At 41.8% G+C, this 56,105-nt stretch carries 42 protein-coding genes and 7 tRNA genes; 9 read left to right on the top strand and 40 right to left on the bottom strand.

Translation table 11 applies throughout. The annotated features are described in order from the left end of the window. Positions 1 to 403: 403 nt before the first annotated feature. From DWY07_RS11235 to tig, 8 genes are all read right to left on the bottom strand, one after another. Complete coding sequence (locus DWY07_RS11235) at positions 404 to 688, bottom strand: DUF6462 family protein (protein ID WP_181983922.1); 285 nt, start codon at positions 686 to 688, stop codon at positions 404 to 406. Between the two features lie 3 nt (positions 689 to 691). Beyond that, entirely contained in the window at positions 692 to 1,150 is a 459-nt protein-coding gene (locus tag DWY07_RS11240) for a DUF6462 family protein (RefSeq protein WP_004611514.1), read from the bottom strand. An 8-nt stretch (positions 1,151 to 1,158) separates the two neighbouring features. Then, on the bottom strand, positions 1,159 to 1,380 hold the full coding sequence (locus DWY07_RS11245; RefSeq protein WP_005340583.1) for a DUF6462 family protein: 222 nt from the start codon (positions 1,378 to 1,380) through the stop codon (positions 1,159 to 1,161). A gap of 239 nt (positions 1,381 to 1,619) precedes the next feature. Then, on the bottom strand, positions 1,620 to 3,233 hold the full coding sequence (gene lysS / locus DWY07_RS11250; RefSeq protein WP_117823181.1) for a lysine--tRNA ligase: 1,614 nt from the start codon (positions 3,231 to 3,233) through the stop codon (positions 1,620 to 1,622). A 41-nt stretch (positions 3,234 to 3,274) separates the two neighbouring features. Continuing rightward, a complete protein-coding gene (greA, locus tag DWY07_RS11255) occupies positions 3,275 to 3,757 on the bottom strand; it encodes a transcription elongation factor GreA (RefSeq protein WP_117808639.1) in 483 nt (160 codons plus the stop codon). A 143-nt stretch (positions 3,758 to 3,900) separates the two neighbouring features. Next, positions 3,901 to 3,984, bottom strand: a tRNA-Leu gene (locus DWY07_RS11260). 88 nt (positions 3,985 to 4,072) lie between these two features. After that, positions 4,073 to 5,227, bottom strand: coding sequence for an FKBP-type peptidyl-prolyl cis-trans isomerase (locus tag DWY07_RS11265; RefSeq protein ID WP_117823183.1), 1,155 nt, complete (start codon positions 5,225 to 5,227; stop codon positions 4,073 to 4,075). Positions 5,228 to 5,304: 77 nt separating this feature from the next. Next, positions 5,305 to 6,531: a trigger factor gene (gene tig / locus DWY07_RS11270; RefSeq protein WP_117823185.1), complete on the bottom strand. Its 1,227-nt coding sequence runs from the start codon at positions 6,529 to 6,531 to the stop codon at positions 5,305 to 5,307. Positions 6,532 to 7,030: 499 nt separating this feature from the next. On the opposite strand from tig, the gene nrdD reads away from it, so the two are divergent. The 3 genes from nrdD (at position 7,031) to dut (ending at position 10,403) form a co-directional block, all read left to right on the top strand. Next, entirely contained in the window at positions 7,031 to 9,157 is a 2,127-nt protein-coding gene (gene nrdD / locus DWY07_RS11275) for an anaerobic ribonucleoside-triphosphate reductase (protein ID WP_117823187.1), read from the top strand. Between the two features lie 263 nt (positions 9,158 to 9,420). After that, a complete protein-coding gene (nrdG, locus tag DWY07_RS11280) occupies positions 9,421 to 9,957 on the top strand; it encodes an anaerobic ribonucleoside-triphosphate reductase activating protein (protein ID WP_044944584.1) in 537 nt (178 codons plus the stop codon). Then, complete coding sequence (dut, locus tag DWY07_RS11285; RefSeq protein WP_117823189.1) at positions 9,957 to 10,403, top strand: dUTP diphosphatase; 447 nt, start codon at positions 9,957 to 9,959, stop codon at positions 10,401 to 10,403. Before nrdG ends, dut begins: the two co-directional genes overlap by 1 nt. Positions 10,404 to 10,461: 58 nt before the next feature. On the opposite strand, the gene DWY07_RS11290 is transcribed toward dut, so the two are convergent. The 8 genes from DWY07_RS11290 to DWY07_RS11325 all read right to left on the bottom strand — a co-directional run bounded on the left by DWY07_RS11290 (position 10,462) and on the right by DWY07_RS11325 (position 19,984). Next, entirely contained in the window at positions 10,462 to 11,502 is a 1,041-nt protein-coding gene (locus DWY07_RS11290; RefSeq protein WP_242997348.1) for a peptidyl-prolyl cis-trans isomerase, read from the bottom strand. An 88-nt stretch (positions 11,503 to 11,590) separates the two neighbouring features. Beyond that, entirely contained in the window at positions 11,591 to 15,115 is a 3,525-nt protein-coding gene (mfd, locus tag DWY07_RS11295) for a transcription-repair coupling factor (protein WP_117823193.1), read from the bottom strand. A 135-nt stretch (positions 15,116 to 15,250) separates the two neighbouring features. Beyond that, positions 15,251 to 15,808, bottom strand: a complete 558-nt coding sequence (pth, locus tag DWY07_RS11300; protein WP_117823195.1) for an aminoacyl-tRNA hydrolase — start codon at positions 15,806 to 15,808, stop codon at positions 15,251 to 15,253. Position 15,809: 1 nt separating this feature from the next. Continuing rightward, on the bottom strand, positions 15,810 to 16,568 hold the full coding sequence (locus DWY07_RS11305) for a sugar phosphate nucleotidyltransferase (RefSeq protein ID WP_117823197.1): 759 nt from the start codon (positions 16,566 to 16,568) through the stop codon (positions 15,810 to 15,812). Between the two features lie 208 nt (positions 16,569 to 16,776). Next, the gene (locus tag DWY07_RS11310) at positions 16,777 to 17,196 is read right to left on the bottom strand and encodes a hypothetical protein (protein WP_008400198.1); all 420 of its coding nucleotides are present in this window, start codon (positions 17,194 to 17,196) and stop codon (positions 16,777 to 16,779) included. Positions 17,197 to 17,298: 102 nt separating this feature from the next. Next, positions 17,299 to 17,559 carry a septation regulator SpoVG gene (gene spoVG, locus DWY07_RS11315; protein WP_008400199.1) on the bottom strand — a complete coding sequence of 87 codons (261 nt, stop codon included), beginning with the start codon at positions 17,557 to 17,559 and terminating at the stop codon, positions 17,299 to 17,301. A 29-nt stretch (positions 17,560 to 17,588) separates the two neighbouring features. Then, a complete protein-coding gene (gene glgD / locus DWY07_RS11320) occupies positions 17,589 to 18,713 on the bottom strand; it encodes a glucose-1-phosphate adenylyltransferase subunit GlgD (protein ID WP_117823199.1) in 1,125 nt (374 codons plus the stop codon). Positions 18,714 to 18,715: 2 nt separating this feature from the next. Then, entirely contained in the window at positions 18,716 to 19,984 is a 1,269-nt protein-coding gene (locus DWY07_RS11325) for a glucose-1-phosphate adenylyltransferase (protein WP_117823201.1), read from the bottom strand. 356 nt (positions 19,985 to 20,340) lie between these two features. Here DWY07_RS11325 and DWY07_RS11330 point away from each other — a divergent pair, with 356 nt between their 5' ends. Continuing rightward, positions 20,341 to 21,951, top strand: a complete 1,611-nt coding sequence (locus DWY07_RS11330) for an asparaginase (RefSeq protein ID WP_117823206.1) — start codon at positions 20,341 to 20,343, stop codon at positions 21,949 to 21,951. A gap of 409 nt (positions 21,952 to 22,360) precedes the next feature. Here DWY07_RS11330 and DWY07_RS11335 read toward each other — a convergent pair whose 3' ends face one another. Beyond that, positions 22,361 to 22,756 (bottom strand): transcriptional repressor, encoded by a 396-nt coding sequence (locus DWY07_RS11335; protein WP_117823208.1) that lies wholly within the window; start codon positions 22,754 to 22,756, stop codon positions 22,361 to 22,363. A 243-nt stretch (positions 22,757 to 22,999) separates the two neighbouring features. Here DWY07_RS11335 and DWY07_RS11340 point away from each other — a divergent pair, with 243 nt between their 5' ends. Genes DWY07_RS11340 through DWY07_RS11350 form a run of 3 tightly spaced genes read left to right on the top strand, consistent with a single transcriptional unit; the run spans position 23,000 to position 24,859 of the window. Continuing rightward, the gene (locus tag DWY07_RS11340) at positions 23,000 to 23,356 is read left to right on the top strand and encodes a GntR family transcriptional regulator (RefSeq protein WP_117808646.1); all 357 of its coding nucleotides are present in this window, start codon (positions 23,000 to 23,002) and stop codon (positions 23,354 to 23,356) included. A 27-nt stretch (positions 23,357 to 23,383) separates the two neighbouring features. Next, a complete protein-coding gene (locus DWY07_RS11345) occupies positions 23,384 to 24,070 on the top strand; it encodes an ABC transporter ATP-binding protein (protein WP_117823210.1) in 687 nt (228 codons plus the stop codon). Between the two features lie 18 nt (positions 24,071 to 24,088). Continuing rightward, entirely contained in the window at positions 24,089 to 24,859 is a 771-nt protein-coding gene (locus DWY07_RS11350; RefSeq protein WP_117823212.1) for an ABC transporter permease, read from the top strand. A gap of 239 nt (positions 24,860 to 25,098) precedes the next feature. Here DWY07_RS11350 and DWY07_RS11355 read toward each other — a convergent pair whose 3' ends face one another. From DWY07_RS11355 to DWY07_RS11375, 5 genes are all read right to left on the bottom strand, one after another. Further along, positions 25,099 to 26,109, bottom strand: a complete 1,011-nt coding sequence (locus DWY07_RS11355; RefSeq protein WP_117808649.1) for an alpha/beta fold hydrolase — start codon at positions 26,107 to 26,109, stop codon at positions 25,099 to 25,101. A 41-nt stretch (positions 26,110 to 26,150) separates the two neighbouring features. Beyond that, the gene (locus DWY07_RS11360) at positions 26,151 to 26,609 is read right to left on the bottom strand and encodes an Lrp/AsnC family transcriptional regulator (protein ID WP_117785369.1); all 459 of its coding nucleotides are present in this window, start codon (positions 26,607 to 26,609) and stop codon (positions 26,151 to 26,153) included. Positions 26,610 to 26,854: 245 nt separating this feature from the next. After that, positions 26,855 to 28,111 (bottom strand): Glu/Leu/Phe/Val dehydrogenase, encoded by a 1,257-nt coding sequence (locus tag DWY07_RS11365; RefSeq protein ID WP_117823213.1) that lies wholly within the window; start codon positions 28,109 to 28,111, stop codon positions 26,855 to 26,857. 207 nt (positions 28,112 to 28,318) lie between these two features. Further along, entirely contained in the window at positions 28,319 to 30,466 is a 2,148-nt protein-coding gene (locus DWY07_RS11370; RefSeq protein ID WP_117823252.1) for a superfamily I DNA and RNA helicase, read from the bottom strand. A gap of 45 nt (positions 30,467 to 30,511) precedes the next feature. After that, entirely contained in the window at positions 30,512 to 33,127 is a 2,616-nt protein-coding gene (locus DWY07_RS11375) for a S8 family serine peptidase (RefSeq protein WP_117823215.1), read from the bottom strand. A gap of 265 nt (positions 33,128 to 33,392) precedes the next feature. Here DWY07_RS11375 and DWY07_RS13310 point away from each other — a divergent pair, with 265 nt between their 5' ends. Both DWY07_RS13310 and DWY07_RS11385 read left to right on the top strand, forming a co-directional pair. After that, positions 33,393 to 33,818, top strand: a complete 426-nt coding sequence (locus DWY07_RS13310; protein ID WP_021943147.1) for a hypothetical protein — start codon at positions 33,393 to 33,395, stop codon at positions 33,816 to 33,818. 93 nt (positions 33,819 to 33,911) lie between these two features. Next, positions 33,912 to 34,337 (top strand): peptidylprolyl isomerase, encoded by a 426-nt coding sequence (locus tag DWY07_RS11385; RefSeq protein WP_021943146.1) that lies wholly within the window; start codon positions 33,912 to 33,914, stop codon positions 34,335 to 34,337. 466 nt (positions 34,338 to 34,803) lie between these two features. Here DWY07_RS11385 and DWY07_RS11390 read toward each other — a convergent pair whose 3' ends face one another. From DWY07_RS11390 to DWY07_RS11470, 18 genes are all read right to left on the bottom strand, one after another. Beyond that, the gene (locus tag DWY07_RS11390) at positions 34,804 to 36,129 is read right to left on the bottom strand and encodes a uracil-xanthine permease family protein (protein ID WP_117823217.1); all 1,326 of its coding nucleotides are present in this window, start codon (positions 36,127 to 36,129) and stop codon (positions 34,804 to 34,806) included. 245 nt (positions 36,130 to 36,374) lie between these two features. After that, positions 36,375 to 38,630 carry an ABC transporter permease gene (locus DWY07_RS11395; RefSeq protein ID WP_117823219.1) on the bottom strand — a complete coding sequence of 752 codons (2,256 nt, stop codon included), beginning with the start codon at positions 38,628 to 38,630 and terminating at the stop codon, positions 36,375 to 36,377. A 36-nt stretch (positions 38,631 to 38,666) separates the two neighbouring features. Next, entirely contained in the window at positions 38,667 to 39,377 is a 711-nt protein-coding gene (locus tag DWY07_RS11400) for an ABC transporter ATP-binding protein (RefSeq protein WP_008400229.1), read from the bottom strand. A 295-nt stretch (positions 39,378 to 39,672) separates the two neighbouring features. Next, positions 39,673 to 40,215 (bottom strand): histidine phosphatase family protein, encoded by a 543-nt coding sequence (locus tag DWY07_RS11405; protein ID WP_021943697.1) that lies wholly within the window; start codon positions 40,213 to 40,215, stop codon positions 39,673 to 39,675. 83 nt (positions 40,216 to 40,298) lie between these two features. Continuing rightward, positions 40,299 to 41,162, bottom strand: a complete 864-nt coding sequence (gene sdaAA / locus DWY07_RS11410; protein WP_021943698.1) for an L-serine ammonia-lyase, iron-sulfur-dependent, subunit alpha — start codon at positions 41,160 to 41,162, stop codon at positions 40,299 to 40,301. 63 nt (positions 41,163 to 41,225) lie between these two features. Further along, positions 41,226 to 41,891: an L-serine ammonia-lyase, iron-sulfur-dependent subunit beta gene (gene sdaAB / locus DWY07_RS11415; protein ID WP_117808656.1), complete on the bottom strand. Its 666-nt coding sequence runs from the start codon at positions 41,889 to 41,891 to the stop codon at positions 41,226 to 41,228. A gap of 267 nt (positions 41,892 to 42,158) precedes the next feature. Then, a complete protein-coding gene (locus DWY07_RS11420; protein ID WP_117823221.1) occupies positions 42,159 to 50,465 on the bottom strand; it encodes a leucine-rich repeat domain-containing protein in 8,307 nt (2,768 codons plus the stop codon). A gap of 524 nt (positions 50,466 to 50,989) precedes the next feature. Beyond that, positions 50,990 to 51,688: a zinc metallopeptidase gene (locus tag DWY07_RS11425; protein ID WP_347465505.1), complete on the bottom strand. Its 699-nt coding sequence runs from the start codon at positions 51,686 to 51,688 to the stop codon at positions 50,990 to 50,992. Positions 51,689 to 51,766: 78 nt separating this feature from the next. Further along, a complete protein-coding gene (locus DWY07_RS11430; protein WP_021943702.1) occupies positions 51,767 to 52,234 on the bottom strand; it encodes a hypothetical protein in 468 nt (155 codons plus the stop codon). A gap of 39 nt (positions 52,235 to 52,273) precedes the next feature. Then, positions 52,274 to 52,588, bottom strand: coding sequence for a YbjQ family protein (locus DWY07_RS11435; RefSeq protein WP_021943703.1), 315 nt, complete (start codon positions 52,586 to 52,588; stop codon positions 52,274 to 52,276). 457 nt (positions 52,589 to 53,045) lie between these two features. Further along, on the bottom strand, positions 53,046 to 55,076 hold the full coding sequence (locus DWY07_RS11440; RefSeq protein WP_117823223.1) for a leucine-rich repeat domain-containing protein: 2,031 nt from the start codon (positions 55,074 to 55,076) through the stop codon (positions 53,046 to 53,048). A gap of 90 nt (positions 55,077 to 55,166) precedes the next feature. Beyond that, entirely contained in the window at positions 55,167 to 55,307 is a 141-nt protein-coding gene (locus tag DWY07_RS13240) for a hypothetical protein (protein ID WP_181983923.1), read from the bottom strand. A gap of 72 nt (positions 55,308 to 55,379) precedes the next feature. Continuing rightward, a tRNA-Leu gene (locus tag DWY07_RS11445) sits at positions 55,380 to 55,465 on the bottom strand. Between the two features lie 15 nt (positions 55,466 to 55,480). Further along, a tRNA-Val gene (locus tag DWY07_RS11450) sits at positions 55,481 to 55,553 on the bottom strand. 25 nt (positions 55,554 to 55,578) lie between these two features. After that, positions 55,579 to 55,652: transfer RNA gene (locus DWY07_RS11455), tRNA-Asp, on the bottom strand. Between the two features lie 20 nt (positions 55,653 to 55,672). Continuing rightward, a tRNA-Ile gene (locus tag DWY07_RS11460) sits at positions 55,673 to 55,746 on the bottom strand. Between the two features lie 12 nt (positions 55,747 to 55,758). Further along, a tRNA-Val gene (locus DWY07_RS11465) sits at positions 55,759 to 55,831 on the bottom strand. A gap of 25 nt (positions 55,832 to 55,856) precedes the next feature. Continuing rightward, positions 55,857 to 55,930 (bottom strand) — tRNA-Asp (locus DWY07_RS11470). Positions 55,931 to 56,105 lie beyond the last annotated feature (175 nt).

A 56,105-nucleotide genomic window follows, 5' to 3' on the forward strand; every position in this document is an offset into this window, starting at 1 on the left:
TGTTCTCACCTCCGGGAGTTACAGACGAGCCACAAAATGTGTTTCACGACGCCCTTCTGAATTATCAGAAGCACTATCTCCTCTTTTAGCCTTTTGAGGATAAGGACGAACTTCTCGCCCTCTGTGGTTAATTATCCTTACGCAACATGCCGATTCCTTTTACCAAATTTCCATCCAGCTTCTCGCCCTTCATCTTTCGATCCATCAGACTACTAATATGATAGCTGTGACTTTCATCCTCCATGTACATGCCCCGTAATTTTACTACCTACAGAAATTCTGTAGTGCAAACTACTTTGCAAATCTGTAACTGATTATTCAATTGTTATGTCCAATCTCTCTTGGACAATTGATATTCTACAATGCACTTTAATTTTACGGAAGTGACACCACTGGTGTATTTTTACGAATTTTCACCAGTTTTTGGTGTATTTGTCATTTCCTTTAATTTGTCCCATGTATGCTTAGGCAGTTCTCTTGCCGGCTCTCTGAATCGTTCAAGATATTTTTCAAATAATTCCGTATTGATTAATGCTGAATTACCGACTTTATAGACTGCTCCTGCCTCTCTCGCAATTACTATGATTCTCGATTTACTTATCCCATAAATAATCGCTCCTTCCTCTGCATTGACAAATTTTTTCATAAAATCCTTTGTATCTGAATAGCACTTATATGAGTAACTCATTCATCAGTCTCCTTTCACATTTGGCAATGGATGTTTCATTTCTGTTGGCGGTTCTCTGAATTGCTCCATATATTCATCAAACACCTCCAGATTAATCAGAATAGTATTTCCTTTTGCTTCGCCTATCTTATATACAGCTCCAGCTGCTCTAGCCATTTCGATAAATCTATGATGTCCTATGCTGTAAGTCATTGAACCCTCTCCGATTCTCACAAACTTCTTTTCCACAATTTTATTTGAACTAGGAACTCTTGCAGAATGTTTCATAAATTTCATCAACCTTTCCTTATGTACTAATATAATCTTTGCAAGCTGATATCTTGCTCCAGCCGCCAACGCTATATCCATTGCCTCATCTTGTGTTACATCTAATAAAGCCATTACCTCATCAATACGAATAAATCTTGGTTTTACAGTTTCTTTTCTATAGGCACAAACTGAACCACTCAATGTATTTACCATAACATCACCTACTTATAAAACTCAGAATCTGTAATATGAAAAGTTTCAAGATACTTATCCAATATTTCTGTATTAACAAGTACAAGCTGACCAATTTTATAACAAGCCTTGGCATCCTTAGCCACTTCTTGAAATTTTGTCATTCCCATACTGTACATCTTTGCACCATCTGAATATCTTACAAACTTTTTTGCATCCTCATATCTATCTTTCTTCTTTGATTCATTCATTGCTGTGCTCCTTTCACTTTGACTTCATAACAAATGACGTATTTTCTCCATAACGCAAAAAAGAGGACATCTTCTAAATTTCTTTAGAAAATGTCCTCTTAGTAGTTCATATTTGATTGAATCTTTTTCTTTTCAGATTGTGTACTCTTTCATACTGATGTAAATGACTATGCCAAAATACGTCTTTTAATGCGTCCTTTGACGTACTCAAATGCCTCAACCCCGCATAAACACTAGGTTTATTTATCCAAGCTCTTCATCGTCGGGAAGAGGAGCACATCACGGATTGCCTGTGAATCAGTCAACAGCATAACCAGACGGTCGATACCATAACCGATACCGCCTGTAGGAGGCATACCGATCTCTAATGCATTTAAGAAATCCTCGTCTGTATGCTCTGCTTCATCATCACCGGCTGCTGCATTTGCATCCTGTGCTGCAAAACGCTCACGCTGATCGATTGGATCGTTCAGCTCGGAATATGCATTACACATCTCCCATGTGTTAATGAACAGCTCGAAACGCTCAACCTTACTTGGATCAGAAGGTTTCTTCTTGGTCAGTGGGGAGATCTCGATCGGATGATCCATGATAAATGTAGGCTGGATCAGTTTTTCTTCACAGAACTCCTCAAAGAACAGGTTAATGATATCACCCTTCTTGTGACGTTCTTCATATGCAATATTGTGTTCATCAGCCAGCTTCTTAGCTGCTGCATCATCTTCTACCTGATCGAAGTCGATTCCGGTATATTTCTTGATCGCATCATTCATGGTCAGGCGCTCAAATGGCTTACCAAAATCAAGCTCGATTCCATTATAGGAAATCTTTGTGCCTCCACAAACTTTCTCAGCAAGATAACGAAACATGGACTCTGTCAGTTCCATCATACCTTCATAGTCTGTGTATGCCTGATATAATTCCATCAGCGTAAATTCCGGATTGTGTCTTGTATCAACACCCTCGTTACGGAATACTCGTCCAATCTCGTAAACTCTTTCCAGTCCGCCTACGATCAGACGCTTCAGATATAATTCCAGAGAGATACGAAGTTTTACATCCTCATTTAATGCATTGTAATGTGTCTCAAATGGTCTTGCTGCCGCACCACCTGCATTTGCAACAAGCATAGGAGTCTCAACCTCCATGAAATCACGATCTGCAAGGAAGTTACGGATCTCTTTTAAAATCTGTGAACGCTTGATAAATACTGCCTTGCTCTCCTGATTCATGATAAGGTCTACATATCTCTGACGATATCTGACATCTGTATCTGTTAAGCCGTGGAACTTCTCCGGAAGGATCTGTAATGACTTGCTTAAAAGTGTCATTTCTTCTGCATGGATAGAAAGCTCTCCTGTCTTTGTACGGAAGGCCCATCCCTTTACACCATAGATATCACCGATATCAGATTTCTTGAAATCTGCATAAGCTTCTTCACCGATCTGATCTCTTGCAACATATACCTGAATGTTGCCCTTCAGATCCTGAATATTACAGAAGGATGCCTTACCCATAACACGCTTGAACATCATACGTCCTGCAATGCTTACATGGATCGGTGATGCATCCATGATTTCTCTTCTCTCGTTATAATCGTTGTTCAGCACTTCCTTCTTCTGTGCATCATCCAGCCCTTCTACATCCGGTTCCTGTCTGCCTGCGAGAAGCTCTGCTTCATGTGCTGTATATGCTTCCTTTACATCTGTGCTGTGATAAGTCACATCATACTTTGTAATCTCAAATGGATCCTTGCCAGCCGCCTGTAAATCTGCCAGTTTCTCGCGACGAACCTGTAACAGCTTATTTACATCCTGTGACTTAGCCTGATTGTTCTGCTTATTCTCTGCCATCTTTGTTTAATCTCTTTCTACTATATTGATCATTCTGTTTATTAGATTGCTCTCTTGATATCTAATATTCTGTATTTGAATTCTCCGTCCGGTGCTTCTACCGTTACTTCTTCACCAACGCGTGCACCCTTTAGTGCCATACCAACCGGTGATTCATCAGAGATCTTATTCTTCATGATATCTGCTTCTGTTGAACCAACGATATGGAACACAACTTCCTCGTCAAATTCATAATCATATACTGTTACGGTACGACCGATACCGACAACCTCTGTATCAACCTCGTCCTCGTCAACGACTTCTACATTTTTCAGGATAGCCTCTAACTGCTCGATTCTTGCCTCGATATCACGCTGCTCGTCCTTTGCTGCATCATACTCAGCATTCTCAGATAAGTCTCCCTGCTCTCTTGCTTCCTTGATCTTGGCAGCAATCTCTCTACGTTTATTTACCTTCAGATCCTGAAGTTCTTCTTCAATTTTTTTAAGTCCTGTATAGGTAACTACCTGTTTCTTTTCAGCCATCGCCGACTACCTCCTAAACAATATCTGTGTTTTCCGTTAAGTTCTCACAAGTATCCTACATTATATTCCAGTTTCCCTGTAATGTCAAACCTGTATATAGAAAAAAGAAGCCTTAAAACTAAGACTTCTTTTCCTTATATCAATGCAGTTGATGGGACTTGAACCCACACCCACGTAAGTGGACATGAACCTGAATCATGCGCGTATGCCAATTCCGCCACAACTGCATGAACGTGCTTTATCTCACGCACTCGTTTAATATAGCACGTCATCTGCTTCTTGTCAAAACAAATTTTGTAAAAACGTCAACTTTTTTTATTCTGCCTCTGAAGCTGCCTCTGTTGTTGACTCTGTGCGCTCTGCTTCAGTGGAACCATCTTCCGATGCATCTTCTGAACTTGCTTCAGTAGATTCAACCTGAACAGCTGTACCCATCAGATAATCAAGAACCTTTTCCTCTGTTGCATAGAATTTCAGATCGCTCGCTGAATATTTGGAGTTGATCGTATCCTCGTCTACCTCATTATCATCCATCAGCTTCTGCTTATATGCATCAGTCTCCTTATCATTTGCGATCAGATTTTTTTCTAACGCGATCGAGCTGACAACGATCTTCTCCTGCATTACAGATTCAACTGTGCTCTGAAGATAGGAAACAAATGCAGATTCATCTGTATATCCATAGAAATACTGTAAGAATGTTGGTACGCCGATTCCATACTGGGAGGCACTGGACTCGATATTATCCATAACACTCTTGACATAGGAATCAATTTCGCCTTCCGGATACTGATTAAATGTTGTTTTCTCTTTGATTGCCTTTAATACATTTGCACGATCTGTACTGTCTGCAGTTTTGTCTGTATCCTTCTGAAGCTCATCTGTCAGATACTTGGTATAATCCGCCGTCGTTGTATATTTACCATCCGTAGCCGACTTCACAAGGTCATCTGTATATTCCGGTGTCGTCGTTATCTTGATATAATTGATCTTTATATCAAATACAGCTTCCATTCCTGCTACTGTTGTATCAGAATAATCATCCGGATATGTGATCGTGATCTTCTTCTCTGTACCAGGCTTTAATCCGATCATCTGATCATCAAGTCCCGGTGCTAATGCATCCTTGCCTATAACAACACTGGTTCCGGCTTCATCATCATTCTTATTCTTTTCCTGACCATTGATCGTTTCTACATAATTGACGTTGACATCATCACCATCTTTAATGGCACTGTCATAATCCTTTGTCTCTATATTATTATCTGTACAGAATGAATCAATCTTCTCATCGATCTTATCCTGTGTTACCTCTCTGGATGCCGGAACATATTCAACGCCATCATAATCACTTACCTCTGCACATTTTGCATACTGCTTGAATTCACTCTTTGTGCTTCCACATCCGCTAAGCACTCCCATGCCGACAACGGTTGCCAGGCAAAGGGTCATTACCTTCTTCATTTTCATAATATAATCTTTCTCCTCAAGGCTTCATCTTATTATTTTATCATCCTCATTTTAAGGATCCTGTTTCAACATCCGCTTTAGTTTGCCTCTGTTGTTACTTCTGTGGTTTCTTCAGAAGCCGTTGTTGCTTCTGTTGCAGCTTCTGTACTCTCTACCTTCTTGCCATTATCAAGCAGGAAAGTCATAACCTTATCTGCAAGTGTATAATACATCAGATCTTCAGAAGAATACTGCTCTCTGATCTGATCCTCTGTTGTAGAATTATTGTCTGCCAGCTTCTTAATATATGCTGTTTCTTCATCTGCATCGATCGTAATATTCTCTGCTTTTGCAATCGCACAGACAGCCTTCTTTTCCTTTACGGACTCTTCACAGATCTGCTTTACATATTCTGCAAATGACTCCTCATCACTGTATCCATAGTAGTAATTGATAAATGTTGCATAATCGAAATTATAGGAGCTTGCCTGAGCTTTCAGGTTGTCAATAATTTCGCTTGCAAGACTTTCAACTTCATCTTCCGGTACATTCTCGATCTGTGCTTTATTAATAACACTTGTCATAACCACATTCTGTGCAGAAGTAAGTGCTGCAGTCTCATTGCTTGCTTCCAGTTCTGCTTTGATTGATGCTTCATATTCATCTACTGTTTTATAGGAAGTATTATTGGCAACAAGTTCATCGTTGTACTCTGGTTCAACCGGAATCTTAATGTAGTTTACAGTCGTCTTAAATACTGCATCCTTTCCATTCAGTTCTGTGTTTGTTGTACTGTAATCCTCCGGGAATGTTACATTTACATCAAATGTATCTCCGGCTTTATGACCTACGATCTGATCTTCAAAATCATCAATAAAAGATTTGCTTCCCAATGTCAGATCATAACCATTTCCATCAGAATTACCACCTTCAAATTCCTTACCATCTACAGTTCCGACAAAGTCGATATTTACAATATCACCCATCTTTGCTGCACTTGTCTTATCTTCATTATAAGTAGTGCAGGATGAAATAAAAGAATCTACCTTGCTCTGAATATCATCTGCAGTTACCGCTTCCGGTGCATATTCATATTCAATTCCTTTGTACTCTCCAAGCGTAACGCCATCTGCATATTTCTCGATATACTCATCGATCGTCAAATCTTCTGCTGCCTCTGTGCTGCTGTCTGATGAAGTCGCATCCGTTTGTGTTGCATTGTCAAGCTTACCGGTTGTATTCTTTTTATCGCCGCATCCCACAGCCATAGATAATGTCATTGCCATTGCAAGAGCAACCGCAAGTCCCTTTTTCAATTTCCTCATTGTACTTACCTCTATATTATTATAAAATTAGGTATCACCTATCATAGCTTTATATCACATTTCCAATTAAAAATAAAGCTATTTTAAGTAATTCATAGAAATGTCACAAACTATGCAACGTTATTGTTAAATGCCTGATTGTTCGCAATATTTCGACAGCATCCATACTTTCAGATACAATTTCCGACAATTTCACATAATGTCAATCGCCTCTCGAACAGCAAATCACATTTTCCCATGCAACACAATATCTAGTATTATTTCTTTGATTTTTTCTCAATATTTTGTACTGATTGATATAGACAAACCAAAATGGTGATGCTATAATGTGTAACTGTCGGGGACATAGAGTTACAAAATATTCCAAACGATTTTTTAGTCTCACAGATTTTAAATCGTTCATTTTTTGTCTTTTTTTCACACACGACGCAATATGTTGGGGTTTGAGAAAATATCGCACTCAATATCTAGATAATCAATTTTGAAGGAGAATGTAAAAATGCAGGTAATCAAAAGAGACGGTCGAGCCGTATCCTATGATCGCAGCAAGATTATCGTTGCCATCCAGAAGGCAAATGCCGAAGTCGAAGACTGCGAAAAAATTTCTGAAGAAAAAATAGAAGAGATCATAGACGGTATCGAAGCAAAAAACAGAAAAAGAATGCTGGTCGAGGACATCCAGGATATCATCGAGCAGAAGATTATGGCAGAAGGGAAATTCGTCCTTGCCAAAACTTACATTATATATAGATACAGCCGTGAACTGATCCGTAAAGCAAATACAACTGACGATTCCATTCTCAGCTTGATCCAGAACAGAAACAAAGATGTTATGGAAGAGAATTCAAATAAAAACGCAACTGTTGCTTCCACTCAGCGAGATCTGATCGCCGGTGAGGTTTCAAAGGATCTCACCAAACGACTTCTGCTGCCTGAAAAGATTTCAAAAGCACATGAAGAAGGTGCGATCCATTTCCACGATGCTGATTATTTCTTACAGCCGATCTTCAACTGTTGTCTGATCAACATCGGAGATATGCTTGACAATGGCACCGTCATGAACGGCAAACTGATCGAGAGCCCTAAAAGTTTTCAGGTTGCGTGTACGATCGTTACACAGATCATTGCTGCCGTTGCCTCCAGCCAGTATGGTGGTCAGTCCGTTGATATCCGTCACCTTGGAAAATATCTGCGTAAGAGTTACAATAAATACAAAGCGTTATATCAGGAAGAATTTGGCGAGAGATTAGATGCTGATACATTAGAGGAGCTGGTAAAAGAAAGACTGAACGATGAACTCCGTTCCGGTGTTCAGACAATCCAGTACCAGATCAACACTCTGATGACTACAAATGGCCAGTCTCCATTTGTTACCTTATTCCTGAATCTCGATCCAAATGATGAATACATTGAAGAGAATGCCATGATCGTAGAAGAAATCCTCCGTCAGCGTTTAGAGGGTATTAAAAACGAAGTTGGTGTTTATGTAACACCTGCATTTCCAAAGCTGATCTACGTTCTGGATGAGCACAACTGCTTAAAGGGCGGCAAATATGATTACATCACCCGACTTGCGATCAAGTGCTCCGCAAAGAGAATGTATCCGGATTACATCTCCGCTAAGAAGATGCGTGAGAACTATGAAGGTAATGTCTTCTCCTGCATGGGATGTCGTTCTTTCCTTTCTCCTTGGAAGGATGAAAATGGCAACTATAAGTGGGAAGGACGTTTCAACCAGGGTGTTGTCAGTCTGAATCTTCCTCAGATCGGTATTCTGGCAAAGGGTGATGAAGATAAATTCTGGTCACTCTTAGATGAACGACTTCAGTTATGCTATGATGCCCTGATGTGTCGTCACAGAGCATTGGAAGGCGTAACTTCAGATGTCAGCCCGATTCACTGGCAATATGGCGCGATCGCACGATTAAAGAAGGGTGAGGTTATCGATCCATTACTTCACAACGGCTACTCTACTCTGTCGCTTGGATACATCGGATTGTATGAAACTTCTATCCTGATGAAGGGTGTCAGCCATACAGATCCGGTTGGTGAAGAATTTGCATTAAAGGTTATGAACAGAATGCGTGCAGCCTGTGATAAATGGAAGGCTGATACCGGACTTGGCTTCGGCTTATATGGAACACCAGCCGAAAGCTTATGTTATAGATTTGCACGTATTGATAAAGAACGTTTCGGTACGATCAAGGATGTTACTGATAAGGGCTACTACACAAACTCCTACCATGTTGATGTCCGTGAGAAGATCGATGCATTCAGCAAGTTCAGATTTGAGAGTCAGTTCCAGACGATCTCATCCGGTGGTGCAATCTCCTATGTCGAGATACCAAATATGCGCAACAATCTGGATGCACTTGCAGAAGTGGTTCGTTACATTTATGAGAACATCCAGTATGCTGAATTCAATACAAAGTCTGACTATTGCCATGTATGTGGCTATGATGGCGAGATCATCATCAATGCAGATGGTGAATGGGAATGTCCTCAGTGTGGCAACAAAGACCATGCAAAAATGAACGTTACAAGAAGAACCTGTGGTTATCTCGGTGAGAACTTCTGGAACGTCGGCAAAACAAAAGAAATGGCTTCCAGAGTATTACACCTGTAGAATTCAGGTCTGATGCATGTGGTTCAGCCATACCACAGATAAAGACATATACCACATACGATCAGAATATACCGGAATTTTTATAAAAACACTTGCTATATTGAAAAAATTGGTTTATATTAAAGCTATGCATAAAGTATTTACTTGTATGAACAGTTTACATCCGATTTTTAACTAAGTGCATTAATAATTTCAATTTGTATGGTCTGCATGTCGTAGAGGGCAATGCGGGCCATACTTTTTGTATGGGAGAAATAATAATTATGAATTATATGGATATCAAACGGTGTGATATCGCAAACGGAACCGGAGTTCGAACCTCTCTGTTCGTATCCGGCTGCACACACCACTGTAAAGGTTGTTTTAATCAGGATACCTGGGATTTCAACGCAGGTAAGCCTTTTACGCAAAAAGAGATCGATACGATCATTGAACTCTGTAAGCCGGATCATATTGTAGGTCTTACTTTGCTTGGTGGCGAGCCATTGGAATTCGTCAACCAGCAGGGTCTGCTTCCACTTCTGGAACAGTTCAAATCTACTTACCCGGATAAAACGATCTGGTGCTATACCGGCTACGATTTTGAAAAAGACGTTCTGGACAAGATGTATTATCAGTGGGATTTCACTCACAAATTCCTGTCCTATCTGGATGTTTTAGTCGATGGTGAATTTGTTGAAGAGAAAAAAGTTCTGGATCTGCGATTCAGAGGTTCCACAAATCAGAGAATATTAGATGTTCCAAAATCACTGACTGCCAAGAAAGCAGTCTTATGGGACGAGAAAGGAAGGTACTTCTAATGGCCACATTTGATATTAACATTAAGAAACTGAATGAACATGCGACGATTCCTTCTTATGGTTCTGAATTTGCTGCCGGAGCAGATCTGTATGCCTGCATGGATGAGCCTGTAACGATCGCTGCCGGAGAAACCCAGTTCATCCACACCGGACTGGCTATCGAGATTCCGGCCGGCTATGCCGGACTGGTCTATGCAAGAAGCGGTCTTGCTTGCAAACGTGGTCTTGCACCTGCCAATAAAGTAGGCGTTATCGACGCTGATTACCGTGGAGAGATCATGGTAGCACTCCACAATCACTCTAATGTTGATCAGACAATCGAAAGTGGCGAACGTATTGCTCAGCTTGTTATCACTCCATACATTACCGGCTGTTTCCATACTGTAGATGAATTATCCGATACCGTACGCGGTGAAGGGGGATTTGGCTCAACAGGAAGAAAATAAACAGACGAAAAAATGTCCATGGCACGAAATGTACCATGGACATTTTTATTCTATCCCATTAACTAAACGTGATCATACTATACACATCGGTATTTACACTCTTGGAATAAGTGTAATCTTTATCAATCTTTGATACCCAGTTCGTTAAAAGATTATTAAAATAGGCATCATTTGCCTCTTTTGTCAACTCCGCTTTATTCGCAGCGGTTGCTTTCTCATCTGTCAGATATGTCATCTGAAAGATATGATAGCCATTCTCAGTCTCGATAACCGGGGAAATATCTCCATCCTGCATATCATATAAAGTATCCAGCACCTCTTGTCCATAGTTTTCCAGAATCTGATCCTTACTCATCGTATGGCTTCCGGCATATCGCAGGTTGTTTGTGTGGCCAAGGAAAGTAATATTCAGATTCGGATTGTCCGATAACTGCTGTTTGATCGAGGTGTATGCATCATCCGCTTTTTGTTTTTGTTCTGCGATCTTATCCTTACTGTACACTACGATATTCCCAAAATCATCCTCATAATAACATTCAAAGAACATATCGTAAAATGTCGTCATTCTTGCCTGCTCATCGGATACCTCGGCAGAGGAATCGCTCATGACATGATCGTAAATCTTCTTCGCCAGTGCATTCTCCTGAAGAACACGGGATGGTGTATCTGCCTCCATGCCGGTTTCCTTCAACTGCTCATCAGTCAGACTGTTATAGAAATCTTCCGCTTCCTGTTCTGCCTGTGCCTGTTCTTCCGCCGTCAGGCTGATCTTATATTCATCTGCCTGTGCGATCAATGCCTTAGTCTGGACAATGTTGGAGATTACTTCACGCCTTGCCATTTCCTCGACATCCATCTCGATGCCACCATCCGTCTCGATCGTTTTGCCCCAGATGTCGCTGCCGTATTCCTTTTCGTACTCATCAATGGTCGTCTGTGCATATATATACACCTCATCCAGATAAATGTTGTCATTTCCGAATTTGAATACGATATATTTTCCTGTATTATCCTGACTCTCTTCTCCGCATGCCGCAAGTGTAAGTAACATCACACATGCACAGATCAAAGAAACAGCCTTTAGAATTCTGCGTTTCATCCACCAAACCTCCTGTTCTTCCAACTCACCGATTTCGGTGTCTGCATCACCCTGCAAACATTACAGATTTCGGTATGCTGATCATCCTTTATTCTTCTGCAAGCTCCGCGATATCGGCTACAACTGCTCTCGCCTGCTTCCAAATCTCTTTCTCTGTAATCGTCTTCATCTTAAGCACAAAAGACGGGCTGTTGCCGATCACAAATTTCATGCTTCCTCTATATTTATCTAATAACGAATCAATCTTTGCTGTGTCGATCTTCGCCTGTTTAAACATCGAAAACCGCAGCTCTGCACCCGCCAGCATAATGCTGGTTATATAGGCACGATTTGCCTTTGCCTTTAATAAAGATACATCAAGCAGGTTCAGAACCTCTGTCGGCATCTCTCCGAATCTGTCATTTAATTCGTCAATAATATCGTCATAGTCATCATCCGATGCGATATGGGATATCCGCTTATACAGATCCAGCTTGATAAATTCATTCTTGACATATTCAGCCGGTATATAAGCATCCACCGGAAGCTGTACGGTTGTCTCAAACCGTTCTTCAACCTTCTCGCCCATCTCCTGACGGATCGCATCATTTAACATCTTGCAGTACAGATCATAACCAACTGCTTCCATATGACCGGACTGATCCTCTCCTAAGATATTTCCCGCGCCACGGATCTCCAGATCCTTCATGGACACCTTGATTCCGGAACCAAGATCGGTAAATTCCCGAATTGCTTTCAGTCTCTTTTCCGCAGTTTCTTTAATAAGTTTATCCCGACGGTACATCAGAAATGCATATGCATTCCGATCTGAACGACCGACACGGCCGCGGAGCTGATACAACTGGGATAAGCCAAATGTATCTGCATCATGAATGATCATGGTATTTGCATTCGGAATATCCAGGCCTGTCTCGATGATCGTCGTAGTAACCAGCACATCAATCTCATGATTGATAAACCGGTACATAATGTCCTCCAGCTGTCGTTCATGCATCTGGCCATGCGCATACTCAACGACTGCATCCGGTACAAGGGATGCGATCTCCGATGTGACCATCTCTATATTATTTACCCGGTTATATACATAATATACCTGACCATCCCGCGCCAGCTCACGCTTGATCGCTTCTTTGACAAGTTCGGGATCAAGCTCCATGACATAGGTCTGGATCGCCCGTCTGTCAACCGGTGCTTCTTCCAGAACACTCATATCCCGGATACCGATCAGGCTCATATGAAGTGTACGAGGAATAGGAGTCGCTGTCAAGGTCAGGACGTCTACATTTGTCTTCATCTGTTTGATTTTTTCTTTATGTGTTACACCAAACCGCTGCTCCTCGTCTATGATCAGCAGACCAAGCTGCTTAAATGCCACATCCTTGGACAACAGCCGATGTGTTCCGATCACGATATCCACCTTTCCGGCCTTCAAATCGGCGATTGTCTCCCGTACCTCCTTCGGTGTACAGAAACGGCATAACAGCCGGATCTCGACCGGGAATTCCTTCATACGTTCTTTGAATGTATTATAATGCTGCTGTGCAAGGATCGTAGTAGGCACAAGATATGCAACCTGTCTGCCATCGTATACTGCCTTAAATGCCGCACGAATCGCAACCTCTGTCTTACCAAATCCCACATCACCACAGATCAGACGATCCATGATCTTGCTGCTCTCCATGTCTGCCTTCGTCTCTGCGATTGCTTTCTTCTGATCATCCGTTTCCTCGTACGGGAACATTTCCTCAAATTCCTGCTGCCAGATCGTATCTTTCGAATAGCAGAAGCCCTGTGATGCCTGTCGTTTCGCATACAGGTTAACCAGCTCTTTCGCGATCGTTGCAACATGACCTTTCACCCGGCTTCTGGTCTTCTCCCAGTCCTTGCTGCCAAGCTTGTTGATCTTCGGTCGTCTGCCCTCTTTATCACTGTATTTCTGGATACAGTCTACCTCAGAAGCCAGTACATAGAGCTTTCCGCCCTCTGCATAATTGATCGTTACATAATCCTTCAAGACACCATCCACTTCAACCTTCTCGATACCGCCATAGATACCAACTCCATAGCGTTCATGGATCACGCAGTCTCCCACACTGATATCGGAGAAATCTTTGATCACTTCACCGGAATACCGTGGCTTCTGATTCTTCTTTTTCTTCGTACTGCTCCGTGCAGTAAAGACGTCGCCTTCATTTATCACAACCAGCTTCAGCTCCGGGAACTCAAATCCTGCCCGAAGTCTTCCTGTCGTAACCATTACCTCTTTCTCGGAAAGAACGCGGTCGGTATCCTCCGAATAGAAGCATGCCACATCATGGCCGGTCAGATTTTCAACCATCCGTTTGGCTCTGGTCGTCGATGGTGAGATAAATACGATTCGATAATTCTTCTCTCTCCATTTTCCGATATCCGCAATTAACGCTTCAAAATTATTTCTGTAGGAATTAACCACACGGCTGTCGTAAGTTACATCATGCCGGATCGTAAAATACCGATCCTCATGATACAGAATAGAAAATGCGAGCGTCTGAAATGCCTGCATTTTCTGCACGATTGCCGGATAGGTAAATAAAATATTCATCATACCCGGAAGGATATAGCCACCCTCCAGGCGGCTCTCCATACTCTCAAGGAAGGTCGCCATATAGTTATCCGCATAATCTGATATCCTCGAGGTCTCATCTAATAAAACAACTGTATTTTTTGTATGAAAGCAGTCTAACAGTGATACGGTCTTACTGTAGAAATACTCTACATAACTGTCGACTCCTGCCATTCCATGGAACTCCGTCAACTGCTCTTTGATCTCTCCGATCTGCTTCTTTAAGCGGGCAGCTTCCTCTGTCTTGAACTCTTTCCGCAGCTTCTCATAATATGGTTTGAATTCCTGCTCCAGCTTACGGATACCCTGCGCCGTCCTGCGATCAGACAACACCATCTCGCTTGCTGGATAGATCTGGATCTCCTGCACCTGTTCGATCGACCGCTGGCTTTCCACATCAAAGCTTCGGATGGTATCGACCTCCGTATCCCACATATCGATACGATATGGACATTCCTCTGTCAGAGGAAAAATATCAATGATACCACCACGCACAGCAAACTGTCCGACACCATCTACACTGTCTGCCTTTTCATACCCCAGTTCCACCAGGCGCTTCTTAAGCGCCTCGACGTCCAGTTCTTCTGCCTCACGGATCGTCACCACATTTTTCTTAATATAGGACAGATCCGGCATCCTATCAAATAACGCATCTACCGTCAGAATGATCGTACAGGCTTCTCCCTCGATCAGTCGTCTGAAAATATCCATCCGCCGTCTGGTGATAGAATTTCCATGGATATCTGAGCTGTAAAATAAAATATCCTTCGACGGATACATATACACCGCTTTATCATAGAAACGGAAGTCCTCATATAACTGTTCCATTCTCTGTTCGCTGTAGGTTACGACCAGCCTTACATGTGCATCGGATGAAAATGCATGCATCAGATACACCCGGTCTGTTCCGTCATTTCCGGATATATTGACGATGCCATCCTGCTCTTTTAACCAGTCCTTTATCTGTATATAATTTTCGGTATGTTTTACAGGCTCATTGATTGCCTTCATATCGACGCCAAATGCCAGGCTGATACAGCCTGGCTCCCTTTCTTTTTTATTTTCTGATTATTTATACCTGTCTGACCATATGCATGGCTACACCCTGTATACGACCTGTTCCGATCAACACATTTGGTCTTTCGGTTAATTATATTTATTCATTGCTGCTGACGCACTGTCTTTTAAGATCAATGCGATCGCATCACAGGCATTATCACAGCCTGCCTTGATCTCCGGAAGTTCATCTTTTCCGAATCTGGATAATACATAATCTGCAAGATCCATACGATCCGGTTTCTTTCCGATTCCGACACGGACACGGACAAATTCCTGTGTTCCCAGATGCGAAATGATATTCTTCATTCCATTATGTCCACCGGCACTTCCCTTTTCACGGATTCTAAGCTTGCCGACTGCCAGATCGATATCATCATAAGCAACGATCACATCGGATGGATCGCATTTGTAATAATCAACCAGCTCCCGGACACTTTCTCCACTCAGATTCATAAATGTCTGTGGCATTGCAAGGATCACTTTCTCTCCTTCTATCATGCCCCTGCCATAGATCGCTTTATGCTTCTTTTCACTCAATTCTATATTATATTTATCTGCAAGTCCTACAATTACGGAAAATCCTACATTATGTCTGGTTCCCGCATATTTGGTTCCCGGATTTCCAAGTCCTACTATCAGTTTCATCTTATCTTGACCTCATTATCTCTTCTGCTTCTGCAAGCTGTTCCAGTGTATTAACACCCTTGATCTGATCTGCATCCTCCATGGCTGCCGCATCGACCGGAAGTCCCATTTTCTTGATGATCTCAATGGTATCCGGCAGATAATATTCACCCTGTGCATTATCATTTGTAATCTGTGAAAGTGCTGCCAGTAATGCATCACATTTGAAAATATACATACCGGAATTTACTTCTCTAACCGCCTGTTCTTCCTCGGTTGCATCCTTCTGTTCTACGATCTTTGATAAGCCTTTCTCATCACGGATAATTCTTCCGTATCCAAATGGATCTGAAAGCATCGCTGAGATAACCGTAACACCATTTCCTGCTGCAACATGCTTCTTGATCGCCTGCTCTAATGTCTTACCGGTTACAAGTGGTGTATCTCCGCAAAGGACAACAACATCGCCCTCTGTGCCGATAAAATCAGAAGCACACTTGACCGCATGACCGGTTCCAAGCTGTTCGGTCTGTAGTGCATAGCTTACTACATCCTGCATTTCTTCTGTCTTATCAAGCTTCGCATAAGTATCTTTAATACTTTTTTCTACTTCTTCTGCCTTGTATCCAACGATCACGCAGACTTTATCACATCCGGCAGCTCTTGCCGCTTCTATCGAATAGTATACCATCGGCTTACCAAGCACCTCGTGCACAACCTTTGGCTTTTCAGATTTCATTCTTGTTCCCTTGCCTGCTGCAAGGATGATTGCTTTCAGCATAATTACCTCCAAATAAAATATGAGATTACCACAGCTAATTTTACTTTATCCCTATTTCATTTTCAACCATATGGTGGAAATATTTCGTACATTCATCAAATTCTTCCTTACCACATGATAAACATTTCATAAATATAATCTCCTCTCAAATTAAATGAACAACTTATTTATTGAATTTCGTCTCACAACCACTTTATTAATCGACACTTTAATCACAATTCATTTTCTGAAAAGGAACAGATATCCCCATCATCGCACCAGCTAAAATCATTATGCTGGCATAAATCTCATTCAAATTAAAACATACCATAATCATAGCCAAAATAACAAAAATGGAGCAAATCCCCAGTTGAAGATTCTTTATTTTTCCTTTTTTATCCTTTTTTAACTTAACTGTTAAAAATCCTACATCCAATAAAATATAGAGAATAAAGTCTACAATGAATAAAGCAATGTTTAAATCTTTTTCATAACAAATCGCTAAAATAATATTATACAATCCCAAAGCCACAGAACATACTTTGGTTAATTTAGCGTTCCAAATCACATTTGGAATCTTCCATTTGAAAGTAGACCAAACAATCAAAAAACAACCCGAAAACAATATCATTACTCTATTTATTTCCATAAACCTTCTCTCCCCTTGTTATAGATCTTTACCATATATAAATACCAATACTAACACTAAAGCCAGCCACTGCATCTACAGTGGCTGGCTCCGTTTCACGTCTTAAGCTTCCAGTGATTCCTGATATTTCTCAAGTATCATCCGCTGCAGACGTTCTCTTGTCTCAGTATTGATTGGATGTGCGATATCTCTGTACTCACCATCTGCTGCTTTCCGGCTAGGCATCGCAATAAACAATCCCTTATCACCCTGGATCACTTTGATATCATGAACTACAAATTCATTATCAATTGTGATCGAAACGACGGCTTTCATCTTACCTTCTTTTTCAACACCCCTGACTCTGATATCGGTCACCTGCATCGTGTGTACCCCCTTGTCTTTCTTATCTGCTACAATGCGTATCTGAAATTCTTCTCCACGATAACCTTGATGTCACCCGGGCTACCCTGATGAACTGTATTTGCACGGATCGTATCTCTACTTTCTACAATACAGTTTTCAATTACACAATTATCCCCAATGTGTACATCGTTCAGAATAATAGAATTTCTGATCACACAGTTGTTGCCAATGTATACCTTCTTAAATAATACTGAATTTTCTACAGTACCATTTATGATACATCCACTTGCTACCAGGCTGTTATTCACAACCGCTTCCCCATTATACTTTGCCGGTGGAAGATCCTCCACCTTGGAGTAGATGTCAGGATGCTGCTTGAAGAAATAGTTTCTTACATCTCTGTTCAGGAAATCCATGTTTGTCTTATAGTAAGACTCCTTGGTTCCGATGTTTCTCCAGTAAGTATCCATCTTATATCCATAAATCTTCTTTACATTCTTATATCTTACAAGAATATCTCTTACAAAATCAGTTCTGCCTTCATTTGCACAGGTTTCCAGTAATTCGATGAGCTGTCTTCTTCTGATCACATAGATACCGGTTGAGATCGTGTTGTTGCCTGCAACCAGTGGCTTCTCCTCGAAATCTACGATACGGTTGTCCGCATCCATCTGTACTACACCGAAACGGTTCACATCATCTTCTCCCGGTTCGAGATCCTTACATACAACTGTAATATCTGCGCCCTTGCTGATGTGTTCTTCCAGAACCTTACCATAATCCAGCTTGTAGATACCATCACCGGATGCAATAACTACATATGGTTCATGACTTTCCTTCAGGAAATTAATGTTCTGATAAAGTGCATCTGCTGTACCTTTATACCAGTAGCTGTTCTCTGATGTAATGGTTGGTGTGAATATATAGAGACCACCCTGTTTTCTTCCGAAATCCCACCATTTGCTGGAATTCAGATGTTCGTTCAGAGATCTGGTATTGTACTGTGTAAATACCGCTACCTTCTGGATATGGGAATTTGTCATATTCGAAAGGGCAAAATCAATAGCTCTGTAACCGCCAGTAATAGGCATCGCTGCAACAGCTCTCTTTGCTGATAATTCGCCCATCTTGTTGCTATTACCACCTGCTAAAATTATACCTAATGCTCTCATCTCTATTCACCTGCCTTTATAATACTTCCGCCACTCTTTAAGTTGCCATCCGGATAATCTTCCGGAGTAGTCACACCAGATATAGCAGTATTCTTACCGATTGTTACACCATCAGGAACAACTGAGTTCTCTCCGATCGTAACAAGTCCAAATGAATAAATCTGTGGCTTGAATTCGTTGACAGCTTCTTCTCCGATTCCAAGCTTAGCATCCTTACCAATCTTAACATTCTCTGCGATGATAGCCTTGTCCATATATGCATTCTCACCGATCGTTGCGTTATTCATAATGATCGAATTACGGATGACTGCACCCTTTTCGATCGTAACGCCGGAACCGATAACGGAATTCTCAACATCGCCGTATACCTCTGTTCCTTCACCGATGATACATCTGCTTACTCTGCCGCTTGCATCTATGTACTGTGGTGGGATCGCATCTGTCTTGGTGTAGATCTTCCAGAACTCCTCATACAGATTGAATTCAGGAACAATATCTACTAACTCCATATTTGCTTCCCAGTAAGAACCAAGTGTTCCTACATCCTTCCAGTAACCCTTGAAGTCGTATGCACAGATCTTCTTGCCATTTGAATGGCAGTATGGAATGATGTGCTTACCAAAGTCACATTCCGGCTGATCCTTCATCTTTACAAGTGCCTCACGAAGCACCTTCCAACTGAATATATATATACCCATAGATGCTTTGTTACTTCTAGGATTTGCAGGTTTCTCCTCAAATTCTGAAATAACATTGTTCTCATCTGTAATTACAACACCAAATCTGCTAGCCTCTTCCCATGGTACCTGATATGTAGCAAGTGTAATATCAGCATCACAGGATTTGTGATATTCCAGCATGTTTTCATAGTCCATCTTGTAGATATGATCACCGGATAATATCAGAACATATTCAGGATTATAATAATCTATAAACTCCAGGTTCTGATAAATAGCATTTGCAGTACCTGTATACCATTCGCTGTTATCACTTTTCTCGTATGGCGGAAGAACTGTCACGCCTCCTATGTTACGATCCAGATCCCAAGGGATACCGATTCCAATATGCTGGTTAAGCCTCAGTGGTCTGTACTGTGTAAGAACACCTACTGTATCAACACCTGAATTAATACAGTTGCTTAATGGGAAATCGATAATTTTGTATTTGCCGCCAAAAGCTACAGCCGGCTTAGCCAGATTAGAGGTCAGAACACCTAAACGGCTTCCCTGTCCTCCTGCAAGAAGCATGGCTATCATTTCTTTTTTAATCATAATGTCACCCCTTCGTGCGTATTAATATAAATGCATTATACCACTGTTTTTGTAATAAGCAAAGTTTTTTATTGCATTTTCACAATAAAAGTTGAAAGAATATAGAAATTTTAAACATTTTTACAAAACAAGCACATATTTTGCATGAATTTTCCATGTATCTTTTAACAATTTTTACTGGTTATTTTTGATTAAAAAAATTTCTTTCCTATATTCTCCGGGTAGAAATGGTTTTCTACTTGTGATAAACTCTACTTAATTATTTTACCGATATACTTTCAGGCTGTTACACAGATTTTGACCTGTCATAATCCCACAAATGCCTGAGTATACGAAGATGAAAGGAAGAAGAACTTATGGCTGAAATTTTAGTAAAAGAATACCGTGGCGATGTTGTTGAAAATGTACATTATGGATCTATTGCTATTGTTTCATCAACCGGCGAAACAATTGCTTATACCGGTGATATTGAGCGCCAGACTTATATGCGTTCCGCAAGCAAACCGATCCAGGTGCTTCCTACCCTGCTTGCAGGTCTTCATAAAAAATATAACCTGAGCGAGGAAGAAGTAACGATCTGTAATTCCTCTCACTGGGGCAGTAATCATCACATCTATGTACTTCAGAGCATCATGGAAAAAACGGGCTTAAAAGAAGAAGATATGATCATGAATCCAACGATCTCCACATCTGCAACACCGCTTGCGGACAAGCTTGCACTTGGTTCCAAGCTGAATCCTGTAGAGGGCAAGAGCCGTTTGCAGCACTGCTGCTCCGGCAAGCACTTAAGCCTTATGATGCTGCAGCGTGAACTGACAGGAAAAGTCACCGGCTACCAGCTTCCGGACTCTCCTGTCCAGAAGCAGATCATTTCATTCTTATCCATGCTAAGCCAGACTCCGACTTACCGGATCAGTCTGGGAATCGACGGCTGTGGTGTTCCGGTATTTGCACTTCCAATGCGTAATATCGCACTTGCTTATGCAAAACTTGCAGATCCGTTCAACCTGCCGGATGATATACGGGAAGCAATCACCTATAACTTCGACTGTATTAACAAGAATCCTGAAAAGATCAACGATTACTTTACACCATCTTACTATGTAAATAAGAACCCGGATCTTCTTATGAAGGACGGTTCCAGAGGTGTGATCTGTATGGCGATCCGAAGCCGGAAGCTCGGTATCGTGATCAAGCTCGAAGATGGCTGGAGCGACGAATATCAGGGAATCATTGTTGCTCGTATTTTGGAGCAGCTTCAGTATGATGATAAAGAACTGATCGAACAGCTTAAGAAAACGTATAACACAAAGATTTATAACGACTGCAAGGATGAGGTCGGACATGCCGAAGCAGATTTTGATATCCATATCGAACAGTCCTATTTCGATGAATTATTCGGAAATGCAGAACCGGAAGAAGACGATTCGGATGAATCTGATGCAGGCACTGCAGACGAAAGCGCTGATTCCGAAGATTCCGATATTGATTCTTCAATCGAATACGAAGACATGGAAGAACTTGAAGATGATGAAGATACCAACGAAACCGATAAATCGTCCGGTCAAAAAAACAGCTTTGAAAGCTCCGACTTTATAAGCACTCTTTTGAATATGCGCGGCAAAAAAGCCCGGTCAAATTCCGAGCATAAGCCTGTCACAGATCATAATGACATGGATGAACCGGAAGACATCGACGAGGGGCCCGAAGCAGATGAGGATATGGAAGATGAGGAACAGCTCCCTGCAGAAGAACGTGCCAGACGCCGTGCAATCCGTGACCGCAGATCCATTCTTGGTCAGAATGTTGTCCTGCCATCATCAAACCAGACTTTCATCCAGAATCCAATGACCGATCCGATGCGTCCTGTAAAATCTGCCAAGGTGATTTCCACCATCCAGAATAATGACGCTGAGTTTGAGGTTTTCGACAGGGAAGACAATGAAGATAACAAAGAGCAGGAATAACACCATGCTTTATAACACTATCAGGATTTATATAAGATTGCATAAAATATAGCATACACATACAGCAACACCCATATGGTTGTTCCATTATAACATGACATATACGAGGATTTCGTTGTGAGCTGCACATTGTCGAATTCGAGTAAGCTACACTAACCTCAAACTACGCTAACGCTTGTTTTCGCTAAGTGTACTTACATGGCACGCACTAACCTCAGACTTCGCGCTAACGCTCGTCTTCACTAAGTGCTCCGCTCAGTTGGCACAGGAGTATTTACGAATCAGACATGTGCTGCGAACAGAAACCGCAGTAAGTCATTTATAGTGGAATAACCATATGGGTGTTGCTGTATGTGTATGCTATATTGAAATCTTATATAAAACCTGAACAACCCATCAAAGCATGGTGTTATTCCTGCTCGTTCTGACATTCAGGGCAGATGCCGACATATTCAAGATTGTGGGATGAAATGATAAAGTCCTCATCCGCCAGTCTGCCCCGCTCATCGATCTCAGGATCATATGGCACATGGCTGTCGAAGATTCTTCCGCATTTAGTACAGATAATATGATAATGCGGAACCGGATTGCCATCAAAATGTTCATTCTTATCAAATGAGAATACATTCATGATAATGCCGTCATCAACCGCATCCGCCAATACTCTGTATACAGTCGATGCACCTATATTATAACCTCTCTCCACCAGGATCTGATGAAGCTGCTGAGCAGTCGGATGACTTTTCAATTCTTTTATAACCGAATATATAACCTGTTTTTGTTTTGTGTTTCTTTTCTCTGCCATACCCATTCACTCCAATGATTTATTCCGATCTTACTTTTGATAAGTTTATACTAACACATATTTTGTCAGGTTTGAATACCTTTTTAAGAATTATTCTCATTAATTTCAACCTTTATCCGGCAATTCACCTGTAAATGGAAGTTTTTGCCGGCAAATTAATATTTATAAATTTATTTTTTATGCTTGACATCCCAAGTGTATTGGTGTACTATCCAACTAGCACAGTAGTTAGGAGGGAAGCATTTGGAATTTAAATCAAACCTGCCGATCTACCTTCAGGTCATCGATGATATAAAAAAGAAGATTATTACAGGTACCCTGCCACTTGGTACCAAGCTCCCATCATCCAGAGAGCTTGCCATCCAATATGACATCAACCCAAACACCGCGGCCCGGGTTTATAACGAGATGGAATCTCTCGGACTGTCATATACGAAACGTGGAATTGGTACATTTGTAACAGAAGATCCTCAGGTAATTGATCGGCTGAAACAGGAACAGTTAAAGCAGATCCTTACAGTTCTGGATGAACAGCTCACCGGCATGGGATATACGCCGGAAGAGATCATCCGATTATTGCAGGACTACTATTCCCTGTAAAAACAAGTATTGAAAGGAATGAATACTATGATTAAATGTGAACACTTAGTAAAAAAGTATATGAGTACGACCGCTGTTTCGGACCTGTCACTGGATATCATATCCGGTAACATTTATGCTCTACTCGGTCCAAACGGAAGCGGTAAATCCACCCTTATGAAAATGATCGCCGGGCTTTCAAAACCGTCCTCCGGTACGATCACAATGGATAACCGTCCACTGGATTACAGAGCAAAGGCGCATATCGCATATATGCCTACAGAAGCCTATTTCTTCGGTTATATGAACTGCATCGATGTCGGAAAATATTACCGTGATTTCTTCGCTGATTTTGATTATGACAAATACATGCGACTGTTACAGGAAATGGATCTGTCGCCAAAGCAAAAAGTGCGTGAGATGTCATCCGGTATGATGGCAAAGCTGAAGATCGTTGCAACACTTTCAAGGAATTCGGAAGTTATTATGTTAGACGAACCGTTAAACGGCATCGATATCATTGCCCGCGAGAAGATCATTCATACAATCGTGTCTAATATCTCAGACGACACTGCCGTTATCATGTCAAGCCATCTGGTGGATGAACTGGAAAAGATCATTGATCATGCCATCTTCATCAAAAACGGAACCTGTGTATTACAGGGTAATGCAGAAGAACTTCGTATCGCACAGGGCAAATCCATTGTTGATATGTATAAAGAAATCTACGCATAAACTGGGAGGTATTCAATTATGTTAAAAATGTTAAAATATGAATTTCGCCGTGGAATCTTTCCACTTCTGATCGTAGGGATCGTCATAGCTGCCATTGAGCTTTACTTTCTCATTGGTACGTTAACCGAACATGCAGATCACTCTGTTATTGCTGTTTCCCTGCTTATTCTCGCGGCTTTCTGCTGTTACCTGTTTGTATTGATCTACGGCATAATCAGTTACAGCCAGGATCTGAAAAACAAATCAGGATATCTGGTCTTTATGGCTCCTATATCCAGCTATAAAGTAATCGGCGCCAAACTGTTATCCATCCTGCTGACAGGTGCAATAATCGTTGCTGTTATATTTGGATTACTGACCTTAGATCTCAGCCTGGCATACTCCACATATGACTCCATTGATACTTTTTATGATTTTCTAAGTAATATTCTTGAAATGGGGGGATATTCCCTGGGCGGCGTTATCTTAAGATTACTGGCATTTATCCTTGTATTTCTGATCCAGTTCTTTATGACGATCACACTTGCCTACCTTGCGGTATCGGTATGCTCCACCATTCTTCAGACAAAGAAGATTAAAGGTTTTATCAGTTTCATACTGTTCATCGTCTTCTATGTGATCCTGTCTGTAATTGCTTCTAAGATTCCCCATCTGTCCAATCCCGGACCGGATGCAACATTTATGGAAGCCATGTATGCCATGATCCCACAGATCGCACTCTACTTCGTAGTAATGGTGGCAAGCTATATCGGAAGCTCCGTGCTCCTCGAAAAGAAGATCAGCTTGTAAATATACTCAGCACGAACGAACAGGCAGCAACCCTCAACCGGGGCATTCTCAAACACGCATGACTACCTTCATTTCAACTTCGATTCGATCTGCATGCTGCGCCGGACACGATACATTCGTTGTGTCCTTTGCAGCAGCATCGAATCGTTGAAACTCAGTCGTTCATGCTATGGTTTGAAAATGCCCCGGTTGAGGGTTACCACCTGTTCTGTTTTTATTACTAAAATGTGTTTCCGCCCCTACACCCCTATGGTGTGCAGGTCGATCCAGTTATAGATATCGTAATATGCCTGAATGTTGTTGATCTCGTTTATGACTTCGTGACGCGCATCCTTGTACAGGATGCATTTGACATCATCTGTGATATATCTGCTGTATTTGTTGTATAAAAGCTTCACGTCCAGGCCATAGTGTCCGACCGGATCTTTGCTTCCTGATATGAATAATACCGGCATATTCTTTGGCACATTTGCCAGATTATCCTCATCCTGAATAAATTCCAGTGTTTTGAATAACGTCTTGTAGCCCTTTACCGTAAAAGTATAGTCATACATCGGATCTGCCATATATTTGTCAACCTGAACATAGTCTCTGCTCAGCCAGTCTTTCACGGTACGCTTCCGCTTCTCACCGTTCATGATCGTCATTCTGGGAATACCGAAAAGGTAAGTACCAAATGCAAGCACCTGCAACAATTTGCTTCTATGCTTCTCACCACGGAGCATACTCTCCACTCCGGCTACCGCCTCTCCGATCTTCAGCATACACTTCGGATGTCCGCCCGTTCCCATACAGATAAAACCATCTATGCTGGCATTTTTCTGCAGCTTTGCAGGGTACTTTGGATCTTTTGCATATTCGCACATATATCTTCTTGCAATAAATGATCCCATGCTGTGTCCCATAAGAAAATACGGAAGATTCGGATATGCCCGTTTTACGCATCTGGTCACACGATGAACATCTGCTGCCATCGTCTTACTTGCATCATAAGCATACATATAACCCATCTCGGATTTATTTCTGGCTGTTAGGCCATGCCCCAGATGATCATTTCCACATACCAGAATTCCTCTGGCAGCCATAAATCTTGCAAAATGATCATAACGCTCCATGTCCTCTATCATACCATGAGAGATCTGAAGCACCGCCTTGATCTCACCCTGTGGAATCCAGACGATGACATGTAATTTATCTCTTCCGTTGGATGATGGAATATATGTCTCTTTTTTCTTTACGTTCTGTTTCATAAGCAACCTCCCATTGTTAGTATCCGCTTTCGAAAAAAAATTTATGTATTCGGCTCCTGATTTTCTTCCTTCCAGTAGATATTTCTGTGTTCTACAGAGGTCGAGAATGCGATCAAAGTCTTTGTTTTTCCAAATCTCTGCAATTCACCGATAAACAGATCCAGTGCCATCGTTGTCTCAAAGATAACCTCGATCAGCATGGAATAGTCACCGGTCACACAATTACATTCCACAACATTTTTGCAGTTCTTGATAAATGGATAAAAATCCTGTTTGTCGTTCGGCTCTACCTCTAAATTAATAAATGCTTTTGTATAATATCCCAGTGCGATCGGATTGATCTGTACCTGAAAGCCCTCGATCACCCCTGCTTCCTTTAACCGCTCTATTCTTGTAGATACTGCTGTTGATGACAGAAAAACACATTCCGCAATATCCTTTAAAGACATACGAGCATCCTTCTCTAACAGTTCCAGAATCTTCTGATCTACCTCATCCAGACAGTAAGCTGTCTCTTTTACTTCATGCATAGTTTTACTCTCCATTTTCTTATACATCTCATCTGCCAAATACCTTTATTTATATAGAAACTTTGGTATAGAAAAAGGACATCCTTCATCTGAGAAGGACATCCCTTTCATATTTCTGATATCAATGTACTTCTATCTATCCTGTCTGTATTTTACTACTAATAACAGGATAAATCCAGCACTAAAAATACCATGTAGTATTGCATCTATATATTTTACGGGAATATACCCTTGATCTCTTCCGTATGGATCAATCGTTTTAAAGCAATGATATAGGCTGCCATCCGCAAAGTACAATGACTCTTTTTGCTCTCCTCCACGATTTCTCCAAATGCTTTCGTCATGATCGTTTCAAGCATCTCATTTACCTGCGGTTTTTCCCATGTCATTTCCTGAATGTTCTGTACCCATTCAAAATAAGAAACAATAACACCGCCGCTGTTTGCAAAAATATCCGGCACAAGCCTGATACCTCTTTCTGCAAGGATCGGATCTGCATCTGCTGCCGTCGGTCCATTTGCACCCTCAACAATATAAGAACATTTTAATTTCTCCGCAACCTCTTTTGTAATCTGATTTTCAAGCGCTGCGGGAACCAACACATCACAATCACAGGTAAGAATATCTGTATTCGAAATATGGGTAACACCATCTTCCCGATAGTCTGCAAGCAGACCACCGGCTTCTACATAAGCTGTTACCTTATCTGCATCCAATCCGGTCTCTTTATAGATTCCACCCGACACATCACTGATCGCTACAACAACCGCACCTCTATGTCCAAATATTCTGGCTGTATTGCCGCCAACATTACCGCATCCCTGAATTGCAACCTTAGTACCCTCTAACGCCTTGCCATCTTCTGCAAGAAGGAGCTTGGTGCTGATCACAACTCCACGTCCGGTTGCCGATGGTCTTCCCTTGGAACCGCCAAGTTCCAGCGGTTTTCCTGTCACGACTCCGGGACAAGGTTTTCCCTTTAACTGGCTGTATGTATCTAACACCCATGTCATAATCTGTGCATTTGTATTTACATCAGGAGCAGGTATATCGGTATCTGCTCCGATGATCGGCTCGATCGCATAGGTATATCTTCTCGTCAATGCACACAATTCCCGTCTGGAAAGTGTAGCCGGATCTACTTTGATACCACCCTTCGCTCCTCCAAATGGTATATTTGCCACTGCACATTTTAATGACATCCATGTTGCAAGTGCTTTGACTTCATTCAGTGATACGTTCTTGTGATAACGTATACCTCCTTTGAACGGTCCTCTGATATTTGAATGCTGGACTCTGTATCCTTCAAATACCTTAACACTTCCGTCATCCATCTCCACAGGAAGGTAAACCTTAGTCTCACGCTGTGGATTTTTGATGATCTCAAACATCCTCTTGTCAATTCCACCAATGTTCATGGCTTCTTCCATCACTGCTACCACATTCTCATACGGGTCGTACTGTCTGCTCATCTTCGTATCTCCTCGTTTAACAAATATTTTATTGTCACGAGTTATCCGGTGTTACCTGTAAGGGATAAACCTTTTGACAAGAGGCATTCTAGTTCTCCTGCATTTATACGTCAATATCTCAAGTCAAAGACCATCCAAAATGATATTTTCAAGTATTTTATCTTAATAATGTATATTTATAGCAGTTCAAACTTGAAATAATCAAGTTTAATTTGTAACATTGATCACATATAACTGGTGCAGTGCTCTTGTACAGGAAATGTAAAATGCGTGCCGGCTGATCCGGTTTTCCATCACATCCTGTTCATTGATAACAAATACTGCATCGAATTCCATACCCTTTGCAAGAAACTTCGGAAGAACAACCACACCGCCATTATAGACGGTCGACTGGTTCGTAAGATATGTCACCTGCTCATATTCTTCCAGTTCTTTATACATGGCAAATGCACGTTCTTCATCATCACAGAGAATTGCCACATTATCAAAATCATCCAGTTCTCCATAATCAAGCTTCTCTGCGATAAATCCGGCAGCGTCCTCTATGCTCTCTGCCTGCTCCGTCACCGGCTCCATGCCATGGCGGTTGAGTGGATGGGCTTCCCCCTCGTCTGACGCCCGGTCTGCTTCCAGAATCCTGTTACAGAATTCTGTGATCTCACAGGTTGAACGATATGCAGTATCCAGAGTCTTGATCTGGCAGCCGCCTGTTCCTCCATGCGGCACAAATACCGTCTGCAATACATCCAGCACCGTTTCCTCCGGATTATAATAAAGCACCTGCAGGCTGTCTCCCAGTATCGTCTTTTTACATTTAAAGATACGATCCAGTACTGCATACTGGAATATGTTGTAATCCTGCATCTCATCAATCACGAGATGCTTGATATTGTCATAGGACTTGCATCCATAGAAATAAATCTGCAGATAAAAGACTGCCAGAATATCTTCATAGCATACCTTTCCATATTCATTCCGGTATTGTTCGATGCCCGGATGCTGTTCAGCCTGACTGTTAAGAAAGTCCTGATATAATTCGATCAGGTTGCGCTCCGCATACTGATAGATCATCTCTTTTGTGATCTGGTTCTCCATCTTCTGATGCTTCTCATCCGTAAATGCCTGATCCTGTTCATCCTCTACCCGGTCTGCTATAAAATATGCGATCTTCTCAAAACGTTCATAGACCGGATATCTGGCAAAACGATTATAGAACATCTTCTCGATCTGGTCCTTTGTAAATACTGTTTTCTCAAAATGGAAATCTTTAAACTTAATATTTGCCGTATACTCTTCCAGATATTTGTTAAATGCCTGATAGAACGCTATCGATGATTTCCATGCAATATTCTTCATCTCCGGACTTTCCATATCGGGATGTGTCGTGATCCGGTCTGCCTGTTCCAGCTTTGTCTCATAATCACAGTCCACAAACAGGATTTCCTCCATCAGAGAATCAAATTCCTTCTCCGGTACATTATCCTCGCCGACCTCCGGCAGCACACCGGCAATATAATCGCCAAAGATTCCATTTGGCGACAGGATCATAACATTGTCTGCAGACATCGTCTTACGATTGTTGAATAACAGCCACGCCAGTCTGTGCATCGCAACTACTGTCTTACCACTTCCTGCCCGTCCATCCACAATAAGATTATAAGCTGTCTTATTACGGATCAATGCATTCTGTTCTTTCTGGATCGTTGCAACTACGGATTTCATCTTCGTGCCGCTGTTCTTTCCCAGTGCATCAAGCAGGATCATATCATTGATCTTCTCATCGGTATCGACTGCATTATGCAGTCTTCCATTACTGATATCAAATTGCTTCTTCTCTACGATCTTTCCAAAATATTCTTTATCGGGTGCCTGATAGGATGCCTCGCCCTTCTCATAATCATAATACATCGATGCGATCGGAGCACGCCAGTCATAGACCTTCTGATCCTGTTCTTCCATCGACCAGTAGCCGTTTGTTCCGATATAGACCGGAAGAACCTGTCCATCCTCCTGATACTCAAATGCAATCTTTCCAAAATACGGACTCTCGATCTGGTGCGCCAGTACATCTACCTGCTTTGCCGCATGTTCGATAAAAAATGTATCGTTATTTACATTGTTCATGTTCTGCAGGAATTCCTCGTCGTCCATATCTCCATGGCTGTCACGCATATATTTCTTCTGCGCTTTGATCGCCTGATTCCGATAGTCGATGCTCTCCTGTGTGGTCTGAAGATCACACTGCAGCTCATTTTCTACTTCTTCAAAATATTCCTGTTCTTCTTCCAGCGTTGTCTCTCTATATGTTTCCTGAACCTGTTTCTTGTCCATTTTCTTTCCTTTCAAAACAGACACCATCCAAAATCAAATCCACCTGACTTCAAATGATGCCTGTACATTTTACTTCTTTATAATTGTGACTCTTTTTGCTGCACTGCTCTGTGCACTGCCGCTTACTGCCTTTACCGTATATACATAGCGATAACCGGATCTTGCCGTCTTATCTTTCCAGTAAGGATCCGTTGTTGTTCCAATCTGTTTCATGGAGCCTTTTTCTTCCTGTCTGTATATCTTATACTTCTTTGCTCCTTTGATTGATTTCCATTTTACTGCAACACCGTAGCTGCGTTCTTTTACCGATATTGCCGGTCTGGTCAGTCTCCGGGTTACTACCGCATCGCTGTAAGCACCAAAAGATGTGCCCTTTCTAGCCCGGATTCTATATGCATACCATGTGCCTGATTTTGCAGATGTGTCTACATAAGTCAATGTGTCTCCGGAATTGACATCTCCGATTCTCTGCCATTTTCCTTTATATGTTCTGCGATAGATCCGATAGCCCTCTGCTCCCGGTACGCTGTCCCAGTTCAAAGACAAGCCACTCTTCTGGTTTGCTACCGTTTTCAGTTCTGCTGCTGCAAGCCGGATCGTATATGGACATTCGATCTTTCCGGTATAATTTCCGGTTCCGGTCACAACACAGGTTGCACTTCCTACCTTTTTGGCATTTCTGTATGTTACCGTATAATCTTCTTTATTCAATCCGGCAACTGTCACGGACGGCTTACAGCTCTTACCCGCATACTGATATACTTTCTTTGACAGTGTTGCTGTAAGACCGGATATATCCTTCGGCGTTACAGTCAGCGTATAACTTGCCAATGTCGTTTTATATGCTGCATCTGCTCCGACCGTTGCAGTGATCGCGCAGCTTCCTACACCCTTTATCGAAATATAGCCTTTTTCATCTGCTTCCGCAATTCTGGTATTAGATGACTGATATGTCACTTTTCCCTCTGAATTGGTCGTAACTTTATACCGATATGCCTTGCTTCCATATTCTCTGGTAACTGTCTGCTTGGAAAATGCAGTCTGCGATTCCGGCTTTTCATTTCCATTTTCATCATAATCTGTATACTGGACCTTCAGACCCGACTGATCAAAATAATCATGAAGATTAACATAGCCCCAGCCATATTGTGGATCCCAGCCATAGGTTCCCTTATCAACGGCATATTTCTTAAGTACCTTCTTCACACCCTTGTAGTTCAGTGATGGCTGGATCATCTTCACATATGCCACCGCCGCTGTTATATGTGGCGTTGCCATAGAGGTACCGGACATTTTCTGATACTTACCCTTCAGATATGTTGATACAACACTGGTTCCCGGTGCGCAGAAATCAACAGTATCTCCATAGTTGGAATAGCTGGCTGCAAAATTCTCATTGCTGTTCATCGCAGTTACAGTTATTACATTTCCTCTGTTTGCAGGGTAAGTTGTGCTGACATCCGTTGCATAATTACCGGCTGCACAGCAGACAACCGTTCCAGATGTCTCTGCCTTCTTTAATACATCCTTTAATAACGTAGAATATTTCCAGAATAATCCTGTCCATCCAAGGCTCATATTTACTACATCTGCCTTTTGGGATACCGCATATTGTAATGCGCTCCGGATTGCAAGATTTGACGATTTACCTGCATCATCAAAGGTTTTAAGGATCATCAGTTTTACATTTTCCGGTGTATTATCTGCAATGATACCGGCTACATGGGTTCCGTGTCCATTTCCATCCGTATATGCCTTGTTTTTGCTTACTTTATCTTTTCCCTGAAAACAATAACTATGCTTGGTATCTATTCTGCCCTTAAAAATCTTATTCGTTGCATCCAAACCTGTATCAATAATGGCAACTGTCACTTCCTGATCGATCACATAATAATCATATTCTGCTTTCAGATAGCCAAATCCCATCACGCTGCCGCCCCAGGACAGGGAATTATGGTCTTCAATGTCCGGAACATCTGCAAGAATATCACTGTCTACCACCTGATCGATAAAACAATGATCCGTACCATAAGCATCCGCTAACTCATAATAAGCATATTCCGTATCCGCAGTTGTATCAAACTGCAGCACATATTCATCATAATCTCCATAATGAAGGATCTCGGATGCACCATAGCTGTCTGTAAGCTGCGCTCCATCCGTCAATACCATCAGACGCTTTAACTGATATTTGTCATTGGAGTCTGTACTTCCATCGGATCCTGGTTCTGTTGTTTCTGTATCCGGTACTGTGTAGTCCTGATCCCAGTTATCATTGATCAGTTCTACCACATCAGAAGCATCTTTCGCTTCCTTCACCGGAACCCCGGCAATATATTCTACCGGATCTCGATTCTCCGCACTCTCATCCTGTATATCCTGATCACAGATCTCCATCGCTTCGTCCGTCGGCTCTGTCGTATCACTCAGCCCGGCAACCGTATAATCTTTCCCATTGATCTGTACTGTATGATCCTGCTGTTCTTTCGAAGCAAGCTCACTCATATCATATGTATGAATCGTTGTATCTGTCTGTCCTGTACTGGTTCTATTGGCATCGTGCAGGCTGTCCCAGGAAAAAACCGTGCTCGCTAATATAGCCGCCATCCCTATGCAGATACCGGCTTTTTTATAATTCTTCTTTTTCCTATAAAACAGCTTTTCTCGTTTCTGTCTATTGTTCATTTCTTTTCTCTTTTCATCATATCACTTATGTGTAAATCCAATTTCCCTTTTTATTTTAAACCATCTTGCTGATAACTTCTATAGTTAATTTTCAGGTTCTGCTAATATATTTACCGCAAATATATTTATGTGTCTTTTTTTGTACATCGTTTTTTGTATTCTCTATATAACAAAAACCTGTATACATTAACCACAATTCCGTTTTTCTTATTTTTCTCTATAGACAAACGGTAGGTTGACCACATTTTCGATCGGAGGGATTCATATGTCACATTCAAATTCTAATTCGGGAGGATGCCTCCCAGGCATCATTATTTTTCTTATTATCTGTTACATCATCGGTGCTGTCAGTGACAGCGGAAAGCATACCTGCTATTATATCGGATGCGACCGGGAAGTGGATAAAAACGAAACCTACTGCTGGTACCACAAAGATTACGGTCACCGTAAATCCTATAATGTTACAACGCAGGCAACGACTGAATCCAATTATCATAAACAGTCCTCTTCTTCATCCCGTTATTCTACGGCAACTGAAGCTGCTCATTCTCAGGATGTTTACGACTCCTACGATGATGGATATGATGACGTATATGACAATATGGGAGATTACGATGAAGATCGATATGATGAAGATGACGATTATCGGGACGGTGTAGACGATGCCATTGATGAATTTGGTTACTACTAAGATCTTCAGGATATCGTTTTCATGAACATTTTATAGTCATTCCTCTGATTTCATGTTAGAATAAGACATTCAATGAAATCGGAGGAATTTTTTATGAGTAACGAAGGCAAGAAATGTACGGTTCACTATACAGGAACATTTAACGATGGAACAAAATTTGATTCATCTTATGACCGTGGTGAACCGATCGACTTTGTATGCGGTGCGGGCATGATGATCAAGGGATTTGACGAAGCTGTTAAGGGCATGGCGATCGGTGATATCATCGATGTACACCTTATGCCGGAAGAAGCATACGGCATGCCGGATCCCGACAATATCTTAACTGTTGAGATCAACCAGCTTCCCGGTGCTGAGGATCTGGAAATTGACCAGAAGGTATTCCTGTCAAATCCAGCCGGACAGTCTTTCCCTGTTAAGGTAACCGCCAAGGATGATACTACGATCACCTTTGACGCAAACCATGAGATGGCAGGCAAAGAACTGAACTTCAAGATTGAACTTCTGGATGTAGAATAAACAGAAAAAAATTATGTACACCTGATATAAAATCTCCCAGACGTTCCGGATATGATATACTACGAATTTCTACTCGTCACACGCATCTATCATATCCGGAACGTCTGGGAGATTTTTTATACCAAGTGTACATAATTTTCTCCTGCCATACATTTTTCCAACTCATCCATATACCGCACCATCCTTTCAATTATCGTTGTTCCAAGTATACCACATTATATCCTCTAACATCTTCTCAACCTACATAAGCCTGAATCCAGCTTGTAATACAAAACTGCCATATTAAGACCTCAAGCGAGGATTTCTTTATGAAATGCATATACCAGCAAATGTGGGTGCCTGTCTGAGCCCAAAGGGCGAGTTGGCACAGGAACATTTGCGAATCAGGTATATGCAGTTCATCGAAACCACAGCGTGTCTTAATATGGCAGTTTTGTATTACAAGCCAATTCAGGCTTTATTCATTTTACTCGTCGAATTCGTAGTCTTTGCCCGGAAGGATTGCGTTTAAAGCAATTCCAAGGATAGCTGCGATAGCAAGTGATGTTAATGTGATAGATGTTCCTGCAACTGTGAAGGTAATACCATTACCGAATCCAAGTCCGCTGACAAGGATAACAGCAGCAACGATCAGGTTACGCGACTTTGTGAAATCCACCTTGTTCTCAACAACATTACGAACACCAATTGCTGAGATCATTCCGTACAGCATGAAGCTGACACCACCAATGATCGACGCAGGAAGTGAACCGATACACTCAGCAACCTTTGGTGAAAAGCTGAGAAGGATCGCATATACAGCAGCCAGACGTACAACTCTTGGATCGTATACACGGCTAAGCTCAAGAACACCGGTATTCTCACCGTATGTTGTATTTGCAGGACCACCGAATGCAGCAGCAAACGCTGTAGCAAGACCATCACCGATCAGAGTTCTGTGAAGTCCCGGATCCTTGATGAAATTATTTCCTGTTGTAGCTGAGATTGCTGAGATATCTCCGATATGCTCCATCATGGTTGCAAGAGCGATAGGTGCCATTACAAGGATGGAAGTAATATTAAATTTACAAAGCTGGAATGGAGGAAGATCCACCCATCCGGCATCCTTTACTGCCTTAAATGTGAAGATTGCAGATCCGTCCGGATTGTGAACACCACATTTGAAAAGAATAAATGCAACTACATATGAGATCACAACACCCATAAGAATCGGAATGATCTTGAACATTCCTTTGCCCCAGATATTAAAGATTACAATAACCGCAAATGCGATAATTGCAAGAATCCAGTTTGTTTTTGCATTATTTACGGCTGATGGCGCAAGACTCAGGCCGATACAGATAATGATCGGACCGGTAACAACAGGTGGGAGGAAACGCATAACACGTTTTACGCCAACCAGTTTTACAACCAGCGCAAGAACCAGATACAACGCACCTGCTACTACGATACCGCCACATGCATAAGGTAATTTCTCACCCATAGACATATCTTTGAAGATTCCGGTATCAAGATTTGCGACTGTATTAAAGCCTCCTAAGAAAGCAAATGAGGAACCCAAAAATGCAGGCACCTTTAATTTTGTACATAAATGGAAGAATAATGTTCCGATTCCGGCACAGATCAGTGTAACCTGAATGGATAAGCCCTCTCCATTAAAATAAGTATTTACCAGAATCGGTACTAAAATAGTTGCACCAAACATGGCAAACATGTGCTGCAAACCTAACAGCAACATTTTCGGAACACCCAGTTCCCTTGCATCATAAATCGCTTCTTTTTTCTGATTCATAATAATCTCCCTTCTTCTATTGTACCTGTTTTACTGTGATCCTATCGATTGAAATGCACGCCTTCTTTCGACAAAACCTCCAGCACACCATCTTTACGATGATAACATAAGAAGGGAGATTTGTGAACTGCAAATCTCCCTGTTTTTTATAAATTTGTTATATTTGTAAAAACTTTCGATATTAAAAGTTTTTAGGTCGTTTTTTATTTCAGATCATTCAATTTTGAACATTATGGCCAAATGACTTATTCAACATTTTTCAGCGCCTCATCCATCGGGATCCGTTTGATCCTTCTTACCTGAAAAACAGCGATGATTCCATAGGCTGCCATCGACAGGATAAAGATCGCAGGATAAATATACGGAGCAATGTAGATCGTCATCCATCCACTGATTGCCTCCTTCATCATCACATAATAGATGCCGGAGATCGCTACCTTCGAAAGAAGGATTCCAAAGATAACACATACTGCCATCACCCATGTTGTCGCAGACAGATATAATCTGTTGATCTCTTTGTTCTCATATCCAAGGATCTTTACCATGGATATTGATATGGTATTCCTCTCAATGATCAGCTTTGTAAGCAGATAAACCATCAGCATGAACATCGCCAGTGCAAATACCTCAAACATATAAAACATCTGGCCCATGGAACGATCAAGCTGTCTTGATACCTTTGTCAGATCTTCCTCTGTAACGACTGTCGCGATCAGCTTCTCATCAATATCAGTCAGCTTCTCATTTGAGAAATATCCTGAGAAATATTCATCCTCGACATCGAACATTTCCCGATATGTCTTCGCATTCATAAATACTGCCAATGCCGCAGGATATGTGCACACACCGGAAACCTTTATCTTATAAGAATCAGATGAATATTCCTTATCCAGCGTGATCGTATCCCCGTTTTTCAGTTTATATTTGTCACGAAGCCCGTCAGAGATCAGCATTTCTCCATCCGCAGGCTGTACCTTGGAATACTTGCTGTCATCCGAGATACCATAGACCATGACTTCTTCATCTCTTATATCTGTTTTATAGATCAGGGAAGTTACCAAGTATTTCTCTGCATCCTTGTTCTCTGTTTCCACAGGCATTTTCAAAACGTACTGATAATCCGCAAGCATATTGTCCAGCGTTTCATCCTGATAGTGTTTTAAAAGCGGCGACATCATCATTCCGAACATCAGCAGAACGATAGCAAATGTTACTCCGATAAATAATACGATATAGCTTGGCAGATTCTGCAGGATCACACGTATACGGAATCTGGTAAAGAAACGGAAATGTGGCAGCTTGACCGCTTTCTTTCTCTTTGACTTTGAAAGATCCCGTCTGATAAACCGAAGCGGTGACATACGGAGCTTCGAATAGATCATCCATGCTGTTATGACAAGCATCAGCACGATCGGAATAACCGTCGTTTTTACAAATGCTTCCGCATTCCATTTTGTCACATATTTTGTCAGACTGTAACTTCCATAATACATTGCCACACAGACATTTTTAAACACTGTATATCCCAGAACATTTCCGATTACAGCTGCTACTAATGTAACCAGGATCGGAAGAGAAATGTAATGTGCCAGTAATTCTCCTCTTGTGTAACCGGAGGCCCGAAGAGTACCGATCGTGCCGGCTTCCTTTACGATCGTATTGTTGATCGTAATCGCAAAGATAAATGCCATGATCACGATTATAATATAAAGCAGTGTTTCCACCATTATCGAATCACTACCCATATCCTCTCCGGTAAAATTAATTGCCTGATTCGTATATCTTGGAATAAACTTCTCCACTTCTCCATATTGACTGATCACCTTTGCAAGATCATCGGATACATCCTTCTCCGCTTTCTCATCTTCAGGTTCATCGTCATAGATCCAGGCATAAGAATAATGCATCAGCCCTTTGTCAAAGCTTTCAAACCGTTCATCCGTTATGATCGCAACACCGAACAACACGGAATCAAACATCGTATCATTATTATTCTGGAACAAAGCACTGTAATCAGATAATGCTACAAAGCCCGATACCTTATATGTCTGTCCATCAACCGACAGATCATCTCCTACCTTGATCCCATTATTTTCCGCATACATACGGTCCATTGCGATCTCATCTTCTGCCGCAGGGAACGCTCCCTCCATCAGACAAACCTTATCCACATCTGTACGATTCTTAAAAATACGGAGTGTGCTTTCATCCCCATCTTTTTCTACAATTTTCTCATAGTAATAATCCTCATACAGCTTTACCCCCTCATCTTCAATCGCTTTAATCGCCTCGGATGATGCTTCATCCTTGTACTCAAAATTACCATTCTCGATATTATACTTATCAAAGCTCTCATCATATGTAGCGATCATACTCTTACCGGCTACCAGAAAGCCGGACACAAAACCAATACTCAAGATCATAAACAGGAAAATAACCAGATACTTTCCAAGATCGGCAGCCAGCTCCTTCGGCAGCCGTTTCCATAATGGATTCTTCATATTATAAATTCTCCTTTTCTCTCTGCCACTTCTGTATTACCAGTCAAGCTCCATTGCAGGAACCTTTACATCATTTACTATATTCTTACGGATCATTCCATCACGCAGTTTGATCACACGGTCTGCCATATTCTTGATCGCATCATTATGTGTAACCATGATAACGGTATTTCCATATTTCTGATTTACATCCTCGATCAGCTTCAGGATCTCCTTCGAGGTCTTATAATCAAGTGCACCTGTCGGTTCATCACAGAGCAGGATATCCGGATTCTTAACGATAGCCCTTCCGATCGATGTTCTCTGCTGCTGTCCACCGGACAACTGATTCGGAAGCTTATGTCTGTGCTCATATAAACCAAGCGTCTTTAAGATATCATCGACATCGAGCGGTGAATCACTTAAATATGCACCAACCTCTACATTTTCCTTTACGTTCAGATTCGGGATCAGATTATACATCTGGAATACATAGCCAAGATGCTTTCTCCTGTACTGTGTCAGCGTCTTCTCATCCATATCAACTGTTTTTTCCCCATTGATCGCTATATAACCACTGTCGGCGTTATCGATTCCCCCTATGATATTCAGTAACGTAGACTTACCGGATCCGGATGGTCCAAGCAAGACACAGATTTCTCCCTTCGTCACTGTAAAATCCAGTCCTCTTAATACCTCTGTCCGGTTCTCCCCTGATCCGAAGCTCTTTTTCAGACCACTGATCTGTAAAAAATTCTGATTTTCCATTTTGTCTCCTCCATTCTCCAGTACTTTCTATCACACTGGTATATCTTTTTATGATTAACGTTTATCGCTTTGAACATTTGAATATGTGTTCATATGATTAATAGCACAAAACAACTGTATTGTCAATGGTTCTGTTGCAAATTTCAAATTTTTGTTAGTTTTAACTAACATTGTACTATTATACATCTATTCCCGGCACAGAACATGTAAAAAGCACATGCTTATTGATATATTTTTATCATTAAGCATGTGCTTTTACTGTTTTTTGTTTCTATCTGCTCTGCAAAGAGGCATTTTATCTGAAGTTATATTCCCGGATCTCGCAGTTCTTAATCCCGAAATGTGCAAATTCTTCATTTGTCATATCATAAAAATACGACTGTACGATCCTTGAAATTCCATTATGTGCAACAAGCAGATATGTCTTATGTTCAGACTCCGCTTTTATATCATCCAACAGATTATAGACACGCTGGCACAGATGCATCATCGTCTCTCCGCCATCATAATGATCCAGGAAATGGGATTTTGCTTCCATGAATTCTGCTCCATTTCTGGGTGTTGATTCAAACCGTCCAAAGTTTTGCTCCTTCAATCTCGGCTCCATCCGCATCGGAATCCCTGTCATTTCCGATATATGTCTGGCAGTCTCGGCCGCACGAACAAGTGGGGAATATAATATCTCATCGATCCCCGGCTGTTCTTCTGCCAGTTTTCTTCCAAGTTCTTCTGCCTGCCGGTGTCCCAGCTCTGTCAGCTCAATATCCGTTGCACCGCAGATCTTATTCTCCACGTTCCAGATGGTCTGGCCGTGCCTCGTAAAAAATACTTTTCCCATGTTATCTCCTTATTCTTATACTATAGAATTGGATTATATATACTATAATTTCACACCGGCTGTCAACTTTATTCCACAGGATTTCACAGACGTTCAGCCACCGCGATTCCGGTGGCGGTGGCTGCGAGTCCGCCTTTTCCGGTCTCCCGGAGATCCTTATGCATCAGGTCGCCGATTTCCCGCATCGCATCGATTACCTCGTCTGCAGGAATAGCACTTTCAATCCCTGCCAATGCCATATCAACAGCGCACAGCGCATTCATGGCACCGGACGCATTTCGCTTCACACATGGCACCTCCACCAATCCTGCAACCGGATCACACACCAGTCCAAGCAGGCTCTTTAATGCCATCGCTGCTGCCTGAGTAATGAGATGGCTGCTGCCGCTCTTTAACCATGCAAGTGCACCTGCTGCCATAGCGGAAGATGCCCCGATCTCTGCCTGACATCCGCCTCTTGCCCCTGATATGCTTGCCCGTCTTGCGATCACATCCCCGATGCCTGCTGCCACAAACAGAGCCTTTACCATATCATTTTCCGAGGTGTTCGTCATTCTTTCATATGTGATCAATATCGCAGGCACAACACCACAGGAGCCTGCCGTCGGTGCTGCCACGATTCGCTTCATGCAGGCGTTGCTCTCCGCCATCTTGATTGCCCTTGCCATGACTGCTCCGCCAAATTTACCACACATACATTTGTGTGTTGCCGCATAATCAGCCATTTTTTTACCATTTTTCCCGGACAGGCCGCTACGGGAAGTCAAACTGTCATCATACGCTTCATCTGCTTCCTTCATCGAACGATACATCTGGGTCATCCGGTTTACGATATCCATTTCCGGCTGCTGCGAGTCCCTTGCCTCCTCCCGGATCACAGCCTCCCAGAACTCACATTTATTTGTTTTCATATAAGCATCGATTTCTGCCAAAGATGAAAATGCCATTATCATTCTCCTTTTTAATTTCTTTCCTGTGCCACTGCATCCTTTATTACCTAGATTCCACGATCAATCATCTTTCAGACTCAGATAGGTTACCTTCAAGATTCCTTCCAGATGCTCCAGCCATTTCAGGGATTCCTTTGGAACCTCCTGATCACATTCCAGAACCATGACTGCATGACCTCCCGGACATGCCCGATACAACTGCATCGTTGCAATATTTATGGACTTATGTCCAAGCATCGATGTCACCTCTGTCACATGTCCCGGCTGATCCAGATTATGCACGATCAGAGTCGGGTAATCGCCACTGAAATTTGCATCCAGACCATCGATCTTACAAATGCGGATTCGCCCTCCGCCGACTGATTCCGCTTCAATATCAAGCTCTCTGCCGCTTTCTCCTGTCATATGAAGCACGGCTGTATTTGGATTTGCATGTGCAAGCTTCGCTGCATAAAAGATAACCTCCATGCCTGCCTGTTCTGCCAGTTCAAAGCTCTCAGGTACGCGGATATCATCCGGCTTCATACCGAGAAGCCCGGCAACCAGTGCTTTATCTGTACCATGCCCTTTTCCTGTTGCAAGGAATGAACCATACAGTCCGATCTCCACCTTCCGGATCGGTTCATCTATTAATTTATAACAAATATATCCAATCCTTACAGCTCCTGCCGTATGCGAACTGGACGGACCTACCATGACCGGACCTACAATATCAAAAATACTCATTTTGCCACCTTCCTGTTTCTTCCAGTATTCCTCAAATTTATAAATTTTATTCTACGACTGATCTTTAAAGCCATCCTACATAATAGTTCATGAACCGAATCATACCGCCTGTCAGTTTTGCCGCAAAAGCAAAAGCCACCGATATCTTCTGCAATTCATACAGTCCTGTATCACAAACGCTCTATGAAATAACATCTGATATTCCGGTGGCCTTTCACCTTATGTTATGAACTTGTCATATGCTGTCCATATCCGGTACAACATATTCTATTTTGCTTTCTTATAAGATACCTTTGCTGGGATATTGCTCTTTTTCAGAAGGCTTTTATAACTATTCGCCTGCTTTTTCGGTATCGTTACAACTGCTTTTTTGCTGATGCCTTTAAAGGCCTTCTTGCCAACCTTTGTGAGCTTCTTTGTTGTAAATGTAATCTTCTTTAGCTTTGTACATTTTTCAAAGCTGCTCTTGCCGATTGTCTTCACACTCTTGCCAATCGTCACAGTTGTAAGTACTTTGCATCCATAAAATGCCTGAGCACCTACGGTCTTTACTTTATCACCAATCGTGGCACTCTTCAAGTACTTATATCCCTTAAATGCCTTCTTACTGATGGCTGTAACATTAAATGTAACTCCACCGATCTTGACCGTATTCTTAATTGAAAGCTTAGTAAACTTCTTATCTGACTTCTTCTTTGTTGTACCAATTACAGTTACAGTTCCCTTACCATTTGTCGATGCTTTTGTGATCTTATACCGGATGCCCTTTACCGTATAGGTATTATTCTTAGCAACCTTGATCCGGAAAGTCTTTGTTATTGTACCTGTATACTTTCCCTTACCGATAATCGTAATCGTCGCCTTACCAATATTCTTATTATTCTTATATTTCACAGTATAATCTGATTTCGCTGACAGCGTCTTTCCCTTGACTGTCACAACAGGCGTCTGCTTCAATTTCTTTCCTGTATAAATAACAGAGGCCTGTATACCTGTAACAGAGGCTTTACTGATGTCAACCTTTGTCGTAGGCTTATTTGGTGTCGGATTCGGCTTTACCGGTGTTGGATTTGGCTTATCGGAACCCGGATCGGTCGTTTCCTCTTTCTTTGGCAGAATCTCCTGCTTCTTGTAACCACATACTGTACATTCATAGGTCATAATACCTGTAGCTGATGTAGTCGGTGCCTTTGTTACTTCTCCCTTACCAAATACATGCTCTGCCCGCTCAAGGATTTCACCACAGCTGCATTCCTTCCAATGCTGGCTGTCGTCTGACTTCCATGTATAGGAATGTGAATGCTCCTCGCTGATCACGATCTCCACACTGAATATAATTCCTCTATGTGCCTGATTCCAGCCCTTATTACCGGTCCAGTCATAATTTGTACTGTCATCCGGCTTGAAGCATACCTGTACGGTGCTGTTCTCTGACAGAATGGTCTGGTTTGCTGTATACCAGTAGTAGTATCCTCCTTCTGCATCCGGAAGCTCCACATCCTTTAACACAGTGTCCTTCTTTACTGTGATCGGTGCGATCTTCTGTGTAAATTCTGCTTTTACAGGTTCTACTGTTACTGTAAGCTCTACCGCATCTACCTGATCATATACTTCTGTATTCTTTGGAATATAGCTTGCTTCAAATGTATAGCTTCCTGCTTTTTCAAGCTTCGTTGCCGGAGCTGTCCATACAAAGCTTCCACCCTCTGTTTCAGGAATCTCTACGTCTGCAAGCGTCTGTCCATAAATACCGGTCAGACCGGTTGGAACCGCAAAGTCCGGAGCCTGTTTTTCTGCTGCTACAGATATCTTTACCTTGATCTGGATCGTTCCATCTGCAAGCTCCTCATATGCACCTTCTGCAAGGTCTGCTTTACTCCAGTCATAATCTGATGTATTCGCAGGAATGAAATATGCATCATATTCTTTTGTTCCTGCTTTTTCGATCACTGTCTCCGGAGCTGCCCATTTATAAGTACCCTTTCCGGATGTTGGAAGTGTTACGCTCTCTAATGTCTTTCCTGCCAAACCGGTACACGGATCCGGTGTCTCCATAACAGGTGTGCCCTTTGCAACCTTTGTAAATGTCAGCTTAAAGCTTGCAACGGTCTGATTCTTACCGCAGATCTTGATCGTTACCGTCTGTGCTTCCGCAGCTGCCTTTGTCGGTGTTCCATAGATTCTGCCATTCTTCAGCTCCAGACCAGCCGGAAGCACCGAACCCTTGGCAAGGGAATAACCAACTCTTGCTGCAGCACTGTCAATATCGTTTGCAATCTTTAATGCAGTCAGATCATATAATGGCTTATCCTCAGTTGTTGTCACCCCTACAACTGCTGTATCTACTGTATCTTCGTCTTTATCCAGAGTGATCATAGTTGCTGTATCATTCTTCATATTAACCGTAAATACTGTAGGTTCATATGGCATAGCGGCTGTCCATGTTGTTTCATCACTCTTATTCATCACTGATTCAGAAGAACCATAAACGATGGAATCAACTGTTGTATTTTCTATCGGAATACCGGTTACTGTTACTTTTACAGAACCGTTACCACGGATATATACAGCATCATCACCTTCTATACCGGAGGTCTTCATATCACCCGTCGTGGAGGCTGCAAGCTGTACAGGAGCTGTATCGCCTTCCTCAAAGCAGAATTCCGGATAAACAAGCTCTGCTTTGTAATAGATTGTACTATAGTAACTTAAAGTCTTCATCATGGATGGTTCCTTAGAGGTAAGGATATCTCCGACTGATGTTGAAGATACCATCTGCTCCAGATCACCGTCATTGATGATTGTTCCGTTATTTGTCAGCTTACCAAATTTGAATCGTCCTGTTTCCTGATTGATAACAGAAGCACCTGCATGGATCGTCAGTGTGCTTACAGTCGTATAACTGATCTCGCCACTATTTGTAATGGTGCCGGATACAGTTGACTTTGAATATCTGTCACCCTTACACGTCAGACTGCCTTTGTTGGTCAACGTGCCATTCAGATCCGCATCTCCTGTATATACAACCTTCACACCATCTGCGATCGTGATGTTGGAATCCTTCAGCGTATGAATATCTCTGGTTTCTACATCCTTATCGATCGTGTACGCTCCACCAAGATACAGATCCAGATAGTCTTCCGCATACAGACCGCCATTTAATGTCCAGTTGTTGTTATTCTGGTAGATATAGGTAACAATACCTCTGACATTTCCGGAAACTGTACGTTTTGCCCGGATATTATCTACTATACCATTTGCCGCTACCGTATAATTATTGCGACCCGTTTTGTCAGTAATATTGATGTCTCCAACAGTTCCGCCATATGCCAGCGTACATACAGTTGTATTCTCCAATGCACCGCTGACACCAAATGAATTCGTATCAAGTAAGACATCCATATCTCCATCTATTGTAGAATTATAAGACAGGTAATTCTTACCACTACCGCCTACTTCCCAGTTACCAATGATGTCATACTTTACAGATCCATGAATGGTACTGTCACATAAGCCAAATACGGAGCTTGAACCGGTAATCTGCTGTCCATTATAATTTGCAAATGCATATCTGCTTCCGGATGCCCCAATTCTTACATTTACTGACTTATTTACGACTGCCGAGCTTGTAACATACATCTTGTAATTTTCTCTATATGCCGTCTGTGCCATCTGTGCCTGATCTGTAAACTGGAATACCAGTTCATCCGCCGTTGCCACACCAAGACCATATACATACTGATACATAGTACCTGCTGTCGCATAAAGCTCTGCCTTCTTTACAACTGCCAGATTTGCTATGTATGTATTGCTTGAGATCTTACCGCCCTTGATATATAAGCTTACGGTACCATCTACCTGCGCCTGGGAACCTGTAATATTTGCTTTACCTCTTGCGCCGTACAGACTGCCAATCGTTCCACCATACATATAGATAGAGATATCACCCTCATATGGTGCAGTTGTATCTGCATATCCAATTATGGCTCGTGTACTCAGATCGTAGGATGTTGCCCCTGCAATCTTTAATGCCTTTCCATTATCTGCAATTCCATCATGGTCATCATCCGGATAGATGGATACCTTTTTGCTGTCTGATGGATCCGGAAGAATGACAACGGAATGTCCCTTCAGATCAATATCCGTATACTGCTGTACATTCAGCTCCTTCGTCAGATCTGTAATCTTATATCCTTCCTCCTGAACAGTAAATGTAATCTTACATTCTGTCGCAGATCCATTTCTTCCTGTAATACGGAATACTGCCTCTGTTGTTTCTGCATCATCCGCAAGTGTACCGACTACCTTTGTTCCTTCCAGCTTCAGACCTGCAGGAAGTGCGGAGCCAGACTTAAGCTGATACTTAACAGAGCCCCCATACTGCATGGTTGTATCATTCTGGATCTGGATCTGACTAAGATCGTACGCCGGATCAGCAGTTGTATATTGGGTTCCTTTTACTACCATTGGATCTGCATACTGTTTGGAGCATGTGATCTGCTTCGGAATATAATCAATATATAGTTCAGATGCCGCTTGTGGAAATGCCAGCTTACAAACGCAGTCCGCATCTCCTTCTACCGGTTCTCCCCCATTTACAGATATTGCCCCTGTATATCCTGTAATATTTTTGTACTTTATATTCTGTGTTTTATTTCCCGGAAGGTAATAATAGGATTTCTTCTCATCCTCTCTGTATTCGTATGCATAATCTTCTGCAGAAGAATAAGATGTGATATCCTGTAAATTTGATGTCACAGTCACGACAAAATACAGCTTCGACCAGTCACTGATATCGGTATCCTCTGCAAACGCTCCATCCACCATCCATTTTCCGGTACAGGCAAATGTCTTTGCAGACACAGCTCCTTTATGGAAGATCTGAGCAGATGTATTCTTGATCTTGATATCTTCTGCCTTGAGCACCGCATCCTTTTCTATATATACATATGCATATCCCGGTGAAAAAGTATCAATGTTACATGTACCATGGAACCAGACCTTATCATAGGTTCCATTCGTTTTGAAGGTTCCGGCAGTTACACCCTTATTAAATGTTGTCTCTGTCCCTCCCGGAAGTGTGATCGCACCGGTGATCTCTACCGGAGCATTCGCAGTAAAATCCTTATACTGCGTTACCTGCAAAGAATCTCCTGTCAGCTTCTCATTTACTATATAATCCTCGACTGTGATCGCACCTGCCTGATCGATCAGATACCCTTCATAGAAACCATAACCGGATGGATTCTTAATAGCCATCTTGCCAACAGCCGCTTCTTTTCCCCGCTTCATCCTCATATACTGCACATGCGCACTGGACTCCAGTCCGTATACAGTGCTAACAGCTCCACCCTGAATATCTATAACAAGTGAATCTGAATCGGCATAGGACATAGTTGCACTTTTAACTCCAAATATACTTCCAACCGAACCACTAAGCACTGTGATCCTGATCGGGCGATCATAATCAATACCGGAAATACCATAGATCGTATATCCTGACAGATCTCCGCTATACATAGCCTGTCTGCCATCAGCCTTACCATCCCGATCATCATCTGCATAGATACCAGTGAGGATCACCCCATTATCAGATGTACCTGTCTGCTGAAGGACTGCAGATGTTCCGTTCAGGCTGATCGTCTTGTTTTCTTCATCGACCGTCAACCGTTCGATCGTGCTTTCCTGAATTTTCTGTACCTTGGACACGATCACATTTAATCTCAGAACAGCTTCCGTCCCATTTCTACCTGTTACATGGATATCCACGCGTTTTCCATCTTCATATAAAACAGTCGGAGTACCAATGATCCTGCCCTCTGTAAGTGTTAAACCTTCCGGAAGACTGTATGTAGCATCCTCTTTATATGAAATTGTGCCTGTTTTTGCATCATTCATAATGATCAGTCTGTTCAGATCATATAATGGCTGTTTCTCTGTATAGGTCTGATTCAATACAGCACTTGGATCAACAGATGTTTTCTTGATATCAATCGGAATTCCTTCAAATGCTGCTGTAACTACAACCTGCTCATCCGGCATTTCAAAGCTATAGGTATTTCCTTCCTTTGCAAGCTCTGATGCCTGGGTATCTGACTGCTTCTTTACCGTTGCTGAAAGGAATCGATAGCCCTTATTTGTACTGATATATACGGTTACAACATCTCCTGATTTACAATACCGCGTATCCGGATCCAAGGATGTCTGTTCACCGCTTCCAAGCGACATACTACCCTGATTCTGATCTACCTTCATAACAACCGGATATTTTATGCCTGCTTCATTTGACTCTGTCTCAATCTGTCCATTATTCAGATAGATCGCTGCAGCAGATGAACCGATCTGCTTTATAGCTGTTGCTTTTATCGTTCCCTTATTCACTACCTGCGCAGTGTATGGAATATATACATTTTCTTTTGTAGTCACTGTGATCTTTTCCGGAATCAGAACAGCTGCATAGCCGTAGCTATAATTACCATACGATCCGAAATACACATTATCCGCCGTTACATTTTCTGTAAGAATAACCTTGCCACCATAATAAATATCATTTTTTACCTTAACAACTGCTGACGCATTCTCTGTCTGCGAAGATGCCGGAATCACATAATACTTCGATGGTAACTTACAGTCATCTGTTATCGTCATATTGAGTGTTGCCTTTTGAGGTAATGAATTGGAAAAGGTTACCGCGCTCAGCTTGCTGAAATCTGTATTCTCAATCCATACATCTGTCGTTCTCTCAGCCGAATCCGAAATACTGCTATTATTGTTTGCAAAAAGAATCTTTTCTGATGAAGTTGATGTGATCTCACTGTTTCTGATCTTATAATCTGCATTTCCATAAAGAGTAACATTATTGATTGCATAGAAATACCGTGACCGTATGCTATTTACATCTGCTGTGAGATCGCCTTTTATTGTTGGTGAATATACAATATAATAAGAGCCATTGCCCGCCGATGTATTCGTATTGATCACCGGCTCTTTATCCTTATCCAGGATCGTTGCATCATTCTCATGGGCAGATGTAATCTTTACATTTTTATCCACATATGCATTATAAATTCCGTAATAGTCATAACAGATATTTCCGGATGTCCGTATCTCACAATCATCTCCCAAATAACCATTCATAACTCCATATATGCTATTTCCTGCTGTACAACCTGTGATCGAGATCGTCTTTTTTCCATATCCTTTTCGGGTTTCGCTGTTCGAACCATAATAACCCCAGATATTACTTCCCTGGCATCGGCTGATACTGATGTCAGCCTGTCCATTTATATTTGCAGAACCTGTATAATATCCATATACATTTATGCCATTCCCTGTAAGATCTTCCATCGTGAGCTTCACAGAATGAGTCTCAACGACATCATACAGTCCATATATGATGCCCCCGGCTGAGTTCTTTCGGATCGTGATATCTGCATCATAGCTGTCGCCCTGTACCCCTTCATTTCTTAGAAAGGAACAGCCGCTGGCTCCGTAGACAGCTCCTGATACCGTACAGTTCTCGATCAGAACCTTTACCTGTCCCTTCAGACCGGAGGAACCATTTATACCATATACACTTCCAAATGTTCCACTGCCGCCAAGGATCTTGATATCCGTATCACCTTCTACATAGCTGCCGCTTTCGATGCCGTAAAATGTCCATCCGGAGCCTGTATAATTCTTCAATGATACATCCAGCTTTCCGGTACAATTTGCCGCCTTTAGTACAGTAAAGGAATCGCCTCCGAGTGCATTAACTCCATCCGCATCAAAGGTCACATTCCCCACAATCTTACAGCCGGAGTCCACTGCTGCACCTTTTGCACTTTCACGCAGCGTAATATTACGCATTGTGACATTCAGATTCTTCTTGACCTCCGCTCCTGATGTAACCACACCGATTCCATTGTAAGTACCGCCATTTAAATTCAGTGATACATCTCCTGAAACACCAGCGGTCTTAACCGCATATAATGCAGACAGGCTGCATCCATCACCTGCTTCTACTGCCACAGAACCTTCTACGGCTGCATTCTCAGCTCCTGTTACAGTTCCGATCGTTGCACCGTTTTTTATACGCAGTGTTAATGCTGTCTTGCTGCTGTCTGTGTTCAATGCTCCATTGCTCAGTCCGTATACATAGCCAAGCTTTGCACCATCTATTGTGATTGAAACCGGCTGATCATATGTCTGCTGATAAAGTCCATATATCGGCATACTGCTTGAATAAATGATATCTGCACTTCCATCTAACTTAAATGCCGTTTCACCCTGATCAACGATTCCATTCTGATTCTTATCCTCATATATATTTATATAAGGAATCTGCTCCGTTGCATTTTTCGATGTACATATGACAACTGAATTACCATTCAGATTCATTCCTATCGTACTGCCAGAGTCATTCTTTATATATGTAACTCCTTTTGACGGATCAGCTGCTGTATAACCGGAATCTGTCCCGCTGTCTCCCTGTCCATCTGTCGCCGCCTGTACAGCTAAGCCCTGTGTCATACAAAGACCTGCCGCAAGTGTCAATGCTGCTACATATCCTCTCATACTTCGTTTTCTCATTCTGTCCTCCATTCATCGCTGTCTGGAACCGCATCCCGCCAATTCCTATATATACATTGATATACTATAAATTGCCAGTTATCCAACCCCTTGGGATAACTGGCAATGTCATTATGTTTCCGGTTGTGATACCTTGGGCATATTTTTGTGTAATCTTCTAAATTATTGCACAAATCCGTATTATTTTTGTGAGAAACTATCCAAATTTATCACACCATATATATTGTAGCACATTAGCTTTATAAATACTATTCACAATTTTGCAACATATTTTTAGCTATTTTTACCAATTTTAACAAATTATTTGTATATTTTGTACTATACGCTTCTGCAACCCGAAAATTATTCTCATATATGTGCATCCATTTCTCCATATTCATCCTGTCATAAAACAAAAAAATAACCGGAAAGCTGAAAACCGGTATCATTCAATACCACATTTTTTCAGCTTCCGGTTACATTCATATCATATCCCGGCATGCCCATAAATGTGCACTCCGAAATATCAGATATTTACTTTTTAATCATCTTCTTCTGTTTGTAAGTAACAGCAAACGAACAAGCTGAAGGATTGCAGTTACCATTGCGGCTACATAAGTAAGAGCTGCAGCAGTTAACACTCTCTTGGCCCCACCAAGTTCTTCTTCTGTCATAAATCCGCCATTTCTTAAAATAGCAATTGCTCTGCCTGATGCATTAAACTCAACCGGCAGGGTTACAAACTGGAATACAACGACCAATGAAAATAACAGAATTCCCAGTGTGATACATACATCCAGTCTTGGGATCAGTAAACCGATCAGGATCAACGGCCATGATAATGTAGAACCAATGCTTACAACCGGCACGATCGCTGAACGAAAACCAAGCGGCGCATATCCTTCCGCATGCTGGATCGCATGACCACACTCATGTGCTGCTACACCAATTGCCGCTATCGATCTGGAACCATATACATTCTGTGACAGATTCAAGGTATGATCCTTTGGATTATAGTTATCCGTTAATTCTCCGGCAATCGGGCGGATCGTTACATCTGTGATTCCGGCATTTCTGAGAATCATCGCTGCTACCTGTTCTGCAGTAAATCCTGATCTGGTCGATACCTTCTCATACTTCTTATATGCTGATTTCACCTGAGCAGATGCGATCAGTGACAGAACAACTCCGATCAGAACTAATATATACGTTGGGTCAAAATAAAAATAAGGCATATCACTCATCTCTTTCTTAATATATATAATATCTGTAATAGTCTTTCCCTTTATATTCTCCCATTTCAAACGGAATACACCAAAGGATTATTTTTTTCTTCTCTTTGACTTTTTATCAGTCTGTTCCCCATACATTTCTCTGTACATTTCTTCTCTCGGATCGACCTCTTCATTTTTTCTGTCTGCTAAAAGAATCCTTCCGATAAATCCAAGTCCTCCAAAGATCAACACCAGAATAACCAGCCAGTCAAATAAAGTCATGGTCGTCAAATGTATATTTGTTGTCAGAATGACCATGATGACGATCAACAGTCCTGCAAGTGCCGAAAAAACCTTTGATGCAAAGGAATCTGTCATAAACATCCAGACAATTCCTATGATCAATGGAATCACTACCATTCCTGAACTGATTCTTGCTCCCCAGATGGACATCCCTCCAAATGAAGAAAAGAAACTGGATGATACGATTACTTTCTGTGATAAGATAAATAACCCTGCCACCAGCATCACGATCCCGGCAACAAATGTCATCAGCTCATGTTTTGGCTTCTTCATATACTCCTCCATTTCTACCACTGTATGTGAATCAATCTGTTATGCTGTAAACTTCACTGCCGTTCCGGAAACAAGGATCTCCGCACCACCGGCAACAATTGTTGTTGAAGCAAATCTGACATTTACGATTGCATCTGCGCCCATGCTCATAGCCTGGTTGATCATATATGAAATTGCTTTATCCTTTGCTTCTGCCATCATCTGTGTATATGCCTGCATTTCTCCTCCTACCATATTACGGAAGGATGCTCCGATATCTTTTCCGATATTCTTACACATAACACAACAGCCTGTTACTAATGAGAGTACCTGATACTCTCTTCCTGGTATATTCTCTGTATTTACTACTACCATTTTCTTTTCCTCCTGCGTTTTCCATAACCTTTTGTTTCTCCTGCTCCCTGCAGGCTTCTTTATCATACCACGAATGAACGCGACCTGTAAATCACTTTATACTACACGTTAGCATCATTAAAACATGCATTTTTTATGTTTTCTTTTCACAATTCATTGACATCCTGAACATAGAATAAACACATTTATCCAGTAATATAAATACCATCAAAGGAAAACAAAACCAAGAGGACATCACCGGAAATGCGGTCAGAGCAAGCGTTTCCGACTGAATGTCCTCAGATCTAAAAAAGTGCATACCTGAATATCAGATACACACTTTATAATTATTGCTTACTTTCATTTTTCATAGATTCCCTTCCTTCGCCCCGTAGCAATACCTGCTGCGGGGCTTTTGTTTATCTCATGTCTTATATAGCATCTGCCATATTCCGAACATTCCGGAAGACTTCTATTTTTATTTTATTTTCTTAACCTTAACGCTCTTTGCAGCTCCGGCTTTTTTGAAAGCTGATTTATATGCCTTTACCTTTTTCTTTGGCACGCTGATCGTTGCTTTTTTATTTATCTTTGTAAATGCTGATTTTCCGATGGTCGTTTTCTTTAATTTACTGCTCTTGACCGTGATTGTTTTCAGCTTCTTATCACCATAAAATGCTTTGCTCCCGATCCGGCTTACCTGTTTTGGTATTGTGAGTTTCTTGATCGCTGTACACTTGGCAAATGCTTTATCTCCAATCTTTGTCAGCTTCGCATCCAGTGAAACACTGCTCAGCTTCTTGCAGCCATAGAATGCACTCTTTCCAACTGACTTCACATTCTTTCCAAGTTTTACTGTTTTCAGCTTCTTACAGCCCTTAAATGCATTGTTGCCAATAGAAGTAACCTTGAACTTATAGCCCTGATACATAACTGTTGCAGGTATTGTTGCCTTTGTTACGGATTTCTTTGCTCCATACAGCGTCACAGTACCCTTCTTGGCATCTGATTTTGTAATCTTATAACGCAATTTCCCAACTTTGAACTTTGTTCCAACTGCCGCAGGCTTTTCTGCCTTGATAAATTTCTGGGAATACTGATTCTTTGAAGTATCAATACCATCCTGCTTTGCTCCTGCAAAACTGTTGTTTGAAATATGGGATACATTCTTTGGAATCACCATCTCTTGGATATTATTGCAATTCTTAAATGCATTATCTCCGATATTCTTAAGACTGTCCGGCAGCTTAACTGTATTCAGATTCTGACATCCATCAAATGTACCATTCGCAATCTTTGTTACACCCTCCGGGACATCGATCACATGAAGATTATCACAGGTCTTAAATGCTCCTGTACCAATTTCCCTTAATGTCTTGCCAAGGAACTTTACTTCATTCAGATTGTTGCAGCCATAAAATACATATGCTCCTACCTTCTCCAGGGTCTTTGGTGTTATCAGTTCATGAAGATTATCACATTCATAAAATGCATAATCCGGAATTATACGGATCTTTGTCTTTGAAATATCGATCTTAATATTGACACAATATGCAAAGGAATATTTTCCAATCGATGTTACACTTGCAGGAAGTGTGATCTGCAGATTGGAATTTCTTGCAAATGCATATGCTCCAATAATCGCTGTATTAGATGTTTTTGCAAACTCGATCTGGTTCAGATTGCCGCACTGATAAAATGCATAATCACTAATCACCTTTATTGTTGTCGGTATCTGAAAACCTCCATTTAAAGCAGCGGTTTCAAATGCATATGGTGCGATCGTCGTTACCGGAACAGGGATCTTATACAATCCCTTTCCTGTATAATGAAATGCCGGAGCAAAACGATACGCCTGCTTTCCATCCTTACTGAGAAGCAGTTCACCTTGATTCTTATTCTGGATCTGTGCCTGGTTTGGATTATTTGTATTCCATGTATATGTCTTAAAATAAGCGTTTGTATCTGCTGCTGCAAATCTGCCGATTGACCGGCAGCCGGCAAATGCCCCTGTACCAAGCTTTTTCAGATTGGAAGGAATAGCGATAACTCCCATCTCAGCATATGGAACAACAACACCCTGTGCCGTTGCAGTTCCTGCTGCATCCGTTGCCGTAGCTGTATCATTTGCATCTGCTTTCTTGTAGCTGTACAGTGTACTAAGGCTCTGGCAATTCTCAAATGCCCGGTCACCGATCGTTACAATCGTATCCGGAACTGCGATCAGGGAAACCTTCTCACATCCCTTAAATACATTATTGCTAATTCCTGTTACTGTCCTGCCGTTGATCGTTGCCGGTACAATGATCTGTTCCGCATTCTTGTTTCCTTTGTATGCGGTGATCGTACCATTTGCATCACATACAAATGATGCTGCTGCACTATATGTATACATCTGTCCTGCATTATCAGCTTTTGATAAAGAGCCCGCACCCATCAGTGCCAGTATGCAAATACACATTGCTGCAGCAAGCATCAGCCATAATTGTTTACTTCTTGTCTGCTTCATAGCATAACCTCCCTAAAAAATACTGTTTCTATTTTATCATGCCATTCCACAGAAAGATAGTTTATTTCGATTTACCCTTATGAAATACTTTTATTTTTTGATAGTTGCTTTTACAACACCCTTTACAACCTTATATTTTTTATTGCCCAGTTTTACAGTGCCTGTAACCTTCTTTGCAATCTTTCTTCCTCCAATGTAAATGTGATCGTTGGATTCTTCCACTGTGTCCATCTAGAATTTTTATCCATTTTTAGACAAACGAAAAAAAGCCTAAAACCTTTCAGTTTCAAGCTTTTTGAATAATGCCGGCGACCGGAATCGAACCGGTACGGGAGGTTAGTCCCGCAGGATTTTAAGTCCTGTGCGTCTGCCAGTTCCGCCACGCCGGCATGTCCTTTGGACAATGGGACCTACAGGGCTCGAACCTGTGACCCTCTGCTTGTAAGGCAGATGCTCTCCCAGCTGAGCTAAGATCCCATATTTAATTTTGCGCTTTCGCAAGCGACCCGGATGGGGTTCGAACCCACGACCTCCGCCGTGACAGGGCGGCGCTCTAACCAGCTGAGCCACCAGGCCATATTAATTTTAAAACATAGTGGACGTTCGGGGACTCGAACCCAGGACCGATCGGTTATGAGCCGATTGCTCTAACCAACTGAGCTAAACGTCCTCATGTTATAAATGGGACCTACAGGGCTCGAACCTGTGACCCTCTGCTTGTAAGGCAGATGCTCTCCCAGCTGAGCTAAGATCCCATATTTAATTTTGCGCTTTCGCAAGCGACCCGGATGGGGTTCGAACCCACGACCTCCGCCGTGACAGGGCGGCGCTCTAACCAGCTGAGCCACCGGGCCATTATGGTAATCGCTTCGATGATAACAAGCAAAACTTCGTTCACATCTTACGTTTGATGGATACATGTTCTATTGTTCATGTACCTTCAGAATTTCATACAGAAAGTCTTGCGACTTCATTTTCTCCAATCTCTTCCGCTTATCTTTCGAACCTCTCAGGATAAGTCTTCGACCT

Origin of the sequence: Clostridium sp. AF23-6LB, assembly GCF_003461085.1 — a bacterium.
GTDB classification, from domain to species: domain Bacteria; phylum Bacillota; class Clostridia; order Lachnospirales; family Lachnospiraceae; genus Coprococcus; species Coprococcus ammoniilyticus.

Bases quoted from the DNA above. Each gene is read 5' to 3' on its own strand.
- DWY07_RS13310 (WP_021943147.1), top strand. From the start codon at position 33,393: ATGTCACATTCAAATTCTAATTCGGGAGGATGCCTCCCAGGCATCATT.
- DWY07_RS11290 (WP_242997348.1), bottom strand. From the start codon at position 11,502: ATGAAACGCAGAATTCTAAAGGCTGTTTCTTTGATCTGTGCATGTGTG.
- DWY07_RS11245 (WP_005340583.1), bottom strand. From the start codon at position 1,380: ATGAATGAATCAAAGAAGAAAGATAGATATGAGGATGCAAAAAAGTTT.
- DWY07_RS11350 (WP_117823212.1), top strand. From the start codon at position 24,089: ATGTTAAAAATGTTAAAATATGAATTTCGCCGTGGAATCTTTCCACTT.
- DWY07_RS11420 (WP_117823221.1), bottom strand. From the start codon at position 50,465: ATGAGAAAACGAAGTATGAGAGGATATGTAGCAGCATTGACACTTGCG.
- DWY07_RS11240 (WP_004611514.1), bottom strand. From the start codon at position 1,150: ATGGTAAATACATTGAGTGGTTCAGTTTGTGCCTATAGAAAAGAAACT.
- DWY07_RS11330 (WP_117823206.1), top strand. From the start codon at position 20,341: ATGGCTGAAATTTTAGTAAAAGAATACCGTGGCGATGTTGTTGAAAAT.
- mfd (WP_117823193.1), bottom strand. From the start codon at position 15,115: ATGAAGGCAATCAATGAGCCTGTAAAACATACCGAAAATTATATACAG.
- DWY07_RS11325 (WP_117823201.1), bottom strand. From the start codon at position 19,984: ATGATTAAAAAAGAAATGATAGCCATGCTTCTTGCAGGAGGACAGGGA.
- DWY07_RS11355 (WP_117808649.1), bottom strand. From the start codon at position 26,109: ATGAAACAGAACGTAAAGAAAAAAGAGACATATATTCCATCATCCAAC.
- pth (WP_117823195.1), bottom strand. From the start codon at position 15,808: ATGAAACTGATAGTAGGACTTGGAAATCCGGGAACCAAATATGCGGGA.
- glgD (WP_117823199.1), bottom strand. From the start codon at position 18,713: ATGAGAGCATTAGGTATAATTTTAGCAGGTGGTAATAGCAACAAGATG.
- DWY07_RS11405 (WP_021943697.1), bottom strand. From the start codon at position 40,215: ATGGGAAAAGTATTTTTTACGAGGCACGGCCAGACCATCTGGAACGTG.
- DWY07_RS11375 (WP_117823215.1), bottom strand. From the start codon at position 33,127: ATGAACAATAGACAGAAACGAGAAAAGCTGTTTTATAGGAAAAAGAAG.
- DWY07_RS11310 (WP_008400198.1), bottom strand. From the start codon at position 17,196: ATGGAAATAAATAGAGTAATGATATTGTTTTCGGGTTGTTTTTTGATT.
- DWY07_RS11430 (WP_021943702.1), bottom strand. From the start codon at position 52,234: ATGAAGAAGCCAAAACATGAGCTGATGACATTTGTTGCCGGGATCGTG.
- DWY07_RS11435 (WP_021943703.1), bottom strand. From the start codon at position 52,588: ATGGTAGTAGTAAATACAGAGAATATACCAGGAAGAGAGTATCAGGTA.
- DWY07_RS11235 (WP_181983922.1), bottom strand. From the start codon at position 688: ATGAGTTACTCATATAAGTGCTATTCAGATACAAAGGATTTTATGAAA.
- DWY07_RS11305 (WP_117823197.1), bottom strand. From the start codon at position 16,568: ATGCTGAAAGCAATCATCCTTGCAGCAGGCAAGGGAACAAGAATGAAA.
- DWY07_RS11400 (WP_008400229.1), bottom strand. From the start codon at position 39,377: ATGGAAAATCAGAATTTTTTACAGATCAGTGGTCTGAAAAAGAGCTTC.
- spoVG (WP_008400199.1), bottom strand. From the start codon at position 17,559: ATGCAGGTGACCGATATCAGAGTCAGGGGTGTTGAAAAAGAAGGTAAG.
- DWY07_RS11365 (WP_117823213.1), bottom strand. From the start codon at position 28,111: ATGAGCAGACAGTACGACCCGTATGAGAATGTGGTAGCAGTGATGGAA.
- DWY07_RS11395 (WP_117823219.1), bottom strand. From the start codon at position 38,630: ATGAAGAATCCATTATGGAAACGGCTGCCGAAGGAGCTGGCTGCCGAT.
- DWY07_RS11345 (WP_117823210.1), top strand. From the start codon at position 23,384: ATGATTAAATGTGAACACTTAGTAAAAAAGTATATGAGTACGACCGCT.
- DWY07_RS11335 (WP_117823208.1), bottom strand. From the start codon at position 22,756: ATGGCAGAGAAAAGAAACACAAAACAAAAACAGGTTATATATTCGGTT.
- DWY07_RS13240 (WP_181983923.1), bottom strand. From the start codon at position 55,307: ATGGACACAGTGGAAGAATCCAACGATCACATTTACATTGGAGGAAGA.
- DWY07_RS11265 (WP_117823183.1), bottom strand. From the start codon at position 5,227: ATGAAAATGAAGAAGGTAATGACCCTTTGCCTGGCAACCGTTGTCGGC.
- DWY07_RS11425 (WP_347465505.1), bottom strand. From the start codon at position 51,688: ATGAGTGATATGCCTTATTTTTATTTTGACCCAACGTATATATTAGTT.
- DWY07_RS11390 (WP_117823217.1), bottom strand. From the start codon at position 36,129: ATGAATCAGAAAAAAGAAGCGATTTATGATGCAAGGGAACTGGGTGTT.
- sdaAB (WP_117808656.1), bottom strand. From the start codon at position 41,891: ATGAGTATTTTTGATATTGTAGGTCCGGTCATGGTAGGTCCGTCCAGT.
- dut (WP_117823189.1), top strand. From the start codon at position 9,957: ATGGCCACATTTGATATTAACATTAAGAAACTGAATGAACATGCGACG.
- nrdD (WP_117823187.1), top strand. From the start codon at position 7,031: ATGCAGGTAATCAAAAGAGACGGTCGAGCCGTATCCTATGATCGCAGC.
- DWY07_RS11440 (WP_117823223.1), bottom strand. From the start codon at position 55,076: ATGAAGCAGACAAGAAGTAAACAATTATGGCTGATGCTTGCTGCAGCA.
- DWY07_RS11385 (WP_021943146.1), top strand. From the start codon at position 33,912: ATGAGTAACGAAGGCAAGAAATGTACGGTTCACTATACAGGAACATTT.
- sdaAA (WP_021943698.1), bottom strand. From the start codon at position 41,162: ATGGCATTTTCATCTTTGGCAGAAATCGATGCTTATATGAAAACAAAT.
- lysS (WP_117823181.1), bottom strand. From the start codon at position 3,233: ATGGCAGAGAATAAGCAGAACAATCAGGCTAAGTCACAGGATGTAAAT.
- nrdG (WP_044944584.1), top strand. From the start codon at position 9,421: ATGAATTATATGGATATCAAACGGTGTGATATCGCAAACGGAACCGGA.
- greA (WP_117808639.1), bottom strand. From the start codon at position 3,757: ATGGCTGAAAAGAAACAGGTAGTTACCTATACAGGACTTAAAAAAATT.
- tig (WP_117823185.1), bottom strand. From the start codon at position 6,531: ATGAGGAAATTGAAAAAGGGACTTGCGGTTGCTCTTGCAATGGCAATG.